The organism is Corynebacterium sp. HMSC070E08, from assembly GCF_001808895.1.
Taxonomy (GTDB): Bacteria; Actinomycetota; Actinomycetes; order Mycobacteriales; family Mycobacteriaceae; genus Corynebacterium; species Corynebacterium hiratae.
In genome coordinates this window covers 1-56,805 of the sequence record NZ_KV794736.1, presented here as the reverse complement: position 1 = coordinate 56,805, position 56,805 = coordinate 1, and the positions used below count along the sequence as shown (strand labels likewise).

Below are 56,805 nucleotides of genomic sequence, written 5' to 3'. Positions count from 1 at the left end.
GGACAAAGCCAGAGTCCAGTTCCTCAGAGGACACGGTCCAGCCGGAATTAGCGTTGCCCAGAATTCGGGTAACCCAGTCTTGGGAAATAAGCATTTTTCTTTCTATCCTTTCTCTGGGTTCCTATGCCTGCACGCCAAATGGCAGGGTGAAGCGGACATCGCCTTCGACCATGTCGCGCATATCGGTCAGACCATTGCGGAACTGCAGGGTGCGCTCGAGGCCCATGCCGAAAGCGAAACCGGTGTATTCCTCGGGGTCAATGCCTACCGCACGCAGGACGTTGGGGTTGACCATGCCGCAGCCTCCCCACTCGATCCAGCCGGCGCCGCCCTTCTTGTTGGGGAACCAGACATCGACCTCAGCGGAGGGCTCGGTAAACGGGAAGTAGTTCACGCGCATGCGGGTGGTAGTCTCCGGGCCGAAGAGAACCTTGGCCAAGTGCTCCAAGGTGCCGCGAAGATGAGCCATGGTCAGCCCCTTGTCCACGGCAAGGCCTTCCACCTGGTGGAAGACAGGAGTGTGGGTGGCATCGAGCTCATCGGTACGGAAAACACGGCCCGGGCAGGCAATGTAGAGCGGGACATCGCGGTCGAGCATCGTGCGCACCTGCACCGGGGATGTATGGGTACGCAGCACCTGCTTGGAACCTTCCTTGCCCACGTGGAACGTGTCCTGCAAGGTGCGGGCTGGGTGGTCGGGCTTGAAGTTCAGAGCGTCGAAGTTAAAGTACTCCGCCTCTACCTCTGGTCCTTCGGCGATTTCCCATCCCATGCCCACAAAGATGTCCGCGATGCGCTCCGACAGCGCTGTGATGGGGTGCAGGGCACCGGTCTGCGCGCGGGTGGTAGGGACGGTGACATCGACCTTCTCCGCCTTCAGCTGCGCGGCGCGGGCCTCCTGCTCCAGCACTTCACGAATCTGGGCAAAGCGCTTTTCCACCTTGCCGCGGGCCATGTTCACTGCGCGTCCAGCATCCTTGCGCTGATTCTTCGGCAGCTGTCCGAGCGATTGGCGGGCCTGCGGGATATAGCCGCTATCACCAAGGTGCTCGCGACGGGCGGAGGTGAGCTCGTCGAGGCTGGTTGCAGCTTCGAAGGCGGCGATGGCCTTCTGCGCGGCGGCCTCGAGGGCCTCTTCGGTCAATTCGATCTGAGGTGTATCGGACACGTGCCTTGATTACCTTCTTCTCGCACAAAAACTAACGCGAGCTATCTTACCGTGCCGCCTGACTTCTGTGGCCACCAACCCTGGCACGTCGGCGGCGCTAGCTGCTCTGCTGCTTCGCAGACTCATAGAGGCAAATGCTGGCGGCCGTAGCAAGGTTCAGAGATTCCGCTCGGCCAAGAATCGGGATGCGCACACGCATGTCCGCCTCATCCTGCAAATCACCCAGGCCGTGCGCCTCATTGCCAAAAAGCCACGCGGTGGGCTGGGACAGGTCCGCATCGGCGAGGTCCACCTCGCCGTCGGCTGCCGTAGCCAACACTTGCAGACCAGAGGAGCGCAGCTTGCCCAGTACATCCTTGATGTTGGGGTCTCGGGCTACGGGCACATGGAAAAGCGATCCGGCCGACGCGCGCGCCACCTTACAGCCCAAGGGATCCACGGTTTCCCCGGCAAAGATGACGCCATCGGCGCCCATGGCATCCGAGGTCCTGATCAGTGTTCCCGCGTTGCCCGGCTCCGCCGTCAAGACAGGAACCGACACCAGCTTCGGCTTGCCGGCCAAAATCTTCCCGGCGGTCCACAACACTGGGCGGCACACGGCAAAGAGCCCGGTGCTCGTGGCGGTGTCAGACAGGTGCTTTGCCGCCTTATCCGTAATGGGATGCACATACACGTCCATGTAGCCGCAGGCTTGAACAATGTGTGCAAAGCGCTCGGCGGCCTTCTCCGTCACGAAAACATCCGTAGCGGCACCGGTGGACACGGCCGCGTCCACGGCGTTTTCGCCCTCAATGATGAAACGCTCCGCCTTTCGGCGGCTGGCCGCCCGGTGCAATTTGGCGGCATTAACCACGCGCGGCGTGCGTTCAGTAAAGGCAGAGGAAAAATCCAGATTCATGCATTTGACGGTACCCACCGAACCAGACATTGAAAAGTCCCGCTCCCCCAGCAAGTTTGAGTGGGTAGCGGGACGGTTGGTCTCCACGTCATCTACGCGGATACGGGTGGGCTTTATTTCTTTAGCGGAACTCCGTCGGCGTCCTTATCAAAGCCAGATAAACCACCGGCGATGAATACGAGCTCGACCCACTTCCAGATCACTAAGGCACCGATGAGGATAAAGCCAATGAGGATAAAAGAGGTAACGAATCCTACGATTGCAAGGCCCAACTGCCACATGCCGCGCTGCGTGCGACCAATATAGAAGTTATGAACCCCCAATTCGCCCAAGAAGAAGCACAGGAGCAGCGCTACCAACCATGACTTCTGCTCGCCGCCCGGGTGTGGCTGCTGGCCATAGTTTGACTGGTATGCATCCTGCTGTGCGGGCAGATTCTGGGACTGCTGCGAACCGCCATACGGAGCCGAGCTGTAACCGTACTGATCACTGGATGATCCGAAGGGGTTCGACTGCTGCGACTGTCCGCCATAAGAGCCACCGCCATAAGCATCGCCATTGGGCTGATACGCGCTATTCGGGTTGGTCATAACTATCTCTCCTTCGCACCATGTGCCCCTAGGGCAGGCCCAGAAGCCAACGGCTACCTTGATTTACACAACAACGAGCAATGTAACACAAACCACAAAGAGGAGCAGTACGCCCGCCGACCTAGCGGGTGCTACTCCCCACAACAAGAAACCCACCGGTCCTCCATAAGAGGGCGGTGGGTTCGTGACGTTTCTACGCTCGACGCTTACGCAGCCTTCGGTGCGTTAACGTCCTCCGGCAGTGCGGCCTTGGCGGCCTCGCACAGTGCGGAGAAAGCCTCGAAGTCGTTGACGGCAAGTTCAGCGAGAATCTTGCGGTCGACCTCGATCTCAGCCAGGCGCAGGCCGTGGATGAGGCGGTTGTAGGTGATGTCGTTCATACGAGCGGCAGCATTGATGCGCTGGATCCACAACTTGCGGAATTCAGACTTACGGGCGCGACGGTCGCGGTAAGCGTAAGTCATGGAGTGCAGCCACTGCTCCTTGGCCTTACGGTAGAGGCGGGAGCGCTGGCCGCGGTAGCCCTTAGCGGACTTCAGGATCGCGCGACGCTTCTTCTTGGCGTTAACTGAGCGCTTTACTCGTGCCACAGTAATACTTCCTTATCTTGATTGTGAGTGTGTGGGGATGGGAGTTTCGGCGCTGACTATGCGCGGCCGAGAAGGCGTTTGACGCGCTTGGTGTCTGCCTTGGCGACGTCCTCGGTGCCCTTCAGGCGACGGGTGCGCTTGGAAGGCTTGCCTTCCAGGAGGTGGCGGCGGTTAGCCTGCTCGCGACGCAGCTTGCCGGAGCCGGTCACCTTGATGCGCTTGGCGGTGCCCTTGTGAGTCTTCTGCTTCATGAGAATTAAATCCTTAAATCCTAAGTGGAGCGTGGTCTACTTCTTGCCTTTGCGGACGGGCCCAAGGACCATGGTCATATTGCGACCATCCTGCTTGGGGCGCGACTCCACGACGCCGACCTCTGCGACATCGTCAGCCAAACGCTCCAGCAGGCGGAAACCCAGCTCCGGACGCGATTGCTCGCGGCCACGGAACATGATGGTCACCTTGACCTTGGAGCCCTTCTCCAGGAAGCGCACCACGTTGCCCTTTTTGGTCTCGTAATCGTGATCATCAATCTTCGGACGGAGCTTCTGCTCCTTCACCACGGTTTGCTGCTGGTTCTTACGGGACTCGCGGGCCTTCTGAGCCTGTTCGTACTTAAACTTGCCGTAATCCATGATCTTGGCTACGGGCGGCTTAGCGTTCGGGGCAACCTCGACCAGGTCAAGATCGGCTTCGTACGCAAGCTTGCGAGCATCGTCTGTACGGACAATGCCCACCTGTTCACCACCGGGGCCAACAAGACGGACCTCGGGTACTCGGATGCGCTCATTAATGCGAGCTTCAGCGCTGATTGTGGTTCTCCTCGATTGTGGGGGCTAGTAGTGTGCCTACCGTGACCACAAACGAATAAATCCCGGTGCCAAAGGCATCCGGGAGTTTCTTTTCAAGCACGCGCCAACGTATGGCGCCTACTCTTAACCTTTATCCTGCGGCGGAACTAGTGTCCGGCGCGGCTTCGGGTGGGAGAAACTCCGCTTGCGGCCCAAGTACCTCCTGGAGGAGGCGCTACGGGCGGTAGTGCGCACTACTTTAACACCTGATTTTTCAGGAACCAAATCGGCGTGCCGATGTCGTTCCTGCAGTCTGCGTTGCCGTGGGCGGTGCGCAGCCCTCCACCGGTTTAAGCGCGCCAGCCTCCAAGGCCTCAGTTACGACTCGGTCCACTCCAGCAGCAAGAACGTTGAGCGCAGGAATTGCTTCTTCGGCGTACTCACCCGGCATGGTGACTTCAATGGCCAATCCCACCGTGGACTCTTTACTCGAGCCCGATGGGGTGGTTTCCCGCACACCAATTTGGCGGTGGGTATAACCGTCGTCGTACTCGGATAGTCCCCACCCGCCCTTGGCGCGGGTGTTCGGGAGCTTGTCCAATCCGTTGTCTTGCCACTCCACAATGTCATCCATTGCGTCATAGACCTGTTCTGCTTCCGGAATACACGGTAAGTGTGCGCCAAACTCTGCCTGGTCTTCCAGCAGCCACGTGGAGTAGCCAAAAGGTTCCTCGAACTCGCCGGTCGAACCATACTCGTCCAAGAGCGCCGTTACTGCGCTCCCAGCATCGCCCTCAGTCCATCGCACGTGGGACCACAACGCGTAGGCAGCATCATTGTCGGATTCCTTAATCGCAAGGTCGACGAGCTCCGGGCTAGCGCCGTCGCGCAGCGCGGCAATCGCGATAGGAACCTTCACCGTCGACCACGCAGGCTCTTCACCGCGTAATCCGGCGTTGACAGTCCCTCCCCTATCCGCCACCGCCACGCCGGCGCGGACATTGAACTCCTTCTGTACTTCAGAGACGACATCGCGTAATTCGGCGCGCACGTCATAGCTGGCGGGCGATTCCACGCCTGGTGATTCTTCGGGAGCCGGCGGCGATGTGTCTTCCGCTGGGCCGGAACACCCCGTCATGGTGGCTGTCGCAGCAATGCTGATGGCTAGTGCTGCCGTGCGGGTACTTCTGTGGCCCAACATCACACCAGCTCCTTGAGGAACCCTCCCGTATAGGAGCCTTCCACCTGCGCCACGTCTTCTGGCGTGCCTTGGGCCACGACGGTGCCGCCGCCCGAGCCGCCTTCCGGGCCCATGTCCACGATCCAATCGGCGGCCTTAATGACGTCGAGGTTGTGCTCGATGATGATCACCGAGTTGCCCTTATCAACCAGGCCTTGAATGACGAGCATGAGCTTTCGGATGTCCTCGAAATGCAGTCCGGTCGTCGGCTCATCCAAGATGTAGACCGTGCGTCCATTCGTTCGCTTTTGGAGTTCGGAGGCCAGCTTCACGCGCTGCGCCTCACCACCGGAAAGCGTCGTGGCGGCCTGACCCAAGCGGACATATCCCAGGCCCACCTCCACCAAGGTGTTGAGGTAGCGGTGGATCGACGTGATGGGTTCGAAGAACTCCGCTGCCTCCGAGATCGGCATGTCGAGAACCTCGGCGATGTTTTTGCCCTTGTAGAGGACCTCCAGGGTCTCGCGGTTATAACGGGCACCGTCACAAACCTCGCACGGCACATAAACATCGGGCAGGAAGTTCATCTCGATCTTGATGGTGCCGTCGCCCTGGCACGCCTCACAGCGTCCGCCCTTGACGTTGAAGGAGAACCGGCCCGGCTTGTAACCACGCACCTTAGCCTCCTGGGTTTCCGCGAACAGATTACGGATCTTGTCGAAGACCCCTGTGTAGGTTGCCGGATTCGAGCGCGGGGTGCGCCCGATGGGGCTCTGATCGACCTGCACCAGCTTGTCCAGGTGTTCCACGCCCTCCACGCGCTTGGCGCGACCGGGTACTTGGCGGGCACGGTTGAGTTTGTTGGCCAAGGTCTTGGCCAAGATCTGGTTGACCACGGTGGATTTACCGGAGCCGGACACGCCTGTCACACACACGAGCACGCCTAGCGGAATCTCCACGTCAATGCCCTTGAGATTATTCTCGCGCGCGCCGACCACCTTGAGCATGCGCTCAGGGTCAATCTCACGGCGCGTATCCGGGACCGCAAGCTTCTTCTTTCCTGACAGATACTGCCCCGTCAGGGACTCCTCCACAGATTCGATGCCGGCGGGCTCGCCCTGATAGACCACCGTTCCGCCGAATTCGCCGGCCCGCGGTCCAACGTCGACAAGCCAGTCCGCTTCCCGAATGGTGTCCTCATCATGTTCCACCACAATCAAGGTGTTTCCGATATCGCGCAGGCGCTTCAACGTGGCGATGAGGCGCTGGTTATCGCGCTGGTGCAGACCAATGGAGGGCTCATCCAGCACGTAGAGGACTCCCGCCAGGCCGGAACCGATCTGGGTGGCGAGGCGAATGCGCTGTGCCTCGCCGCCGGACAGCGTGGAGGCGCCGCGGTCGAGGGTCAGGTAGTTCAGGCCGACGTCGAGAAGAAAGCGCAGGCGAGCCTGGATCTCCTTGAGCACAGCACCAGCAATGATTTCCTCGCGGTGGCCCAACACGAGAGAATCGAGGAACTCCGCCGCCTCCTCAATGGACAGTGCCGTCAAGCCGGCGATGGACTGCTCGCCATGCGCGGTGGAGGCCAAACGCACCGCCAAGATTTCCGGCTTCAGGCGGGTACCGTCACAAGCGTTACACGGCACACGGCGGGTGTACTGGAGCAAGCGATCCTTCTGCGACTCGGAATCCGCCTGATCGAGCTTGCGCTCCAAGAAGCCAATAGCTCCCTCGAACGGCGCGGACCAGTTGCGCTGGCGGCCATAGCGGTTCTTGTAGCGCACGCTGACTTCCACATCGGTGCCATAGATCAGAGCATGGCGTTGTTCCTTGGTGAGCTCGGAAACCGGGGTGCGAGGATCAAAGTCCAGGGCCTTCGCTAGACCTTCGACTAGTTTGACAAAATATCGCGCATTGGGGCTCGACGTCCACGGTTGGATGGCTTCGACAGCCGGGGCATCCGGATCCGGGATCAACAGATCCACATCCACTTCAAGGCGCGTGCCCAAGCCATCGCACACCGGGCAGGAACCAAAGGGAGCATTGAAAGAAAAGGCGCGCGGCTCGTATTCCTCGATGGTCAGGGTGTGCCCGTTGGGGCAGGCAGCCTTCTCCGAATACGTGTGGGTGAGCTCTTCACGGTCAACGAAATCAAGGGTGACCAGGCCATCTGCCAACCGTAGTGCCGTCTCAACCGAATCCGTAAGCCGCTGCTTTTGAGACGACTTGACCTGCAGGCGGTCCACGACGACGTCGATGTCGTGCTTGATCTGCTTCTTCAGCTTCGGCGGGTCACTGAGCTGGTAAAGCTCCCCATCTACCCGAACACGGGAGTAACCCTGGGCCGCGAGGTCAGCAAAGAGGTCAACGAACTCGCCCTTACGTCGGCGAACGACCGGTGCGAGGACCTGGAATTTCAGCTTTTCCTCGTGGCTTAAGACTTCATCAACAATCTGCTGCGGGGTTTGGCGCTCAATGACGGCGTCACACTCAGGACAGTGCGGCGTGCCCGCACGCGAGAAAAGCAAACGCAGGTAGTCGTAGATTTCGGTGATGGTTCCCACCGTCGAGCGCGGGTTATGGTTGGTGGACTTTTGGTCAATGGACACCGCTGGGGATAGACCGTCGATGAACTCAACGTCAGGCTTATCCATTTGGCCAAGGAACATGCGCGCGTAGGAGCTCAAAGACTCCACGTAGCGCCGCTGGCCCTCGGCGAAGATGGTGTCAAAGGCGAGTGAGGACTTGCCTGAGCCCGATAGGCCGGTAAACACCACCAGGTTATCGCGCGGGATATCGATGTCCACGCCCTTGAGGTTGTGCTCACGCGCACCACGTACGACCAAACGATCAGCCACTAGTTGTTGCCTTCCTACACAAAAGAATGTGTGTTCAGAGAGTTCTCACTCAGAATGTACCCGTATGGTTGGACTTATGAACAACGCGCTTGAGCTTCATAAAATTTCCGTGTCCGAGATGGACAACAATTGCTACCTGCTGTGCGCGGGTGACGAGGCGCTGCTTATCGACGCCTCCGCTGACGCCCCCGCGCTGCTCGCTTTGGCCGCCGACCACGGAGTAAAGATCACCGCGGTGCTGACCACACACCGCCACTGGGATCACGTACGCGCACTCAAAGAAATCTTGAATGAAACCGGTGCCGTTCACTATTCCTCTTTCTTGGATGCCCCTGCTTTGCCCGCGCCCGTCGACGTGGAACTGGAGCATGGCGATACGCTTCCTTTCGCCGGTTACGATCTGCCCGTCATTATCCTGCGCGGACACACCCCGGGCGGAGCAGCAATTGCAGCGGAGATTGATGGCGTTACCAACCTCTTCGTCGGTGATTCCCTCTTCCCCGGCGGCGTGGGCAAGACCACCTCGGAAGGTGACTTCGTGCGCCTCTACAAAGATGTCACGCAGCGGCTCTTTGACGTCTATCCGGACGACGCAATTGTCCGCCCCGGGCACGGGGCCCCTACCACGCTCGGCGCGGAACGCCCGCACATGGACGAGTGGTGGGAGCGCCGCTGGTAACTACGTGTTAACTGCTGCGCTCACAGCAGCAGTTGTTTAACGCGCGTACTATGGTGTGGCGAACGTCTTTACAGATCTATTGAATGGAGCACGTTATGATTCGTAAATTTGCCCGTCCTATGCTGGCCTCCGTGTTTGTCTGGGATGGTGTGGATACGCTCCGCAACACCTCGGAGCACGTCGCGGACACCGAGTCCGTGCTCAAGCGCCTGCGCAAGGTGCTGCCCCGCGAATACGCGGGTTACATCCCCAATGACCCAGAGCTGGTTACCCGCGCGCTCGGCGGCGCGAAGACCGCTGCGGGCACGAGCCTCGCGCTGGGCAAGGCTCCGCGCACCTCGGCTGCAGTGCTCGCGCTGACGCACGTCCCCAACCTGGTCGGCAATGCTTTCTGGACCGCGGATTCCAAGAAGGACAAGGAAGCACAGCGCAACAGCTTCATCACCAACACCGCTCTGCTTGGTGCCCTCGCCATCGTTACGCAGGACACCGAAGGAAAGCCTTCCGTGCGGTGGCGCGCTGCTAAGGCCTCTGAGCGTGCAAACAAGAAGATTCAGCAGGCGCTGCCGGGCAAGTCCGAACAGCAGAAATTTGCGGAGGACTTCTCCAATCGCGCAAACGAGATTTCTTCCGATGTCACGGCCAAGGCCAATGACTGGTTTGAGACCGCCAAGGACTACGTCGAGGACAACCGCGATGACTGGGAGTCTGCCGGCCGTGACTTCATCGACTCCGCGCGTTCCTTCGTCGAGGACACCGCTGAGACGGCACGCGAGTTCTTTGAGGACAACAAGGATGACTGGCTCGACGCGGCCCGTGACAACACCGATACCGCCCGCAAGGGACTGGTCAAGGCTGCTGGCAAGGCACAGGATCGTGCCGATGAAGCCCTGGCTAAGGTAGATTCGCTCGATGGCAAGCGTGCCCAGAAGAAGGCTCGCAAGCGCGCCGAGAAGCTGCAGAAGGAAGCCTCCAAGAAGCTGGATAAGGCTTTCAAGAAGTTCGGTGACCGCTTCTAAGCTCTCCGTCCTTCGCTGCGGATAACTCCGCAACACACCACGACAATCGCCGCGGTGGAGAGAACAACGGCTCAGCTAGTATGCTGGGCCGTTGTTCTTTTTCCTGTCCACTCTTCCCCATCTCCCTTACTTCCCGTCTGTCCACGAGAAGCCTTCATACGCACCCAAGGAGCCTTGTGTCTGAATCTTCACCCGCGACTCACACCGGGAAACCCGGCGCCCACACGAACGAGCAGAGCGCGGAAATAGCTAGCGAGCAAGCATATGTCGATGGCCTCTTCGAGCGTCTGGACAACGAGGTTCAAGCGGCCAACGAGCGCTTGAACGAAGTACAAGCTGCCGTCGATCCGCATACCCCGGACGCCGATGCACTCGTTCGGCGAGAGACCGAGTACCACGGCCTGCAGGCTAAATTGGATCGCCTCAACGTCTCCCAACTCGGCTTAGTTTTTGGCCGCATCGACATCGATGCACCCGGTGATAATCCCACCCCGGAAGGCCTGGACCGGCGCTACATCGGCCGCATGGGGCTCGACGCCAGGGAGGAGAACTACCGGACACTCCTTCTGGATTGGCGTGCGCCGATGGCGCGCCCCTTCTACCTCGCCACTACAGCGCACCCTGAAGGCGTCCATGTCCGCCGGCATATCCGGACCACTGGGCGCACGGTTACTGGAATCAGCGACGAGGTCTTGGAGGGAGAATCCTCTGCTGACAGCAGCGATGTCGCAAGCGAGTCCGCCCTCCACCACGTGATGCAGCGCGCCCGCACCGGGCACATGCCCTCCATTGTGGAGACCATTCAGCGCGAACAGGACGAAATCATCCGTGACAGCACGCGGGGCGTCATGGTGGTCGAAGGCGGACCAGGAACCGGCAAGACCGCTGTTGCACTGCACCGCGTGGCCTACCTGCTCTACACCTACCGTGATCAGCTCGCCGCCACGGGCGTGCTGATCGTGGGCCCCAACTCCACCTTCCTGGAATACATTTCCCGCGTGCTCCCGGACCTTGGTGAAACCGGTGTCGTGCTTTCCACCATCTCTTCCCTCTTCCCCAGCATCGAGGCTACTCACTCGGAGTCCTTGCTCGCCCGCGAGATCAAGGGCTCCGCTGCCATGGTGGAAATCCTCGGCAACGCGGTCAAGGATTATCAGCGCCTACCGGAGCAGCCGCGCACGGTGGAGATCGATCGGCTCGAGCTCACCGTCACCCCAGCTATGGTCAAGGCGGCGCGTACCCGCGCGCGACGCTCGCGCAAGCCGCACAACGACGCTCAAGCGGCATTTGCGGAACACCTCATCGAGTCTCTGGCCCAGCAGATGGCCGAACGCATCGGTTCTGACCCGCTGGGAGGTGCCAACCTGCTCTCCCGCGCGGACGTGGATCAGCTCCACGATGACCTCGCCGAAGAACCACAGGTCACAGAACTCATCGACGAGTTCTGGCCCCATCTCATGCCTACCGAGGTACTCGCCAATCTCCTGAGTAGCGCCGAACGAATCGATACGGCAGCCTACGCTTATGATGACGAAACCCGCGGTGCCCTCTACCGCGAAGACGGTACGTCATGGGCGGCCTCCGACGCCGCGCTTCTCGACGAGCTCGCGGTCCTCATCGGCATGCCCGACCCCGAAGCAGAGCGCGCCGCCGAGGAGAAAGAATGGCGCGAACAGGTCGCGGAGGCAGAAGACGCCCTCGATATCCTGAGCTCCTCTGATTCCACTGACAACGATGATGACATGTTCGAAGCCGAGATCCTCTCTGCGCACGATGTCATCGACGCCGAGCACCTCGCTCGCCGTCACGAGGTGCGGGATTCCCGCACCACCGCCCAGCGGGCCCGCGAAGACTACACGTGGGCCTACGGGCACGTCATCGTTGACGAAGCCCAAGAACTTACCCCCATGGAATGGCGCATGATTTTCCGGCGTAGCCCCTCGCGATGGATGACGCTCGTGGGCGATACGTCCCAGACTGGAGCCCCCGCCGGTGTGGATGACTGGGGCGAGACGCTCGAGCCTTTTGTTGGAGAGCGCTTCCGACTGCACGGGTTGACGGTCAACTACCGCACCCCACGCCCGGTTACGGAATTGGCCAATCGGCTGTTGGAAGAAATCAACCCTGAGGCCACGCCGAGCATCGCGGTGCGCGATGGTGTTGACGTTGTCTGGCACGACGACGCCACCGATACGGAGCCGAAGACATTCCAGGATGAGGACGGGCGCCTGCGCGCCGTGATCACGGCTGCCAACGTCGAGGAGATCAAAGGCCTCGAGTTTGATCACGTCACGGTGGTCAACCCCGATGACATCGTGGCAGCCTCCCCACAGGGTTTGCACAACCTCTATGTTGCGCTCACGCGTGCGACGCAGTCCTTGACCATCACCGGCCGTTATGCGGAGGTTTTCGGATAGTCTGGTGCCCATGGCTCTTTCCGATATCGCCCGCAAAGTCGAATTCACTGTCAATTCCCTCTCGCTCAAGCGCTCGGCGCGTAAAGGGTGGCAGCCCAGCATCACTGGCTATGCCGGTTACGGTAATGAAGAATTCGTCCGTGTTCTGGGCCGTGTCCTCATGCATGACCCGACGGCTGAAGAAACGGATACCTGGGCGCAGCGTGGCTACCGCCAGTTCTTCACCATTCAGGTCACAGACCACGAGGTCGAAGTCACGGTTGGTGGGAAGACGGTATCGGGAACCACCAACGACAACGGCTACATCGATATCCTCGTTTACAACCACGGCCTAGAGCCCGGCTGGCACGAGGTCACCATCCGTGCCAAGGGCGCGGACGCGGTGACCTCGGAAGTCCTCATCGTGGACAAGGACACCACGTTCGGTGTGGTCAGCGATATAGATGACACCATCATGGTGACGTGGCTCCCGCGCGCAATGATCGCAGCATGGAACTCGTGGGTTAAACGCACCAATACCCGCACCCCCGTCGAAGGTATGGCACGGTTCTACCGGGAAATCGCCCAACAGCACCCCGATATCCCCTTCATTTACCTCTCCACCGGCGCCTGGAACACCTACGACACCTTGGTTAACTTCATGGCGGAGAAGGGCTTCCCGCGTGGTCCCCTGCTGCTGACAGACTGGGGTCCTACCCCCACCGGCCTCTTCCGCAATGGTCAGGAGCACAAGCGCGTGCAGCTCCGCAACCTCTTCATTGCTTTCCCGAAGCTCCGCTGGCTGCTCATCGGCGACGACGGTCAGCACGATCCGCTTACCTATGCCGACGCGGCGGCGGAGCACCCCAACCACGTAGCGGCCGTGGCGATCCGCAACCTCAGCCCGCAGGAACAGCTGCTCGCACACGGTTCGCTCGCGCCTTTGGTGAAGGTCAACGAGCAGACCTCCTTCGATATCCCACTCATTCAGGGGACGGATGGCGACGTTCTTGCCCGCGCTTACCGCGAGCTGCGATTGAGCAACTAAAGCTCGTTAGAAACAAAACGGCGCGCAGGCCCAGAGACTTCCTCAATGCTAAGGACTTCTCCGGAGCATGCGCGCCGTGACGACTAGCGTCCTAGCTCACAGTGTGAACAATCATGACGTCACAGTCAGACTGACGTGCGACATCCGCCGGAACCGAACCGAGGAGGCGGCCGGTCAGGGAGTTAATTCCGCGGTTACCAACGACGAGCAGGTCTGCCTTGTTGTCGTTGACGATAGACATCAGGGCCTGAACCGGGGTTCCCGGGCGCACAGCGGTCTCCACCTTCGTCACGCCGAACTTCTCTGCGTGTTCCTTGCCGGAAGCGAGGTTGGCCTGGGCCTTCTCATCACCGAGAATCGTCACGGAATCCTGGCGCAGCGTCTTGGAAGCCTGCTCCTGATTCTCGTAGTAGGCGCAACCGATGATGAGGGTGGCATCGAAGGCTGCGGCGATCTTGGCGGCACGCTCCACTGCGAGCAAGGAGGACTTGGAACCGTCGGTACCGACCACGATCTTGTTGTAATCGCTCATGATGACCTTTCTTCGCTGGCCCCAACCGTGGGGCCACCGCTTGACAAAATTTTAAAGCTTTTGCGCACCAGCTAGTCTAACAACGCTGGCGCGTTCACGTCGATCAGCGCGCACGAGGATACGCGCGCGGTACACTGCCCTAGTCAGTGGTGTTGACCACCACGACGTCGGCGTGGGCCTTGCGCGTGAGCTCCGTCGCTACCGAGCCAAACACGCGACCGCGCACCGAGTGAATTCCTTTGTTGCCCACGACGAACATATCAACGTCGTAGTCCTTGCCCACCTCGAGGAGCGAATTCACAGGGTCACCGGACTTAGCAATGATTTCAATGCGCTTCGCACCCTCACCGTGCGCGATCTCCGCGGCATTGCTGAGGAAGCTTTCCGACATCTCCTCGCTCACCACCGGTACTCGTGCGTCCTCCGAGTTCGGGGCGCCGAGCATCGAACCAGAGTGGTTGTAGAAAGCGGACACGATAATCAGCGTCGCGTCATAGGCGCGCGCCATGGATGCGGCAGAACGGACAGCGCGCATGGAAGTCTGAGAGCCATCGGTTCCGACGGCGATGACGTTGTAGCTCAGCATGATTCTCCTTATAAGTAGCGATTAATCCTTAACAGTATGACACGGTCTTCTACGCAGAGACGGGTTTTACCCGCACATTGAGTGGGTAAAACTCTGAGTACTGGCGCGCTTCATTAGATCCCGGCTTCCTTAAGACCGCGTTGCTCCTTTTTCAGATCAGCGATCTCATCGCGCAAACGCCCCGCCAACTCGAACTTGAGCTCTCGGGCGGCCTCTCGCATTTGGGTCGTCAGGTCGTCGATAAGCGCCTGCACCTCGTCGGCTGCCATGGAGGACACATCCGGCTTGTCGACGATTGCCGTGGGATCCGCGTCTTGCCCCTGCTCATCGGCGTTCTCATAGACCTGGTCCAAGATATCGGCGATCTTTTTGCGCAGCGGCTGCGGGTCAATGCCGTGCTCCTTGTTATACGCAATCTGCTTCTCACGGCGGCGTTCAGTCTCCTCGATGGCTTCCTGCATCGAGTCCGTGATTTTATCCGCGTACATGATGACCTCCCCGGAGACGTTTCGTGCGGCGCGGCCGATCGTCTGAATAAGCGAGGTGGTGGAGCGCAGGAAACCTTCCTTATCGGCATCCAAGATGGCGACGAGCGACACCTCGGGAAGATCAAGACCCTCACGCAGCAGGTTGATGCCCACGAGGACATCGAACTCACCCAAGCGCAGCTGGCGCAACAGCTCCACGCGCTGGAGCGTGTCAATATCCGAGTGGAGGTAGCGCACCTTGATGCCGTGTTCCAGCAAGTAATCTGTGAGGTCCTCCGCCATACGTTTGGTCAAGGTCGTGACTAGGACGCGCTCCTGCTTCGCGGTACGGGCGCGAACCTCATCGATGAGATCATCAATCTGGCCCTTGGTGGGCTTGACCGTCACCTTGGGGTCTACGAGGCCGGTGGGGCGAATGACCTGTTCCACGAACTCGCCGCCGGAAGCCGTCATTTCGAAATCGCCCGGTGTGGCCGACATGTAGACGGTTTGGCCCACGCGCTCCTCAAACTCATCGAAGGTCAACGGCCGGTTGTCTACGGCAGAAGGAAGGCGGAAGCCAAACTCCACGAGGTTGCGCTTGCGCGCCATATCGCCCTCAAACATGCCGCCGATCTGCGGAACGGTCACGTGGGACTCATCGATGATGGTGAGGAAGTCCTCTGGGAAATAATCCAAGAGCGTCGCCGGCGCGGAACCGGCGGGGCGGCCATCAACGTGGCGCGAATAGTTCTCAATGCCGGAGCAAAAGCCCACCTGCTCAATCATCTCGAGGTCGTATTCGGTACGCATACGCAGGCGCTGCGCTTCGAGCAACTTGCCGCGGTTCTCCAGCTCGGCGAGGCGCTCCGCGAGCTCCTCCTTGATGTCCTCAATGGCACGGGCCATACGCTCTGGGCCTGCTACATAATGCGTTGCGGGGAAGATTCTTACCTCATCGACCCGCTCCAGTACGTCGCCCGTCAAGGGGTGGATGTAATAGAGCTCGTCCACGTCATCGCCGAAGAACTCGATGCGCACCGCGCGCTCTTCGTAGGCGGGGATAATATCCACGGTATCGCCCTTGACGCGGAAGGTTCCGCGTGTAAAGCCCACGTCATTGCGCTCATACTGAATATCGACTAGCAAGCGCAGGAAGCGATCGCGGTCAATCTCCTCCCCCTCCTCGAGCACGACGGAGCGGTCAAGGTAGGACTGCGGCGTGCCTAGGCCATAGATGCAGGACACTGAGGAGACGACGACGACATCACGGCGAGAGAGCAGGGCCGACGTTGCCGAGTGGCGCAGGCGTTCCACATCCTCGTTGATAGAAGAATCCTTCTCAATGTAGGTGTCCGTCTGCGCGATATAGGCCTCCGGTTGATAGTAGTCGTAATAGGAGACGAAATACTCCACCGCGTTGTGTGGAAGGAGTTGGCGCAGCTCATTTGCCAGCTGTGCTGCTAGTGTCTTATTCGGCGCCATCACCAGTGTCGGGCGTTGCTGCTGTTCAATGAGCCACGCAGCAGTCGCTGACTTACCGGTGCCCGTGGCACCCATGAGGACCACGTCGCGCTCTCCGCGGTTGAGGCGTTCGTTGAGTTCCGCGATAGCCGCAGGTTGGTCACCGGCGGGCTGGTACTCGGACTCAACACGAAACTCGGCCGAGCGGCGCTCAACTTCGCCGACTGGGCGGTGTTCAGAGACCGGCAGGATAGGGTGTTCAGCAGCAAAAGCCATGCCGACCAGTCTAACGCGGCGCGGACGAAACCGGCTAGGACAGCGGCTTAGGGCAGCGCCGCACGCGTGGTGCGCAGCCACAGCTCGAGCTCACCGGTGGTCTCCCAGAGCGCATAGATTGCGGATTTGTCCGGCTCCATCGCCGTGTTGATCCGCTTGCGCAACCACGCCCGAGTCTGCGGTGTGCGCAGCGCCTTGACAGCGTCAGCGCTGATCCCCGGAGGCAGCTTGTCGGCCGGCGCCGTGGCCAGCGCTCCCAAGGCGATGACAATCTCGGCGTCGTCGATATCAATGGGCGAATCCACGCAGCTCTTTTTGAATGCATCAAGGTCGAAGGAACCATCACGAATATCCGCGAGCACTTCGCACGCGGCATGATTATCAAAAGGCCCAACGTCCCAGGTTCCCATGAAGGGGGAGAATAAACCGCTTACATGAACGGGATGAGAGCAGCAGGTAAATTTTACCCGCCATATCCTTTAAAAGTTCCTGCCTTCCTTTAGAATCGGCTGGCATGAAGTTCCGTTCCCTTGCCAGCACCCTGACGATTGCCGGGCTGCTCCCTCTCGCCGTACTAACCCAGACACCATCGGCCCTCGCCGCGCCGTGTACGCCCTACTCGAAGTCTGGTAGCTTTACCTCCACTCCGAAGGCTTCCGGTCCAGCCGGTGGATCCTCTCTCGGTGGGCTCGATGCGCTCTTCGGCAGCTCCTCCCGTTCGGGAAAGCGGGGAGAGTCTGCGAATGGGCAGCGCAGCAACTATAACCAGCGCCAAATTACTGGCGGGCCCACCCAGATCATGCAGCTGATCACCGGTTCCGGTTCGCCCAACCGCACGGATCAAAAGTTTGGCATCTCCGGGACCGATCTGGGCATCGCCTACTCTGATGACACAGGTCATTCCTACTACGTCTTCGGTGACTCCATGGACTGCGTCGGCGAGGGCGATGGTTGGCGCTCCAACCTCTTGCTGCGCACGACGGACCACGACTATGGCGACGGCCTGCGTCTCGAGGAGGCACTGACTACTGGCGGCTGGTCCACCAATGGCCGGGCAAAGGAATTCATTCCTTCGCAGAAGGTTGGGGACGCCGATACCAACGGTGAGCGCACCACGATTCCCACGGCGGGGATCGTCGTTGACGGCGTGCATTACGTGGACTACATGTCCGTGCGCTCCTGGCACGACCCGAACACTGGCTGGTCCACCAACTATGCGGCGACGGTGAAGTCCACTGATGGCGGAGTCACCTGGCGCGCGGTTCCGGAGGCCACACGCACCAACGCCAGCCACGGTGCGAACGCGCCAATCCCTGGTGGCGCCAACTATCGCGCCGGTTTTGAGAAACTGCAGCAATCGGCCTTTGTCGAGCACGGGGATTATGTCTACCGCTTCACCACGGGCAACGGCCGCCGCGGCCCCGCTTACCTGTCGCGCGCGCTGAAATCGGAATTCCCCAACGAACGTGCCTTCAGCTACTACTCTGATGGCTCCTGGGTAAAGGACCCCGCACAAGCTAGCGAAGTGCTTGACGGTAAGGTCTCAGAGCTCTCCGTCGCCTACAACCAGTACTTGGGCAAGTTCGTCACCATGTACGGGGTGGAAGGTGAAGGCATCGTCATGCGCACTGCGGATAGTCCGGAGGGACCGTGGTCGCCACGCCGCATGCTAGTCAGCGCCGAGACGACAAAGGTCGTCAGCGGCCAACCTCTGAACGACACCTACGCGCCCTTCGTGCTGCCGAACCAGGATGATCAGCACCTGTATTACACACTAACGTCGTGGCGCGACTACAACACCATGCTTATGCGCACGGACCTCGATTTTGTGGGTGAAGACATGGAAAACAATGACCACATCGCCGTCTCAGACGTCGTAGCAACGCGATAGTTAGAAAGAGATTCTTAGCTATCGGGTGAGCCTAGGAGTGCACGCAGCTTCTCGACGACCCCCGCGACCTGCCCATCGAGCGCTTCGCGGGGGCCGTTGTTATCAATGACGAAGTCGGCGGCGGCACGGCGCACATCGTCGGGGAGCTGCGCGGCTATGCGGCGGCGTGCATCGGTTTCCTCCAGGCCGCGGTACTCGACTAGTCGGCGTACTCGCTCCTCTGCGTCGACGTCGACGACGATGGTGGCGTCCATGTCTCCGTGGAGCCCTTTATCGACGAGGAGCGGCATGTCATAAACCACGAACTCGGCACCGCCTTGGCGCGCTGCCTCGAAGCGTGCCTGGGTTTCTTCCTGGATACGCGGGTGGGTAATGGAGTTGAGAACAGCGGTTTTCTCGGCGCTGGCAAAAGCGCGGGAGGCCAAGAGACCGCGATCAAGGCTCCCATCGGGGAGCAGAATGTCCTGCCCAAAGGCCTCCGCCAGCTCAGTGAGTGCCGGCTGGCCTGGCTCAACGATGTCACGGGCGATGCGGTCTGCATCGACCAGTACCCAGCCTTCCTGCACGAGGAGCTGCGCTACGGTGGATTTTCCGCTGCCGATTCCGCCGGTAAGTCCAATCAGTTTCATACCGGCTTAGGATACGCGAAAGGCCGCCTCTCCCCCAGCGGGAAAAGACGGCCTTTCCTAAGAAGCAATGTCCTTAGTTGCCAGCGAGCTTGTCGCGAAGAGCAGCGAGCTGCTCGTCGGATGCGAGGGAGCCGCCAACCTCTGCCTGAGAATCGGATGCCGGAGCTGCATCCTGAGACTCGGAAGAGTAGTTGGAGTTGGCAGCGGACTCGGCGGCCTCAGCGGCTGCAGCACGGTTGCGCTCGATCTGAGCGGTGTGCAGGTTGAAGCGACGCTCGGACTCGGCGTAGCGAGCCTCCCAAGCCTGGCGCTGCTCGTCGTAGCCCTCGAGCCACTCGTTGGTCTCCGGGTCGAAGCCCTCCGGGAACACGTAGTTGCCCTGCTCGTCGTAGGAGTCAGCCATGCCGTACTTGGACGGATCGAACTCGTCGGTGTAGTCCTCGTCTGCCTGCTTAACGGACAGGGAGATGCGGCGACGCTCGAGGTCGATGTCGATGACCTTGACCATGACTTCCTGGCCAACGTTGACAACCTGGTCCGGAACCTCCACGTGGCGCTGAGCCAGCTCGGAGATGTGGACGAGGCCCTCGATGCCCTCCTCGACGCGAACGAAGGCGCCGAACGGAACGAGCTTGGTGACCTTGCCCGGGACGATCTGGCCCACAGCGTGAGTGCGGGCGAAGACGCGCCACGGATCCTCCTGGGTTGCCTTCAGGGACAGGGACACGCGCTCGCGGTCCAGGTCGACGTCGAGGACCTCGACGGTGACCTCGTCGCCCACGGTGACAACCTCGGACGGGTGGTCGATGTGCTTCCAGGACAGCTCGGAAACGTGAACCAGGCCGTCGACACCGCCGAGATCGACGAAGGCGCCGAAGTTGACGATGGAGGAGACAACGCCCTTGCGGACCTGGCCCTTCTGCAGCTGGTGCAGGAACTCGGAGCGGACCTCGGACTGGGTCTGCTCGAGGTATGCGCGGCGGGACAGGACAACGTTGTTGCGCTGCTTGTCCAGCTCGATGATCTTGGCCTCGAGCTCCTGGCCGATGTACGGCTCCAGGTCGCGAACGCGGCGCATCTCAACGAGGGAAGCCGGGAGGAAGCCACGGAGGCCGATGTCCAGGATGAGACCACCCTTGACAACCTCGATGACGGTACCGGTAACCGGCTCCTCCTTGGCGTGCAGCTCTTCGACGGCGCCCCAAGCGCGCTCGTACTGTGCGCGCTTCTTGGACAGGATCAGACGGCCTTCCTTGTCCTCCTTGGTGAGAACAAGAGCGTCGATCTCGTCGCCGACCTCGACAACCTCATCCGGGTTGACGTCGTGCTTGATGGAGAGCTCGCGGGACGGGATGACGCCTTCGGTCTTGTAACCGATGTCGAGCAGGACCTCGTCGTGGTCAACCTTGACCACGGTGCCCTCGACGATGTCACCATCGTTGAAGTACTTGATGGTGGCGTCGACAGCTGCGAGGAAGTCCTCTGCGGTTCCGATGTCGTTGATCGCAACCTGAGGGGTGTTAGAAGTTGGCATGTAGTTATGCTCCGAATAAACGTAGGAGATCGTAATTGGACAGTTACGCGTCTCTTGAAAAGCGTCATTAAGCAGCGTAAATACGCAAGGCTTAAGATGGATTCCAATCCCGACTCGCAGCCGTGCCAAGCTCTCCTACAGTAGCCCAGCGCGTCCCGAGTCATAGACACGCCCGTACAACCCTACATCCTCGCAGCTAAAACGGCAAATACGACATGGAAAAAGAATTGGGAAAGGAAGAATGTCTTCAGCATCGTTTTCTGCATCCGCAGCCAATCGTAATTTCTGGGATGATGACGCCGACTCCTACCACGCAGATCATCCCGAGTATCTATCCTCTTTCTACTGGTGTCCGGAAATGCTGCATGAGGCTGAAGCGCAGCTGCTTGGCGACGTCTCCTCCGCTACCGTCCTCGAGCTCGGCTGCGGCTCCGCGCCGTGCACGCAGTGGTTGCAAGGACGCGCGCGCTTTGCGACGGGCTTCGATCTCTCGCCTGGAATGCTCTCCCATGCCGAGACTGGCCTACCGCTCGTTCAAGCAGATGCCCTGGCGCTTCCCTATCGCGATAAAGTCTTTGACATCGCTTTTTCTGCCTTCGGGGCCCTTCCCTTCGTAGCCGACCTTGACCAGGCACTGTACGAAGTTCACCGCGTTCTGCGCCCTCGTGGCCGCTTCGTCTTTTCTGTGCCACACCCCATGCGTTGGGTCTTCCCCGATGATCCACAGGACCTCACTGCACAGCTGTCCTATTTCGAGCGCGCCTACCTCGAGCAGGATGCCAACGGCGAGCTCACCTATGCTGAGTTTCACCGCACGATGGGCGATTGGGTGCGAGCGCTCCAGGTGCGTGGTTCATTTGAAATTTACAACCTCATCGAGCCCGAGTGGCCAGAGGGCCTCGACATCACTTGGGGCCAGTGGTCTCCTGAAAGGGGAGCCATTTTCCCCGGTACCGCCATCTTCGTCTGCGAAGCGCGCTAGGCCGGCACCGCCCACCCTGTTGCGGAGTTTGCCGGCCGCAGCGAACTAAGCTGGCAGTCATGCTTCAAGAACGCCTCGGGATCTTTCTGCGCCGCACGGTGGCGTGGTGGATCGACGCCTTCCTTGCCGCCGCCGTGATCGTGGTGCTCAAGTGGCTCATCAACCTCAGCACCGATGGCGCCCTCACAGGCAGGGCGGGCGCCATATATGACATCGTCGCCCTCGCCCTCGTCTTCTACGTCTACCGTGTGTGGGCGGAGGCGACAAAGCAGACCTCCCTGGGTAAGTGGTCGCTAAAGCTGGAGGTCATTGCTGAGCATCCCGGCATCGCCAGCGCTGCAATTCGCAACAGCTGGCTACTCCTCACCCTTGTTGCACTGACAGGACTCCCCTATGTTGAGGCAACCATTTTGGCCATCCTCGGATTGAGCGTCCTACTGCTGGGACAAACTCCCTTCGATCTCCTCGCCGGGTGCTTGGTGGAGCGCCGCACGCCCACCGAGGACGAGCGCGCGGTGGGCTTGACTTAAATCCCTAAAGCGCTCCCTAGTGCGCTGCGGCATCCCAGTTCTTGCCCACGCCCACGGAGACTTCGAGGGGCACGGTCAACTCGATAGCCTTGTCCATCTCGTGTTCGAGGATGCGCTGGACTTCCTCGGTTTCACCTGTCGCCACCTCCACGACGAGTTCGTCGTGAACTTGGAGGAGCACGCGCGAAGCCATGCCTTCCAAAGCCTTGTCCACGCGGATCATGGCGACCTTGATGATGTCTGCCGCTGTGCCCTGGATGGGCGCATTGAGGGCCGCACGCTCGGCGTTTTCGCGCGCCACACGGTTATCGGAGTTGAGCTCCGGTAGATAGCGGCGGCGCCCGAAGACCGTGGAGGTGTAGCCATCCTTGCGGGCCTGCACGACAACCTCATCGAGATAGCGCTTCACGCCACCGAAGCGTTCGAAATAGCTCTCCATGATCTCCTTGGCTTCACGTGCCGGGATACCTAGCTGCTGCGACAGACCATAAGCGGAAAGACCATACACAAGGCCATAGGACATGGCTTTGACGCGGCGGCGCAGCTCCGGCGTGACCTCATCCACCGGAACGTCAAAGACCTTGGAGCCGACGTAGTTGTGCAGATCCTCGCCCTCACGGTAGGCCTCGATAAGGCCCGGATCAGCAGACAGGTGCGCCATAACGCGCATCTCGATCTGCGAGTAGTCCGCCGTAATCAGGGTTTCATAGCCTTCCCCCACCACAAAGGCCGAGCGAATCTGGCGCCCCGCCTCCGTGCGCACCGGAATGTTTTGCAGGTTCGGCTCCGTGGAGGACAACCGGCCCGTTGAGGTCACAGTCTGGTTGAACGTGGTGTGGATGCGGCCATCCGGCTGGATGGTCTTGATGAGCCCCTCCAGCGTCGTTTTCATCTTCTGATACTCGCGGTGCGCCAGCAGGTGGTCCAAGAAGGGGTGCGGGTGGGTAGCAGCGAGCTGCTCGATTTCCTTGGCCGCGGTGGAATAGCCGGTCTTGGTCTTCTTCGTCTTTGGCATATCGAAGGTCTCAAAAAGCACTGCCTGCAGCTGCTTCGGGGAGTTCAGATTGAGGGAATCGTCACCAGCGAGCTCGCGGGCAGCGCGCTCTTGCTCGTTAACCTGCTCGATGAAGGCATCGCGCTGCGTCTCCAGGACGTCTCGGTCCACCGCGATGCCGGCGGCTTCCATACGCGCCAGGATGCTCACCAGAGGCAGCTCGAGGTCGGTATACAGCTCGAAGGAATCAATCTCCTGGAGTTGACTCGTCAATTCTGCCGCCAGCTCCATGATGGCGCCGGCCTGTTCCACAAGCTGATTGTCATCCAAGAGGGAGAGCTGCTCCGTGGCAGCCCCGAGGGACTTCTGCAGATGGCGCTGGTACACATCCGTCAAGGCGTAGGTGCGCTGGCCCGGCCGCAAGAGATAGGCGGCGAGAGCGGTGTCGTGGGCAATTCCTTGCAGCTCGATTCCCCGGCCGGACAACATATGCCATGCCGCCTTTGCCTCGTGGAGGTACTTCGGCGCATCCGATTCCAACCAGGCAGCCAGTGCGGCGTCATCGGCCGCGTCCAGGTCCGCCAATTCAATCTGGAGTCCCTCGAAGGAGGAATCGACGAGTGCTAGTGCGGCGGCATCACCCGCGCCCGGTGTTCCGTCGCCTTGCACGAAGACCGCTACGTGTTCTTTGTCTTCGAGCCACTCAGCCAGCGGAGTGTCTACCACGGTCACCGATACGTCTGGTGCCTCCTCAGCCGCCGCGGCTTCAGCTGCTGCGTCATGCGGTACGGCGTTGAGAACCCGCTCGCGCAGATTCGTGCCGAATTCCAATTCATCAAAGCGAGCTGCCACCTCGCTAGCCACGGCACCCTTAAAGCCGAGGTCCGCCGGGCCGACCTCGAGGTCCATATCCGTCACCATTTGCGTGAGCTGTCGGTTGAGCTTGACCTGTTCGATGCGATCGCGGAAGTTTTGCCCCGCCACGCCCTTTATCTCCTCGGCGTGCTCGATGAGGCCATCCAAAGAGCCGTACTGCGTGATCCACTTCGTGGCGGTCTTCTCCCCCACCTTCGGGACAGACGGCAGGTTATCGGAGGGGTCCCCGCGCAGGGCTGCGAAATCTGGGTATTGCTCGGGGCTGAGGCCATACTTCTCTTCTACTGCCTCCGGGGTAAAGCGGTGCAGCTTGGAGACTCCGCGCATGGGATAGAGGACGGTCGTGGAGTCGTCGACAAGCTGCAAATAGTCGCGGTCACCAGTGACCAGGAAGGTCTCATAATCCGCGCCGGCCTGAGTGGACAACGTAGCCACGATGTCGTCAGCTTCGAAGTTATCGCGCGACAGCGTAGTGATTCCAAGCGTCTCCAAAACCTCACGGATGAGCTCGACCTGGCCGCGGAACTCTTCGGGGGCGGCTTCACGCTGCGCCTTATACTCCGGGAACATCTCCGTGCGGAAGGTCTTTCGCCCCACATCGAAGGCCACCGCGACAAAGTCCGGCTTTTCCTCAGTCAGAATGTTCGCCAACATGGAAAGAAAGCCATACACCGCATTAGTGTGCTGACCGCCCGAGGTGGAGAAGTTCTCTGCGGGCAGTGCATAAAATGCGCGAAAGGCCATGGAGTGGCCATCAATGAGCAGGAGTCGAGGCTGAGAAGTAGTCACCCGGCCCATCCTAACGTGTTGCGCTCAATGACACCGTCGAGGGCCACAGGCAGGCAATTAGGTTCGAATTGGTCCGCTGCGCTAGTATCGTTGCTTGTGCGCCCCTGTAGCCCAATTGGCAGAGGCAACGGATTCAAAACCCGTGTAGTGTGAGTTCGAGTCTCACCAGGGGCACAATTCCACCCCACAACAGAGCTTGTTGTGGGGTGTTAGCGTTTTCAACGGAAAGGAACCCGTCGCCATGCGTCGCACTATCATCGCTGTGAGCACCGCCATTGCCCTCACCGTAGGCGGCACCGCCGCTGCTACTGCTGCCGAATCTAGCGCGGACAAGCAGATATCCACCAAGGTTGAAGGATCTTCTTACTATCAAGAACTGCGCAAGTCCACGGCTTCCTCCAACGATCCTCAGCTGAATAATTTCTACGCAGTGCTTCTCGACGGCCTCGTCGGCCTCACTGTCTTCGCCATCCTGGGATCGATCTACGGCGAAGTATCCAAGCGCCTGCCGATGTAAAAGGCGTATATCCTTCTACCGATTGAATAGTTTGCATAAGCCTGCGTTGAGGTGAGAGAATAAAAAGTCATCTGCTCACCCGCTCTTCCCGGCACGGCAATCCCACCGGGTAGACAGTCAAGGTTACTTTCGGTTTATGCATTATCTTTTCAACGCCATTCGCGGCGCCCTTATTGGCATGGCCGAGTTAGTCCCCGGAATCTCCGGCGGCACCGTTGCGCTCATCGTCGGCATCTATGAGCGCGCTTTGCATAACGCCAATGATCTCATCTCCGGCCGTTTCAAGAAGGTCGAATGGGGCTTCCTCGTCTCCGTTGCCGTCGGCATGTTCGTCGCCGTTTTCGGCTTCTCCACGATCCTCCATAACTTTGTGGAGGGCCAGGTTTCGCTATCCAGCGCGCTCTTCCTCGGCATGGTCGCCGTGTCTATCATCGTGCCGCTGAGCATGATGTCGCGCGTTTCACCCGCGTCCATCGCCGCGCTTGTTATCGCCGCCGTCGCAATCTTCTTCGTCACCGGCTTCACCTCCACCCCAGTGGAAGACCCCAACCTGCTCGTGGTTTTCCTAGCGGCCATGGTGGCTGTGTGCGCGCTCGTTCTTCCCGGTGTGTCAGGCTCCCTCATTTTGCTGACCATGGGCCTCTACGCGCCGATTATCGGTGCGGTCTCAGACCGCAACATGGTCGTCGTGGGTGTCTTCGCACTCGGCGCGGTGTGTGGCCTCGCAGCTTTCGTCAAGGTATTGAACTACCTGCTGGATAATCACCGCGATGTCACCCTTGCAGCCATGGCTGGTTTCATGCTCGGCTCCCTGCGTGCGTTGTGGCCGTGGGGCGCTGACCAAGACGCCTCCACACCACTGATCCTGCTTATGTTCGCGATTGGTGGCATTATCGTGGCCATTTTCATCGTTGTGGACCGGCGCAAAGCCGCTAGCTACCAAGAGAGTTAAAGCATGAGAAAGAAAACGGCCATCATCGTGGGCGCTGCCGGGTTGCTAGCATCCGCAACCCTCTCCGGCTGTGTTACCAACGTGGAGCCGGCGCTGCCGGAAGGCTGGTCTGCGCCCAACGTGGACGAAGTTCCCGAGATTGCCGCGATGTACGAGGATGCCGATGGCGTCCTTACAGTAGGCACGAACCCGCCTTTTGCGCCTTTCGAATTCAAGGATTCCGACGGCTCGATCATCGGCCTAGAGATGGACTTGGCCAATGCCGTCGCCCAAGTATTGGGGCTTGAATTTCAGCCGGTGGAGCAAGACTTCTCTATGATTCTGCCGGCGGTCCAAGCCGGACAAATCGATCTGGGCGGTTCCGGATTCACCGATACCGATGAGCGGCGCGAGAACTTCGATTTCGTCGATATTCTTTATGCCGGCATTCAGTGGGCGAAACTCACCGATGGCCCCAATGACGTGGACCCATCCAACCCCTGTGGCCTCACCGTCGCGGTGCAGCGCACCACGGTATCGGAGACCGACGATCTGCGCCCCAAGCAGGAAGCCTGCGACGGCGACCTGACCATTCTTCCCTATGACACGAGCGATAATGCCGCCCTAGCGGTCCTGATGGGGCGCGCTGATGCTCTCTCAGCGGACTCCCCCGTTTCTGCCTGGGCTGTTAACCGCTCAGATGGACGTATGTCCATGGTCGGCGAAATGTTCGACGCGGCACCCTACGGCTTCGCCGTGCCCAAGGATTCTGACCTCGGACCCGCCGTGGCCGCGGCACTCCAACACCTCATCGACACCGGAGCCTATGCAGAGATACTCAATAAGTGGGGCGTCGACGAGGGCCTCGTCGAGCACGCAATGATTAATGAAAGGCCGATCAATGACTAACTCCTCTCTCCCGGCAGCGTCGGAGTCGTCGGCTTCGACTACCCCAGAAAAGATCGAAGCCCGCCCACTGCGCCACCCCTGGCGCTGGGTCTTCGCTACCCTCCTCGCGCTGCTTGCAGTGTGGTTCATCATCTCCTCGGCGCGCAATGAGGCCTTCGGGTGGGGCACGTATTTCCAGTATCTTTTCGATACCCGGATCGCCACCGCTGCGCTGCATACCATTGCCATTACGATTCTGGCGATGATCATCGGCGTCGTGGGCGGCGCTGCCCTCGCGGTGATGCGCATGTCCCCCAACCCTGTGCTGGGAGGCGTGTCGTGGGTCTTCCTGTGGCTCTTCCGTGGCACGCCAATCTACGTACAGCTCGTCTTCTGGGGTCTGCTTTCGGCCCTCTACCAATCCATCAACCTAGGATTCGCGGAGATTTCCCTCACCGAGGTGCTCACTAACGCATTCCTTCTTTCCGTCTTGGGCTTGGGCCTAAACGAGGCCGCATACATGGCGGAGATTGTCCGCTCCGGTATCTCATCTGTTCCGGAGGGCCAGAAGGAAGCCAGCAAGGCCCTGGGAATGGGTTGGTGGATGACCATGCGCCGCACGGTGCTCCCGCAGGCTATGCGCATCATCATCCCGCCGACCGGCAATGAGTTCATTTCTCTGCTCAAGACTTCCTCCCTTGTGGTTGCTATTCCCTACACGGCCGAAATTTTTGGCCGCGCCACGGATATCTCGGCTGCGCTCTTCGAGCCCATTCCGCTTCTGATGGTGGCCGCGACGTGGTACCTGGCTATCACCTCTCTGCTCATGGTGGGCCAGTACTTCTTGGAGCGCCGCTTTGAGCGCGGCGCCACCCGCGAGCTCACCGGCCGCCAGCTGGCCGCACTAGCGGATGCCGAAGGAACTATCCCCCGCAACGTCTCTGTCATCCCGGAGGTAAAGAACTAATGACCACCCCCATGATCTCCGCGCAGAATGTGCACAAATCCTTCGGCCAGCTCGAGGTTCTTAAAGGAATCGACCTCACCGTCATGCCCGGTGAGGTCACCTGCCTCTTGGGTCCCTCCGGTTCCGGCAAGTCCACCTTCCTGCGCTGCTGTAATCACCTGGAGAAGGTCACGGCAGGCCGCCTCTACATCGACGGCGAGCTCATCGGTTTCCGCGAGCGCAACGGCGTGCTCTATGAAATCTCCGAGAAGGAAGCCGCAGCCCAGCGCCAGGATATCGGCATGGTCTTCCAACAGTTCAACCTGTTTAGCCACCGCACCGTGCTGGAAAACATCATCGAGGCACCGGTCCAGGTAAAGAAGCAGAGCCCAGAGCAAGCCAAAAAGAAGGCCATGGAGCTGCTGGACAAGGTCGGCCTCGCGCACAAGGCGGATGCCTATCCGGTGCAACTGTCAGGTGGTCAGCAGCAGCGTGTCGCCATTGCCCGCGCGGTTGCCATGGACCCGAAGCTGATGCTTTTCGACGAGCCCACCTCCGCCCTCGACCCCGAGCTCGTCGGTGAGGTTCTCCGCGTCATGAAGGAGCTTGCCGCCGACGGCATGACCATGCTTGTCGTGACCCATGAGATGGGCTTTGCCCGGGAGGTCGCCGACACCATTGTCTTCATGGATGGCGGCAGCGTCGTCGAAACCGGTACGCCTGAGCAACTCTTGGACAACCCGCAGCACCAGCGCACGAAGGATTTCCTCTCTTCGCTGCTCTAGCGCGCTGCACCACCACGCACGCAGCACTACCGCAACTGCCCTCGTTGCCAAAGTTTCTCGCCCCGGCTCAAGATCTGGCCAGATCTTTGGCAACAATGGCAGTTTTCTATTTGAACCCGTCCAAGACAAAACTCCGGCCAGTCCGCAAAGGAAATCTGGCCGGAGTTTTTCTGAAGAGAGCTAGCGAAACAGCTAACGCTAGCGGTGGGGTTCTATTCGGTGTCCCCTTCCGTTTCCGTAGTCTCAGCGGGCTCCTCAGAGTCCTCGGCGGGGGCCGAGGCCATCGGGCTATCCGCAGACTGGGCTTGGATGACGTCATCCAGCACCGCGTGGATGTAGGGCGCGGCCTTGTCATTGGAGTACTCCGAGGCAAGCTCGACGCCCTCAACGAGCGCAGTGGCGTTGGGAACATCCGAATTGAAGAGGATCTCCCAGACTGACACGCGCATGATCGCGCGGTCAACAGCAGGGATGCGCTCTAGGGACCACTCGCTGGAAAGGTAACGGGCGATGGCGTCATCGATAGCGTCCAACTCTTCAGCTGCGCCGCTGACGATCTCGCGGGTGTACTCAGCGATCGGCGCCACACCATTTTCCGGATCGCGGGCAAGCTCGACGCGGTCCTCCACGATTGCTACCGGATCAACATCGCGCGACTCTGCCTCGAAGAGGATATCTGCGGCTCGGCGGCGCGCACGGTAGCGCGCCGTGTGACGCTTATAGTTAGGCTCTGGCTGGGTCATCTTAGTTGTTAACGCGAGACAGGTACTCGCCAGTACGCGTATCGATCTTGAGGGTGTTACCGGTCTCAATGAACAACGGAACCTGGATCTCAGCACCGGTCTCGAGCGTCGCCGGCTTAGTGCCGCCGCTGGAGCGGTCACCCTGCAGACCCGGCTCAGTGTGCTCCACCTTCAGGTCAACGGAGATCGGCAGCTCACCGAACAGAGCCTCACCGTCGTGGAAGGAGACCTGGACGCGCATGTTTTCCAGAAGGAACTTGCCGGCGTCGCCGAACTTGTCAAATGGCAGCTCGTACTGCTCGTAGGTCTTATCATCCATGACCACGTAGTTCTGGCCATCGTTGTACAGGTAGGTCATGTCGCGGCGGTCGACGTTAGCGGTCTCCACCTTCACGCCAGCGTTGAAAGTCTTGTCCGTTACCTTGCCAGAGACCACGTCCTTGAGCTTGGTACGCACGAAAGCTGGGCCCTTGCCCGGCTTCACATGCTGAAACTCAACAATCTGCTGCAGCTTGTTGTCGATCTTCAGAACGAGACCGTTCTTGAAATCAGTGGTATCTGCCATGAAATGACTCTCCCAAATTACTTGTAGTCGAAACTATGAAAACAGTGTCTAAGCATACCGTACGCACGGCACCAGCGGAGCGAAGGGGTGCTGGCTACAGCACCTGAAGTTCCTTCGGGTAGGGCGTAATGATCTTCGCTGCACCGGAGGTAATGAAAAGACTGTCCTCGATACGAACGCCGCCCTTGCCCGGGATGTAAATGCCTGGCTCGATGGTCAATGTCATGCCTTCAGCCAACTCGCCCTTTCCGGTTTTCGCTGCGGAGGGGCCTTCGTGCACGTCAAGACCGATGCCGTGACCGGTGGAGTGGACGAAGTACTCGCCATAGCCGGCGTCGGCAATAATGTCGCGGCAGGCCGCGTCAACGTCGACAAGCTTCGCGCCCGGCACCGCAGCCTTGACGCCTGCTTCCTGGGCCCGCAGCACGACGTCATAGATCTCGCGGGCAAAGTCGGTGACCTCACCGATAGCGAAGGTGCGTGTGCAGTCGGAGTTAAAGCCGCGCAGGTGGGCTCCGAAGTCGATCGTGACCAGGTCACCCTTGCGCAGCTCGCGGTCATCCGCGCCGTGGTGGGGTTTAGCGGAGTTCTCGCCGGAGGCCACGATGGTGTCAAAGCTCACGCGCTCCGAACCGAGCATGCGCATGCGGTATTCCAAGTCAGCAGCGACCTGTCGCTCTGTGCGGCCAGCAGCTACCTCACCCGCCTCGATAAGATCGGTGAGCGCCTGGTTTGCCAAAGCGGCAATTTCCTCCAGTTTCTGAAGCTCAATGTTGTCCTTGACCAAGCGAATCTTCTCAATCACCCCGGTGACTGGAACCAGCGTCACGCCTTCGGGCGTCGCCTTCTCCAGACGCTCGAGTTGCGCAACAGTGACATAGTCCGCCTCGTAGCCAACCCGCAGATCATCGGATACCTTCTCCAGCAGGTGCGGGCCCACATCGCGGCCAAGGCTGGCTTCGATATCCGGGACTTCCTGTGCAATCTGGGTTGTGTAGCGGCCATCAGTTGCCATGAGCGCGGAGAGATCCTTGCGGAGCAACAAACCGCCATTCGAGCCGGAAAAACCCGTCAGGTAGCGCACGTGCGTCAAGTGGGTAACAATAATGGCGTCAATACGCTGGCCGGACAGCTCGGTCATAAGCTTACGGCGACGGTTGCTATAACGAGTATCGGCTAATGCCATGAGAGAACCACTCCATTCATTTTCAAGCGATACTCCATGATAGCTAATTTGCCAGTAGGTACCCCAGTGCCGCGACGTAGCCGTACGAGCCCAGCCCTGCGATAACACCGCGCGCGAGTGGACTGAGGTAAGAGTGTTGGCGGAAAGCCTCGCGTGCATGCACGTTGGAGAGATGAACCTCGACGAAACCGGCGCCATCGGCTACCTCCGCCAAGGCATCCCGTAGCGCCACCGAGGTGTGGGTAAAGCCGCCTGGGTTGATGATGACGGGCCAGCCTTCGTCGGCGGCTCGATGCACCTGCTCGATGAGTTCGCCCTCATGGTTGGACTGGAAGAAGACGATCTCTTCCTCCCCCGCCGCGGCGCGCACGCGGCTTTCGATATCCGCTAGGCTTTCGCTTCCGTAAATCTCTGGCTGGCGTTTGCCCAAACGGTTCAGGTTGGGACCGTTGAGAACGAGGATGGTCATGGCGAACTCCTTGAAGCTTTAGGGGGTCAGCTGAAACTCTACGAGGCCAGTTGCGCGTAAGCTGCGCGCAACTCCTCCTCTGTGGCGTCTTCGAGGCGGGTTGTTTCCCCAATACCAGTGAGCGCGACGAAGCGGATGCGACCCTCGCGGTTCTTCTTGTCGTGCCGCATGCCGTCGAGCAACTCCTCGAAGTGCCCCTGCTCATAGGTGGTGGGCAGCCCAATCCGGGTGAGGATGTCTCGGTGGGTGGCGACGAGGGTGGCGTCGATAAGCCCCCGAGCGTGGGACAGGTGCGCAATAAACATCATGCCCACCGCCACAGCACGGCCGTGGCGCCACGAGTAATTCTCGCGGCGTTCCACAGCGTGGCCGAAGGTATGGCCGTAATTGAGGGTTTCGCGCAGACCGGACTCCTTCAAGTCCTGGCCCACCACGTGCGCCTTGACGGCAATGGACCGCTCGATGAGTTCAGGAAGCAGGCCTTCCGGTTTGAGGCAAGCGGCGGGGTCCGCTAGATAGTGCTCGATGATGCGTGGATCGTGGATGAAACCAGTCTTGATGATTTCTGCGGAGCCAGCGATGATCTCGTCTTCGGGCAGCGTGCGCAGGTGATCCAGGTCGACGAAGACTGAATCCGGCTCGTGGAACGCCCCAACGAGGTTCTTTCCTGCGGCTGTGTTGATACCTGTCTTCCCGCCCACGGCAGCATCAACCATCGCCAGCAGCGTCGTCGGAGCCTGAATAACCGGGATGCCGCGCATCCACGTTGCCGCAGCAAAACCCGCCAAATCTGTGACGGCACCGCCGCCGAGGCCGATGACTGCATCGCGGCGGCTAAACCCAGCGTCACCAAACACATCCCACAGACGTGCCAATACATCAAGCTGCTTGGCAGCCTCGGCATCGGGAACCTCGACCGGGGTGGCCTCGAGGCCCTGTGTGCTGGCTTGCTCAGCGAGTTTGCTGGCAGCTTGGGCCAGCGGCGGCTGGTGGATAATCGCCACCTTTGCCGCACCAATGCCCGCGGCGCGCTCAATCATCGCAGCACTGAGGCCACTACCAATCGTGACCTCGTAGGGGGATGGTCCGTTAACCGGAATGGTGTGCATGGGAGCGGCTCCTTCAGCAGCGCTAGTAGTCGTCTTCATTAGTCGTCGCGGGGGTGGAGTGACAATAAGCCAGTGTCTTAGAGAGTCTCAAGGAAGCTCAAAATATCGCCCACCACCTGCTGCGGGGAGCGCACGCCTGTGCGTACCTTTAAATCCGCAACCTTGGTGTAGAGCGGCCGTCGCTCCTCCAAGAGTTGGGAATAACGCGCGAGAGGATCCGCCGACTCGAGAATCGGGCGGTTGGTACCCCCCATCGTGCGGGTGACGCCTTCTTCGGGTGTGATGTCGAGGTAGACGACGGTCAGGCTATCGAGCAAGTCACGGGTCGATTCTGTCAGCACGGCACCGCCACCCAGGCTCACCACCCCGGTGGTAGCCAGCGCCTCGCGCACGACCTCGGCTTCCACTTCGCGGAATTCCGGCTCACCCAGCTCGGAGAAAATCTCGCCGCACTTCTTTCCATAGCGCGCCTCAATGAGGCTGTCGGTATCAACAACGTCGCAATTCAGTGCCCGCGACAGGCGGCGACCAATCGTGGTTTTGCCGGCACCTGGAGGTCCTACAAGGACGACGTGTGGGGAGTTCATGCGTCACCCCACTCCAGTCGGCCTGCCACGTAGTCCTGGTAGGCAGCGATGTTGCGCTTGGTTTCGGCGAGGCTATCGCCGCCGAATTTCTCCAGCACCGCACGCGCGAGAACGAGCGCCACCATCGCCTCTGCCACGACACCGGCAGCCGGTACCGCGCAGACGTCGGAACGTTGGTGAATAGCGGTAGCCGCCCCACCTGTGGCCATGTCGACCGTCTTGAGCGCACGCGGGACCGTGGAAATCGGCTTCATCGCCGCGCGGACGCGCAGCGTCTGGCCGTTGGTCATGCCGCCTTCCAGACCACCAGCGCGGTTAGTCTCACGATCCACGCCATTGTCTGTGCGGACCATTTCATCGTGCGCTTCGCTCCCGCGGCGGCGGGCCTCAGCGAAGCCATCGCCGACCTCGACGCCCTTGATCGCCTGAATCCCCATCAAGGCGGCGGCGAGCTGTGCGTCGAGGCGGTCTTCACCCGAGGTGTGCGAGCCCAAGCCAATCGGCAGGCCTTCCACGATCACCTCGACAATGCCGCCCAGAGTGTCTCCCTGCTTTTTCGCGGTTTCGATTTCTGCGATCATGGACTCTTCCGCCGCCTTATCGCAGGCGCGTACCGGTGAAGCGTCGATAGCCTCAAGGTCCGCGAAGCTAGGATGCGGGCCCTCATAAGGTTCTGAGGCACCGATGGAGATGACGTGGGACAGCACCTCGACTCCCAGGGTTTCGCGGAGGAAGTTGCGCGCGACCGTGGCCGCGGCGACGCGAGCAGCGGTCTCGCGTGCGGAGGAACGCTCCAGAATCGGACGAGCCTCCGCGTGATCAAACTTCACCATGCCGGCGAAATCGGCATGCCCCGGGCGGGGACGAGTGAGCGGGGCGCCGCGGCCAGATGCCATCGCCTTAGCGGTCTCCGGGTCATCGAGATCGAGCGCGTCCGGGGACATGATGGTGGTCCACTTCGGCCACTCCGTGTTGCCGATCATGATGGCAATTGGGCTGCCCAGAGTCAGTCCGTGGCGAATGCCACTGAGCAAGGTGAGCTCATCGGCCTCGAACTTCATGCGGGCACCGCGGCCATAGCCGAGGCGGCGGCGAGAGAGCTGGAGAGCGATGTCGTCTTGGGAAACGGGAACCCCGGCGGGCATGTGCTCGATGAGTGCAACGAGTGCCTGGCCGTGAGATTCACCTGCGGTAGTCCAACGAAGCATGCGGACTATTATCACACGCTAGGGGATCTTTCGGGGGCACTGGGCCGTCTATCACACCGTGTCGGGGCTAAAGAACACGACAAGGGCTGCAGCAATGAGCATGCCGGGCCCGTGCGCGGGTTTCCGATCCTGCGTTATGAACCCCCAGAGCAGCGTGCTCAGCGACGCCCCTACCATCGCTAACGCTACCCCTGGTACTCCCGCCGCGTGGGCGGTCACCATGCCCAGTGGCAACGCCAGCTTGAGATCACCCCCGCCCACGCTTCCGGCACGGCTCAGCAAGGCAACCAGAATATAAAGCCCCGGCCATAGCAGCCCGGCTGGGTCGAACCACCACAGCGACAGCACGGCGGCCGGCAGTGTCAGATAGTTGGGCAGGCGTTTGAAACGCAGGTCATAAACGATTAAGGCGCACCCCCACGCCAGAAAAAGCACATCCCCCATGACTGCGCAGCCTACCGTGCGGGGTGCTGCCGCGCATGCTGTTGATTAAGGCAGCTTGAGCGCAGCGTTGAGAGCAGCCAGCATCTCTGCCCGCGGGGCGGTGTGCCCGGTAAATTGTTCAAACTGCGAATAAGCCTGGTTGGCCAGCATGATGTGCCCGCCGACGGTCGGATAGCCATCAGCAGCCGCATACACAGTTAAAGGCGTAGGCCATGGATCGTAGATAACGTCGAACACCGGAGCCTTGGCCAACTGGGTCAGATGCTCTTCCACGGCGGCGGAGGGAACAGTGGAGACGATGAGGTCCACCGAGCGCGCTAACCCCGCGAGATCATCACCAAAAGATGCTGAGTGGAGGGAGAGGCCAAGGGCGTCCCCTAGCGGCCGTAGTTCAGCACGACGATCTGAGCGATTGAGCACGGTGACATCGTTAACACCACGCTGGGCTAGCCCCCACAGGACCGGCCGCGCGGTTCCACCAGCGCCGATGAGCAGCGCCGAAGACGGCTGGGAAGAGCCCAGCAGCTCATCGAGTGCGCCCAGCACGCCTTCCGTATCCGTGTTGTCCGCGCGCCACCCCTCCGCGGTGCGCACCAAGGTATTCGCAGAGCCGATGAGCTTGGCGCGCTCGCTCACGATGTCTGCGCAAGCCAAGGCGTCGAACTTCAATGGCATGGTCACCGAGAAACCTCGGTACTCTTCCCCTACCTCGGCGAGGAAGGCAGCCAAGTCGGTCACCTCGAACCTGGTGTAATCCCAGTCCTTCAGATTCAGCGCATCATAGCCGGCCTTATGGAGGACCGGGGATAACGAATGCTCGATGGGGCTGCCTAAAACTGCGGCGCGCGGCATCCTATTACTGCTCCTCTGCTGGTGGCTCGCCGGCGCCTTCGCGCTGGCTGTCCAGGATGCCAGAGCGCACCGCATCATCGACGTTGGCGAGGTGCTCATCATAGTTGTCGGTAAAGACCGTCGTGCCCTTGTCATCAACCGTGACGAAGAAGAGCCAATTGCCCTCTGCCGGGTTCTCCATAGCCTGGATGGCCTCCTCCGACGGCGAGGCGATCGGGGAATCCGGAAGACCATCCTTCGCATAGGTATTCCACGGGGTCTCGCGGTTACGGTCCTCATCGGTGGTGGCCAGCTCGACGTCCTCGAGCCCGTAGTTCACAGTGGAGTCCAACTCCAAGCGCATCGGCTCGTCGAGGCGGTTGAGGATGACGCGCGCAACCTTGTCGAATTCACCGGCCGGCGACTCACGCTCCACCAGGGATGCTGCGGTCAGAAGCTCATAGGGTTTCAGGCCAATGGCCTGGGCGCGGTCGACAATGTTGGTGTCGTTGTACTTCTTCGTCGAACGAGTGATGAGATCGGTCAGGATCTCCTGGGCATCCATGTTCGGGTCAAGCACGTACTGTCCCGGGGCGATAAGCCCCTCAATACGCTTGGGATCCTCGCCGCGGGCACGGACTTCCTCCACGGCCCAGTCCGGCGCACCCAGTTCGGCTGGGTCTACCGTGGCCGCGATCTTCTCTAGTTCCTCGGCGGATACGCAACCACCCTCCTTACAGGAGACCTGCGAGATCAGGGAGTAAATACCAAACCGGACATCGCCCCCCAGTACGTTGACGTCCAGCAACGTCGCTCCGCCGTGCACGTCGAGCAAGTCCACCATGTTGGCGTCATCAAGCAGTGCCTCCACGGCGGATTTGGCACTCATCTCCTCTTGGAGACGGTAAAACCCGGGCTTGATTTGGCTCGCGCGCGGATTGGAATTGGCCGCCGAAGAGAAAGCCTCAGGCGTCTTCACCACATTCTTTTCTGCTAGCTCAGGTGCCAGTTCTCCCATGGATGAGCCTTCCGGGACCTGAACGAGCTGTGTTACACCATTGCCTTGTCCCTCATAGTCCAAGGTATTGCCCCCTCCCAACAGGCGGAAACCGATGTAGCCGAGGCCGCCGATGATGAGGACAAGGCTGGCAATAAGCACGGCCATGCCGCGCTGGCGGCGCTTGACGTACTGGGGTTCCATCGAGCGTCCGATGCGTGAAGGTTTACGGCTCACGTACTTCGTCTCCTAGGTTTGAAGGGATGTGGCCGTTCAACGCGAAATGGCGCGCATCCAGCCAGGATTGCAAAATTTCCACCGCGGCCGCTTGGTCGATAACCGAACGGCCGCGTCTCTCTGACACGCCAGAGGCTCGCAGTGCAGATGATGCCACCACTGTGGTGAGACGCTCATCCACCATGCGCACAGGCGGAGGTGTGTTTATCGTGTCATCTTTTGCCAAGCGGCGGCGGATACGAAACGCGATTTCTTTGGCATGTTTAACACTTGATGAGCCGTTGCCCTTGAGATCACGCGGCAAACCGACCGCCACCTCGACGACGTCATACTCGTGAATAAGCTCAAGCAGTCGGTCGATGTCACCCTTGTCGCGGTCCTTAAACCCGGTTTCGCGGCGGACGGTCTCGACCGGCATAGCCAGGCGGGCATCCCGATCGGAAACCGCCACGCCGATGCGGACAGTTCCGACGTCGAGACCCAACCGGCGCCCTGGTCCGGGATCGTCTACTCCTGGCTTATCGGGCTCTACGGCCATGGTGTTCCTCCTGGTCCTGAGAGTCAGCTACTTCTGCACACCTACTCGTGCGCATCCATTAGTGGGTTTCGAGCTCATCACGGACGGCGTCGAAGGCAGCTTGCAGGCCTTCGGCGTTTGCGCCGGAGCCTTGAGCCATATCCGGCTTGCCGCCGCCCTTGCCATCAACGTAGCCGGACACCAGCTTAACCAAGTCACCAGCCTTGACACCGCGCTCAATTGCTGCCCTGGTGGCACCCACGATGAATGGCAGCTTGCCGCCCTCATTCTCCGATGCCAAGACGACCACACCAGCGACATCACCGAGGCGGTTCTTAATGTCGGAAGCCAGCGTGCGCAGGTCACCGCCGTTCACACCCTTAGGGAGCTTGACGGCCACGATGGTGAAATCGTTGACGGTCTTCGCCGTAGAGATCATGTCCGCAGTCTGGGACATGAGCTGGGCCTTGTGCAGCTCTGCAATCTGCTTCTCTGCGGCCTTGAGCTTCTCCGTCAGCTGCGCGATGCGCTCCGGCAGGTCCTCGGTCTGGACCTTCAGCTCGCGAGACACACCTTCCACCAGGGCTGCTTCCTTGGAGTAGTAACGGAAGGCATCCAAGCCCGAATAGGCCTCGATGCGGCGCGCACCGGAACCCACGGAGGATTCACCAAGGACAGACACTGGACCGATCTCTGCGGTGTTCTTCACGTGCGTACCGCCGCACAGCTCGATGGAGAAGGGCCCTCCCATCTCCACGACGCGGACCTCGGAACCATAGTTCTCACCGAACAGGGCCATCGCGCCCATCTCCTTGGCCTTGTCCAAGGAAGTCTCGATGGTATTGACCGGGAAGTGCTGGTCTACCGCCTGGTTAGTCACCAAAGCGATCTCATCGAGCTGCTCCTGGGTGAGCTGGTCGGTGTAGTTAAAGTCAAAGCGCAAGTAACCCGGTCGGTTCAAGGAGCCAGCCTGGACAGCGGTCGGCCCCAGCACCTGGCGCAGCGCGGCGTGGATGAGGTGCGTGGCGGAGTGCGCCTGCACGGCACCGTGGCGCCACTGCTGGTCTACCTCGGCTGTTACGCCAGTGCCCAGTTCAAGGCCACCAGCGGTCACCGTAGCTTTGTGGACCCACAGCCTCTTGCCGATCTTCTGCACGTCATTGACCTCAAGGAGGGTTTCACCGGCAATGATCCGGCCTCGGTCGGCGGTCTGGCCACCGGCTTCGGCGTAGAGCGGCGACTGGTCCAGAATTACCTCGACGGTGTCGCCTGCTTGGACTTCAGAGACCTTCTCGCCATCGCGGACGAGGCCGAGTACCTTGGCTTCGGACTCCAAGGTCTCGTAGCCCGTGAACAGAGTCGGATGGTTATCCACCCACTCGCGGTAGAGCGACAAGTCGGCGTGACCATGCTTCTTAGCCTGGTTATCAGCTTTGGCACGGCGGCGCTGCTCGCCCATGGCGGCATCAAAGCCCTCCATGTCCACGCTAAGGCCAGCTTCTTGGGCCATCTCCAATGTCAAGTCGATGGGGAATCCATAGGTATCGTGCAGTTCAAACGCCTTCTCACCGGACAGCACCTTCGGGGTGGCCGCGCGGGAGGTGCTCTTTAGCTCGTCGACAGCTTCGTCGAAAAGCTTGGTGCCCGACTCCAGGGTCTTGAGGAAGGCCTTCTCCTCCGCCACGGCGACGCGCAGGATGCGCTCACGGTTCTCCGCAATCTCCGGGTAGGACGGAGTCATGGTGTCCATGATGGTGTTCATGAAGCGTTCCATGGTCTCACCCTTCGCACCCAGCAGCTTGGCGGAGCGGATGATACGGCGCAGCAGTCGGCGCAGGATATAGCCACGGCCCTCGTTACCGGGGGTAACGCCATCCAGGATGAGCATCATGCCGGTGCGCGAGTGGTCCGCCACCACGCGGAAGCGGATCAAGTCTTCCTTCGGCGCATCGGGCGTGTATTTCGCCCCGGTGAGTTCCTCGGCAACGTCAATGACCGGGCGCAGCAGATCCGTCTCGTAGACGTTGTCCACGCCCTGCAGGATGCAGGCAACGCGCTCGATGCCCATGCCGGTATCGATGTTCTTCTTAGGCAACGGGCCGAGAATCTCAAAGTTGCCCTTGCCGATGCCTTCGCCGCGCTCGTTCTGCATGAAGACCAGGTTCCAGATCTCCATGTAGCGGTTATCGTCCGCGACGGGGCCACCGTCCTGACCATATTCCGGACCACGGTCATAGTAAATCTCAGAGCACGGACCGCACGGGCCAGGAATACCCATGGACCAGTAATTATCCTCCATGCCGAGGCGCTGAATGCGCTCGCGGGGAACACCGATCTTGTTGTGCCAGATATCGGCTGCCTCATCATCATCGAGGTAGACCGTGACCCACAAACGCTCGGGATCTAGCCCCAAGCCGCCATCCTCTACCGAGTTCGTCAACAGGTTCCAGGCGTGGGTGATAGCACCCTCCTTGAAGTACTGGCCAAAGGAGAAGTTGCCTGCCATCTGGAAGAAGGTGTTGTGGCGGGTGGTGATGCCTACTTCCTCGATATCCAAGGTGCGCACGCACTTCTGGATGGAGGTCGCCGTACCGTTAGCAAAAGGCGGGTTCTGCTGGCCCAAGAAGTAGGGCTTGAAGGGAACCATGCCGGCGTTGACGAAGAGCAGGTTCGGGTCATCCAGGATCAGCGACGCGCTGGGGACGGCTTCGTGGCCGGCCTTGACGAAGTGCTGGGTAAAGCGTTCCCGGATCTCATGAGTCTTCACGAGCAAAAGTCCTTCACTGTTGAGAGGTTTCTAGTCAGCGCTCAACTTTACCCGTCCGGTGCTGTGCTTAGCGACGCCGCCCCCGGATGATGTCCCGCAACCTTCCCAGGTACTCGCGCACGCGCTTTTCCGCTCCGTGGTCGGTGGGCTGATAATACTCGGCATCGGCCAGCGTCTCCGGCAGATACTGCTGGGCTAGAACACCGCGTGGATCATCATGCGGGTACTGATAGCCGACGGCGTTACCTAGGCGCTTAGCACCCTCGTAGTGCCCGTCGCGCAAGTGCGGCGGGACGTAACCGCTCTTACCGGCCCGGACATCGGCCTGAGCAGAATTGATGGCATTAATAACGGAATTCGACTTCGGCGCAGTAGCCAGGTGGATCGTGGCCTGAGCCAGCGGGATGCGCGCCTCGGGCAGGCCGATCAGCGCAGCGGCCTCCGCGGCGGCCACGGCGGTGGGTAGCGCGGTGGGGTCGGCCATCCCAATGTCCTCTGAGGCGTGCACGATGAGCCGGCGCGCAATGAAGCGTGGATCCTCGCCAGCCTCAATCATGCGGGCGAGGTAGTGCAACGCAGCATCGACGTCAGAACCGCGAATGGACTTGATGAACGCGGAGACTACGTCATAGTGCTGGTCGCCGTCACGGTCATAGCGCACCACCGCGCGGTTGACATTGTCTTTGAGAATGTCGACGGTGAGCTCGCCACCATCTGGTACCGCCTCAGCCGCAGCCTCGAGGTAGGTCAGCGTGCGACGCGCATCTCCTCCGGCGAGCAGCACCAGTTGGTCCAGAGCGTCTTCCGTTGCGGTGATCCGCCCGGCTAAGCCGCGCTCGCTCGTCAGCGCTCGCTCGGCGAGAGTGCGCAGGGAGGCGTCGTCAAGCGGCTCCAAGTGCAGCAGCAGCGAACGCGAGAGCAGAGGCGCCACCACGGAGAAGGAGGGGTTCTCGGTGGTAGCTGCCACGAGTAGCACCGTCCGGTTTTCCACCGCAGCCAGCAATGCGTCCTGCTGGGTTTTGGAAAAGCGGTGCACCTCATCGATAAAGAGCACTGTGCGGCGGCCCTCAATCAGCTCGCGGCGAGCATGCGTGATGACTTCCCGTACCTGCTTGACGCCGGAGTCGAGGGCGGACAGGCCGATGAAGTTATCCCCCAGAGAGGACGCGATCAGCGAAGCCAGGGTCGTCTTTCCGGTGCCTGGCGGGCCGTACAGGATGACGGAGGCCTCGCCGGAGCCCTCGACGAGGCGCCGCAGCGGAGTCCCGGGTTCCAGAAGGTGCTTTTGGCCCACTACTTCGTCGAGGCTTTGCGGCCGCATGCGCGCGGCCAGCGGTGACCCCGAATGAGTCGCAAAAATATCGGGGCCACCCGGCAGGCTTGGCGCTGATTGGTCGTCGCCGAAGAGTGACTCCTGCCCCATCAGGACTCCCGGAGACGGGAGGCCACAGCGCGACCGAAAGCGGCAACAGTCGAGCACCCATCGTGCTTACACTGCGCGGCAAAACGTGAGAGCGCTTCGAAAGTTTCATAAAGGTCGCGCCGAATCAAGAGCTCATCCTCGCTGAACGGGCCGTGATCGGAGCGGCGCAGCAGCGAGCGACGCGGGTCACGATAAATCTCGGCGTTACCCTCCGCCAGTGCTACTACCCCTTCAATCCCACCGGCATACATGGTGGTCACGCTCGACAAAGCCCAACCAATGAGACAAGCGACTATCAGCTCATGCAGTGTTTTCTCATCCGCCAGCTGCGGCCACACGTCGACGACCCGGCGCTGCCAGGCTTGGATGAAGACGTCCGCCTCAGAATCCGTAATCGGGCGGCTGAAGAGGAACTGTGGGAAGCCGGCGACAACGCAGGCTACATCAAAGCCCACGTTGCGAAAACCGGCCCACTCATAATCCAGGAAGGTCAGTGTTGTCCCCACGATGATGTTGTCTGGGGACAGATCGAAGGGCGTAAAAGCGCGGTTGCGGCCAGAACTAAAGCTCTGCATGGCGGTGCGGGCTAGTTCGCGGACGTGCTCTGGTGGCTCCAGTCCTGCTTCGCTGAGGATGTCCGCACCGATCAGGATGGAGCTTTTCAGAGACTCATCCCGCAGGGCTTGGTGCTCGGCGTATTCGGGATGCCGGCGCAACTGCCGGTTCAGCAGAGCCTCGTAATCCTCTTCGCGCCCAGCCGTGCCCGCGTGCATTTTGCCCAGCGCGCCGCCCAGGGACCTGAGCAGCTCTCCGCGTTCTTCGTCATTGCTGCGGGCAAGAGTGTCCGCCAGGGTGTCGCCATCGCCGGCGTCAGACAGCACCAAGATGCGCTTCTCGACGTCGTGTGCGAGCAGTACTGGGCCTGGGCGAACCTCTTCGGACAACGCTGTGGTGAACTGATAGGCCACCACCTCACGCAGAAGGGCGGCGTCATCAATGGTGTGCCCGGTGACTGGGTTGTACTTGATGACCACCGAACGATGCGGGAAAAAGGCACTCGGTGACGTGCGGGCACGAAGCACCACGGCGTTGCCCGAACCAGTGAGTTGCTCGACGTCACTAAGCTCAGGCTCCCCGCCAAAGCGGCGCGAGAGCATCTGTGAGGCTTCCGCCACCACGGCATCCGCCACAGATTTTTTCTTGGACTCGTGTCCCATCGGATTCACTTGCTTGCCTGCTTCCACATATCGAAGGCCCAACTACATCACCGAGTTGAGCGACCTAGGACTCCTTCCCTGCCTTGTCGCCCTGAGCGGCCTTGGCTGCCTTCTCCGGCTTGAAATCCACGCCGGTCTCCTTGCGCTGCTCGGCAGGAATGGTGCCCGGAGCATCGGTCAATGGATCCACGCCGCCACCGGACTTCGGGAAGGCGATGACGTCACGAATGGAGTCGAAACCGCCCAGCAGGGAGACAATGCGGTCCCAACCGAACGCGATACCACCGTGCGGCGGGGCACCAAACTGGAAAGCGTCGAGCAGGAAGCCGAACTTTTCCTGTGCTTCTTCCTCACCGATGCCCATAACGTCGAAGACACGCTTCTGCACGTCCTGGTCGTGGATACGGATAGATCCGCCGCCGATCTCGTTGCCGTTGCAGACGATGTCGTAGGCGTAGGCCAGCGCCTCACCCGGGTTCTCGTCGAAGTTGTCCAGATACTCCGGCTTCGGCGAAGTGAAGGCGTGGTGTACCGCAGTCCACTTGGAGTGGCCCAGAGCCACGTCGCCGGAGGCGGTGGCATCAGCGGCAGGCTCGAACAGTGGTGCGTCCACAACCCAGGTGAAGGCCCAGTCGCCGTCCTTGATGAGATCCAGCTTCTTTGCAATCTCGCCGCGTGCTGCACCCAGAAGAGCGCGAGAAGACTTGGTGTCACCAGCCGCGAAGAAGATGGCGTCACCCGGCTTGGCGCCGACGTGCTCAGCAATGCCCTCGCGCTCGGCATCAGTAATGTTCTTGGCCACTGGGCCGCCCAAGGTGCCGTCCTCAGCGATGGTGATGTAAGCCAGGCCCTTCGCACCGCGCTGCTTTGCCCATTCCTGCCACGCATCGAACTGACGGCGCGGCTGGGAAGCTCCGCCTTCCATGACGACGGCGCCAACGTACTCGTTCTGGAACACGCGGAAAGTGGTGTCCTTGAAGAACTCGGTGCATTCCACGATCTTGATGTCGAAGCGCAGGTCCGGCTTATCGGAACCGTAGTACTTCATAGCGTCTGCGTAGGTCATGCGCGGAATCGGTGTCTTGATCTCGTAGCCGATGAGCTTCCACAGGGCGGAGATGATTTCTTCCGCGAGAGCGATCACATCGTCCTGATCAACGAAGGACATCTCGACGTCGAGCTGTGTAAACTCCGGCTGACGGTCCGCGCGGAAGTCCTCATCGCGGTAGCAGCGAGCGATTTGGTAGTAACGCTCCATGCCGGCCACCATGAGCAGCTGCTTAAACAGCTGCGGCGACTGCGGGAGTGCGTACCAGCTGCCCGGCTTGAGGCGGGCGGGCACGAGGAAGTCACGAGCGCCCTCCGGGGTGGAACGGGTCAGGGTCGGGGTTTCGATTTCAGTGAAATCATGGCTATCCAGGACCTGGCGAGCGGCGCGGTTAGCTGCCGAGCGCAGGCGCAGAGCCTCGTGCTGGCGCTCCCGACGCAGATCGAGGTAGCGGTACTTCAGACGAGTCTCTTCGCCGACCTCACCGGAGGAAGAAGGATCATCGATCTGGAATGGCAGCGCTGCAGACTTGTTGAGCACTTCCAGATCCGTAACGTTGACCTCAATCTCACCGGAGGCCAGGTTCGCGTTAGCGGAACCCTCTGGACGGGGCTCCACCACGCCGGTGACCTTAACGCAGTACTCGGAGCGCAGATCGTGGGCGCGCTCAGCCACCTCGGATTCACGGAAAACCACCTGGGCAACGCCGGAGCGATCACGCAGGTCAATGAAGATAACACCGCCGTGGTCGCGACGGCGCGCCACCCAACCCGTCAGGGTGACGGTCTCCCCCGCCATCTCTTTGCGCAGTTCGCCTGCCAAATGTGTACGCAGCACTCTCGTTCAATCCCTTCTCATCGTTGACGCTCGCACCCACACACGCCACGCGTAGACAGCACGCGCCGAGGGATGCAAGAACTTGAACGGCCCAAGTCTACCGCCCGCACCAGACTTGCTCAGCGCTGGGGTAAACACCGAGCGCCGCCGAACGTCGAGCACTGGTACCCCCGCTTGACGCAGCTCCCCTCATCACACGCACATCACCGCCCGCATATGGCAAAATCTGGACCATGACTTTCAAATCTGGCGCCAACTTTGATGGCAAGCGAGCAAGCTCCGGCGGCGGGGGCCGCGGCGGCATGATCGCTACCGGCGGCGGCATTGGCTCCCTCCTCCTCATTGGCCTCTATCTCTTGCTTGGCGGCGATCTTGGTGACATCACCGAAAGCAGCCCTCAGCCCGACCAAACCCAGGTCGGCCCAGAGGAAAGCGGAGAGGATGCCTTCGCACACTGCCAAACTGCCGAGGACGGCAATAAGTACGACGACTGCCGCGTCATGTTCGCCGCCCAGTCCGTCGACAAGGTCTGGGCCCAGCAGCTGCCGGATCAGGCAGGCATCGAGTACGTCGAACCCGGCCGCGTCATCTTTAACAACACCACTATGTCCGGCTGTGGCCAAGCCTCCGGCGCCACCGGGCCGTTCTACTGCCCGGCCGATGAGTCCGCCTATTTCGACACCGCGTTCTTCGATCAGCTCCGCAACTTCGGTGGGGATAATGCACCTCTGGCACAGATGTATATCGTCGCCCACGAATTTGGCCACCACATTCAGAAGCTAGAGGGCACACTCAGCTTGTCCAATTACAACGAACCCGGCGAGGACTCCAACGCAGTGAAGATTGAGCTGCAAGCGGATTGCTATGCCGGACTGTGGGCACACTACGCCGACAAGGGTGAGGATGCTTTGCTCGAAACGATCACCGAACAGCAGGTCACCGACGCCGTCAACACTGCCCGCGCCGTGGGCGACGACAACATCCAGCGCCGCTCTGGCGGCGAGGTACGCCCCGATACCTGGACACACGGCTCCTCTGAGGACCGAGCACAATCCTTCCTCGCCGGATATAACAGCGGAAAGATGGAGCAGTGCGACACTTTGGGTCGAGGCGTATATAAGTCTTAATACCGAGCGTCAAAAATGTTGGTGTGTCCACCGAAAGGCCACACCACCCCCAAATGTGCCACAAAATGTGCAGATTAAATTCAAATACATGAGGCGTTTACCTGCCGGCAATCTTGATGCTTTACCCTGATCAAGTTCCCGCCGGTTCGTGGTGGGATCCGCTCTGTCTTTAAAAACATAAAAGAACTGTGCGTGATGTCATCACCTGCACCGCAGCAGGTACGTTAATCCCCATCATTATTGACGCTTTTACCTTGCCCGCGGCAGCCCGCGCTTCCTCATCACGCAGCGTTCTCTTCATGAAAGGAACGACGTTTTGAGCACCGCCACGCCGACGATGCCTGATCTCGAAACGATGAATGGTAAGAACAAGGACTGGATTTGGCACTTGTTCTTCGGCGCCATCACCGCTGTTACTCTTGTCCTCTTCATCATTTGGGGCAACGGAGAGGTTGCTGAGGGCGCTAACAAGATCGTCCTTGTTACCGCGATCATCTTCGCCGTATTCATGGCCTTCAACATTGGTGGCAATGACGTCGCCAACTCTTTCGGTACCTCCGTGGGTGCGGGAACCCTCTCTATGAAGCAGGCCCTCGCTGTTGCGGCGGTTTTTGAGGTATCCGGCGCGATCCTCGCCGGCGGCGAGGTTACCGACACCGTCCGCTCCGGCATTGTGGACCTCGACGCCATTGACGGGCTCGACCCCATGGAGTTCGTCTACATCATGATGGCGTCGCTGCTCGGCGCTGCCATCTGGCTGCTCGTCGCTACCCGCATGGGCTGGCCGGTTTCTACGACCCACTCCATCGTCGGCGGTATCGTCGGCGCCGCGCTGACCGTCGGCTTCGTCACCGGCAAGGGCGGAATGGACATGGTGCAGTGGGGCGGCATTGGCACCATTGCTTTCTCCTGGGTACTTTCACCAGTTCTTGGCGGTGTTGCCGCTTACCTGCTGTTTAGGTGGATTAAGGCTTCCATCCTCGTCTACAACGACGCCGCAGACGAGCGTCTGCGCGACATCAAGGTTCGCCGCGCTGAGCTGCGCAAGGAGCACAAGACCCGCTTCGAGCGCATGAACGAGCTGCAGCAGATTTCCTACACCAACGCCATGGCCCGTGATGCCGCCCTCACCGCGGAAGATGATTACGATCCAGAGGCGCTCGAGTCCGACTACTACCGAGATTTGCACAACCTCAACAAGGATCTCGAGGACGTCAACGCGCACCGCGCACTAGAGAACTGGGTCCCGCTGCTGGCAGCATTGGGCGCTGTTATCATCTCCGCGATGATGCTCTTCAAGGGCCTCAAGAACACCGGCGTTGACTTCTCCACACTTGAGAACCTCCTTGTCATGGGCATGGTAGGTGCCGTGGTCTGGATGGCCGTCTTCATCTTCGCCCGCTCTCTGAAGAAGAAGTCCCTGTCCCGCTCCACCTTCCTCCTCTTCTCTTGGATGCAGGTCTTCACCGCCTCCGCCTTCGCGTTCTCGCACGGCTCGAACGACATCGCCAACGCCATCGGCCCCTTCGCCGCCGTCTTCGATGTCCTGCAGACCAACCGGATTTCTGACGAAGTCACCGTCCCGCTGCCGGTCATGGTGGCTATGGGCATTGCCCTCGTTTCTGGCCTGTGGTTCATCGGCCGCTTCGTTATCCAGACCGTCGGTTCCGGCCTGACCCAGATGCACCCCTCCTCCGGTTTCGCCGCTGAGCTGGCTGCCGCTGCCGTTGTCATGGCAGCCTCCCTCCTAGGCCTCCCGGTTTCCTCGACGCACATCCTCATCGGTGCTGTCCTTGGCGTCGGCATCGTCAACCGCGCTGCTAACTGGAACCTGATGAAGCCCATCGCCCTCGCATGGGTCATCACTCTCCCAGCCGCCGCTGCCATCGCAGCTGTGACGGTCTCCATCCTGCGCGTCGTGTTCTAGTCTCAACACAACACGCGCACAGGGCATCGTACCCAGTCGCCGCGAGTCTCCTGCCGCCTCGGGATACTCGCGGCTTCTTTGTTTTCTCTGTCCACCAGCGACCACTGGGGTTTGAGAGCACCCGTACACTGGGACGGCATGAGCGATAACTCCCTGGCCAGATTCTTTTCCGCATTCAACGACATTGAGCAGTTTCTCCGCCAGGCCGTCGGGGCCAAGAACTCCGACTCCTTCTGGTGGATTGTCGACCGCGCACACGACAAACACCTGCTCAGCAAGCGCCAGGCAGAGCAGCTCAAGGACTTAGGTAATCTGCGCAACGCCATCGCCCACGGCCGCTATTTCGACGGCGAGCCCATCGCTACCCCGCACCCACAGGTGCTGGCGCAGCTAGAGAACCTCCAGCGGCTTCTTACAGATCCGCCCACGGCACAGTCCTTACTCGCCAACCGTGAGGTCACCACACTTGGCCCCGATACCCCGATCATGGAGGCTCTCCGGCTCATTAATAGGACCGGCTATTCGCAGATCCCGATTTATGATTCCGGCGCTTACCAAGCCCTCCTCACGACCAATGTCATCGCCCGCTGGGTCGCAGCAGATTTGGGAGACGATGGTGTGGTCAACGCGGCGTCGATTAGCGCCGTTCTAGAGTTTGCAGAGAAGAAGGACAGGGCCGAGTTCCTTCCCCGCAACGCCAGTGCGCAAGAGGTCATCGATGCCCTCACCGAACCCGCGGCGGACGGCACGCATCCTAGTGCGGTTCTCCTTACCGAGCAGGGCAAGCCTTCGCAGCGCCCGCTCGCCATCGCAACGCCAGCGGATCTTGCAGTCTTGGTCGACGCCCTTGAGTGGGAATAATTACCCGGCTAAACTTTGTTGACATGTCACAGAGAGGAGTATGGCATGCAATTTAGAGTCTTTAGCATCGGTGATGTCACGCAAGATCCCACCACCGGTCGCACCCCCACCGAGGCCGAGCGCATCCGCGCTATGACAGAAATCGCCCTCAAGGCAGAGGAGGTGGGCCTCGACGTCTTCGCCACCGGCGAGCACCACAACCCACCCTTCGTCCCGTCCGCACCCACCACCCATCTGGCCTACATCGCGGCGCAGACGAAGAACCTGCACCTCTCCACTGCCACCACGCTGATCACCACCAACGACCCCGTCCGGCTTGCAGAGGACTACGCTTTTCTCCAGCACCTGGCTGACGGGCACATCGATCTCATGCTGGGCCGCGGTAACACCGGTCCGGTTTACCCGTGGTTTGGCAAAGATATCCGCGAAGGCATCCCTCTGGCGGTGGAGAACTATCACCTGTTGCGCCGCCTCTGGCGCGAACCTGTCGTGTCCTGGCAAGGAAAGTTCCGCACCCCACTGCAGGGATTCACCTCCACACCGGCGCCGCTTGACGGTATCCCGCCCTTTGTGTGGCACGGATCCATCCGCTCCCCGCAGATCGCTGAGCAGGCGGCCTATTACGGTGATGGTTTCTTCCACAACAACATCTTCTGGAACAAGGAACACACCGCGAAAATGGTGAACCTCTACCGCACCCGCTACGAATCCTACGGTCATGGTCGCGCGGATCAGGCCATCGTGGGCCTCGGCGGGCACGTCTTCATCGGGTCTACCGAGCAGGAGGCGAAGGATTTCTTCCGCCCCTACTTCGACAACGCTCCGGTCTACGGCCACGGCCCTTCCTTGGAAGAATTCACCGCACAAACCCCGCTGACGGTAGGCACGGTGGAGCAGGTGGTAGAACGAACCCTGCAGTTCGCCGACTGGGTGGGCGACTATCAGCGCCAGCTCTTCCTTATCGATCATGCCGGCCTCCCGCAAGAGGTGGTGCTGGAGCAGATTGAGATTCTAGGGACGCAGGTCGTCCCTGAGCTGCGCCGCCGCTTTGAGGAGCGCCGCCCGGATCATGTACCTTCTGACCCACCAACGCACGCCACGCTCGGTAGTTATGAGCCACACGCGTTGGTCAATCCTGGAGAGGAGAAGTAGATGCGGTCACTCGTTGTCGTTACGGCCGGGTTGTCATCGCCGTCCTCGACGCGCGCGCTTGCCGACGCCCTCTCGGCCGCCACCTCCGCCCACGTCACCGCGCGGGGCGAAGGCACCGACATCACCGTCGTGGAGCTCCGGGACCTCGCGAGCGAGCTAGCTGAAGCAATGACGAACTGGGTTTCGCCCACGCCCCGCCTTAACGCGGCTCAGTCCGCGGTGCTGGATGCCGACGGCCTCATCGCGGTCAGTCCCGTGTTCCAGGGCAGTTACTCGGGACTGTTCAAGATGTTCTTCGACACCTTGGAGCCGCATTCCTTGGAGGGGCTTCCTACCCTCATCGCGGCCACGGGCGGCTCCAGCCGTCACGCCCTAGTGTTGGATTATGCCCTGCGCCCACTACTCAATTACCTGCATGCCACGGTGGTCCCCACCGGGATCTTCCAGGCCACGGAGGACTTTGGCACTGCTGAGGGCGCGCGCAATGAAAAGCGCATCGAGCGCGCCACGGGCGAGCTCGCAGACCTCATGGTGCGCCCGCTCGACCGCGTAGCTGGCCTTGCCGGCTCTCTCGGCGAACCGCGCAACACGCACCAGGGTTTTACCGGGAAGGCACCTGATTCGGGCTCAGGGGGATTCCGCGAACTCCTGTCCCGCCACGACGGCCAACCGGGCTAAGCAACTACTGGGGGCGCTCGGTACTATCGTAAGGCGTAACTTATCTAACGCTTCTAAGGAGGTTTAACCCCCCATGACAATTAGCGTGACCGACATCTTCTCGATCGGTATCGGTCCCTCCTCCTCCCACACCGTGGGCCCGATGCGTGCTGCTAAGGCCTTCCTCGAGACCCTTGAGCAACACCCGGCAAAGGTCCACATCGAACTGCGTGGCTCTTTGTCCGCTACCGGCCGTGGACACGCTACGGACCGGGCCGTCATTCTAGGCCTCGCCGGGTGGGATCCGCTCTCCGTTCCGCTCGATGCTGAGCCACGCGCAGATGCCTTCATCCCCACCGAGGGCAGCATCAGCGGCCCAGCAGGTGAGGTGGACTACAGCATCGAATTCAACAACGAGCCGGTGCCCGAGCACCCGAACTGCCTCATTTTCACTGCTTGGGACAAAGACGGCTCCATCCTCGCCGAGAACGCGGAGTATTTCTCCGTCGGTGGCGGGTTCATCCTGTCCCGCGAGGAGTTTGATGCCCAGCTTCAAACCGACTCCGGCGTTCCAGCAGGTGTCGCCGCGGCGACTGCTGAGGACACCGTTCCTTATGAGTTCCAATCGGGTGAGCACCTGCTTCACCTGTGCGCTGCCAATGACATGGCCATTTGGGAGATCGTTGCGGCAAACGAGGCTGTGCTTCACCGCGACGAGGGCGGTCTCGACTACGTCTACCAACACCTCGACCTTGTGTGGGACATTATGCGCGAATGCGTGACCGAGGGAATCTCCACCAAGGGAATCTTGCCTGGTGGCCTGCGCGTCAACCGCCGCGCGCCGCAGATGTACCAACAGTTGTTGGCCAAGCAGGACGACGAATCCTGTGGCTTCTCTGCGATGGAGTGGGTAAACCTCTACGCGCTCGCCGTCAACGAGCAGAATGCCGCCGGCGGCCGCGTCATCACGGCGCCGACGAATGGTGCTTGTGGCATCATCCCGGCAGTGCTCCATTATGCCCGCGACTTCATGGCGGACTTCACGCGCGCCGATGCCCGCCGCTACCTGCTGACCGCGGGTGCCGTTGGCATCATCATCAAGTCCAATGCCTCCATTTCAGGCGCCGAGGTGGGCTGTCAGGGTGAGGTAGGCTCCGCCTCCTCTATGGCTGCGGCCGGCATGGCCGAACTGCTTGGGGGAACTCCGGCACAGGTAGAGAATGCTGCCGAGATCGCGCTTGAGCACAACCTCGGCTTGACCTGCGACCCGGTCGGCGGCCTCGTGCAGATTCCCTGCATCGAGCGCAACGCCATCGGTGCCGTCAAGTCCATTAACGCCGCACGCCTGGCCCGCATGGGCGAGGGAACGCACCACGTTACCCTCGATAACGCGGTGCGCACGATGGCCGAAACGGGGCGCGACATGCTCTCCAAGTACAAGGAGACCTCGCTCGGTGGTCTAGCGAAGACGATGGGCTTCACCGTCTCCCAGGTGGAGTGCTAGACCAGCTGACGAAGCTGCTTGACGACGTCCCCCACGGGGACGTCGTGCTGCTCGTGCGCGCGCAGATCCTTGAGCGCCACGGTGCCAGACTCTAGCTCTTGGTCACCGAGGACGAGGGCGAAACGCGCGTTGGCGCGGTCCGCGCCCTTCATCGCGCCTTTGAGGCCGCGGTCACCGAAGGACATGTCCGCGGAAATACCGGCCTTGCGCAAGTCATTAATGATGCTGACCATTTTCTTTTTTGCTGCAGCGCCCAAGGCCACGCCGTAGACGGCCACACGCTCGTCGACGTCATCGAGCTCCACGCCCTCGGCTTCCAGGGCCAAAACCGTGCGGTCCACGCCGAGGCCATAGCCGATGCCGGACAGCTCCTGCCCGCCGAGCTGGGCCATGAGGCCGTCATAACGGCCGCCGCCACCAATGCCAGACTGCGCGCCTAGACCATCGTGGACGAATTCGAAACAGGTCTTCGTGTAATAGTCGAGGCCGCGGACCATGCGCGGGTTGATGGTGTAGGACACGCCCATGTCATCGAGCAGGCCGGTGACCGTCTCGAAGTGCTCGCGGCATTCGGCGTTGAGGTGGTCGAGCATGAGGGGGGCGTCGACAAGCTGCTCCTGGACCTCCGGGCGCTTGTCATCGAGAACGCGCAAGGGGTTCAGCTCCGCGCGGGCCTTGGTTTCCTCATCCAAGTCGAGCTTGAACAGGAACTCCTGCAGCTTCTCACGATAAGCGGGGCGGCACTCGTGGTCTCCCAAGCTCGTAAGCTCGAGGCGGAACTGGCTCAGTCCCAGGCTGCGGTAGGAGCGATCCGCCAAGGCAATGATCTCTGCGTCCAGCGCCGGATCATCCACGCCGATGGCCTCCACTCCGACCTGCTGCAGCTGGCGATAGCGGCCCGCCTGCGGGCGCTCGTAGCGGAAGAAAGGACCATAGTAGTTCAGCTTGACCGGCAGTTGGCCGCGGTCGAGGTTGTGTTCAATGACCGCACGCATGACACCAGCGGTGCCTTCTGGGCGCAGTGTCACGGAACGATCGCCACGATCGGCAAAGGTGTACATTTCCTTGGACACGACATCCGTGGACTCCCCCACTCCGCGGGCGAACAACGAGGTGTCCTCGAAGATTGGGAGTTCGATGTGTTGGAAGCCGGACAGGTGTGCCTGGTGCACGAAGGTGTCGCGCACCTTGGCAAAGATGGCCGATTGCGGCGGGACGTAGTCCGGCACACCTTTAGGCGCGGACAGGGCTTTGAACTGCTTCTTATCACTCACGCCCTTTAGAGTACATCCCCCGCTGCGCGTAGAAACGGATTAGTCGCGCGTTCACGACGCATAGTCGTGGTCGGGCCATGGCCCGGCAAGATAGCGAGGGAGTCATCGAGGCCCCACACCGGGCCGCGCAAGGAACGCTGCATCGCGGCGTGGTCGGAGTGCGGCAAGTCGGTGCGCCCGATGGAGCCCTTAAACAGCACGTCGCCCGTTAGGGCAACCCCCTCAGCCACGAGAATGACGCATCCGGGCGAGTGACCTGGTGCATGGAGCAGCTTGAGCTCAAGGCCAACCAGATTCAACGTTTCTCCACCGATCAAGTCGCGGCGGTCCGCTACCTGCTTCATGGAGGCGGCAGCAAAGAGCATCTGCGATTCGGGAGACACACCGGAGCCATCCACGAGCATGAACGCGTCATCCGGGTGGATGTAGACCGGTAGATCGAACTCGGCAGCATCTCGTGTGTGGTCAATGTGACCGTGAGTGAGCACGACGGCCTCAAACTCCAAGGACTTCTCACGCGCGAGCTGCTCGAGCTTCTCGCGCGTGTGCATCCCTGGGTCCACGATGAACGCCCGGGATCCGTTAGCCACCACATAAGTGTTGGTTTTATAGGGCCCGGCGGCGAAACCGTAGATTTCGGGAGCGCTCATTACTTGAGGGCTGCCAAAGCTGCGTCGTAGTCCGGCTCAGTCGTGACCTCCGGAACCAGCTCGGTGTAGGTCACCTTGTGGTCCTCGTCGGTGACGATGACGGCGCGGGCGAACAGGCCCTTGAGCGGGGAGCCCTCCAACACGAGGCCCAGCTTATCCGCGAAATCAGAGCGGAAGTCAGAGGCGCTGACGACATTCTCAATGCCCTCGGCCGCACAGAAACGCTCCTGCGCGAACGGCAGGTCGCGGGAGACGGAAAGAACAACAGTGTTCTCCAGTCCAGCCGCCTCCTCGTTGAACTTGCGCAGCTGCGCCGCGCACACACCAGTGTCTACGGAAGGGAAGCATGAAACAACTAGGCGCTTGCCAGCGAAGTCTGCCTTGGTCAGCTCTGCCAGATCGGTACCGACAAGGGTGAAGTCCGGCAGGGCCTCACCTACCTTGGGCAGCTCGGCGTTGGTTTCGACGGGTTCATTCTGAAAATTCGTTGTAGCCATGGCACCCAAGCGTACTGACGCGCGGGGCGTCGTGCCACGGTGTAGGACGGTGCGGTTAAGATAGGTGAGTCGAAAGTTGTGAACCACCACAGTGGAGGAAACGTAGGTGTCTACTAACAGCCAGCGCTTGGATGATGCGCTCAACCAGCTCGATCGCGAGCTGAAGTCCCGCGACCGCAAACAGAAGAGCCGCCCACTTGGCGTTGTTGTGATGGCAGCCGTCGTCATTATTGCCCTCGTCGGCGGAATCTGGTTCTTGGCTACCCGCTCGTCGGAGGAAGAGGAGATTCAGGCCGAGGAGAGCTCGGCCGCGGAGACCACAACCGAAGCCCCCACCGCCGAGCCTTTGACCGGCAAGCGTGCCACACCGCTGGGTGACACCGTAACGTGTGAATACCCAGAAGCAGGTGACGCCTCCCGTGAGGTGCCTACGCCTAACGGCAAGGACATTCCAGCCAAGGGTGAGGTGACCGTCAACTTCGCCACCAAGCAGGGCGACATCGAGATGACCCTCGACCGCTCCCTAGCTCCGTGTACCGTCAACGCAATCACGGACATGATTTCGGCCAAGTACTATGACGACACCGTGTGCCACCGCATGACCGATGGCGGCATCTTCGTTCTTCAGTGTGGCGACCCGACCGGCCAGGGCGCCGGTGGACCAGGCTTCCAGTTTGCCAACGAGTACCCCACCGATGAGTCTGACGATGCCGCCAAGGCACAGCCTGCCCTGTACCCGAAGGGCTCCATCGCGATGGCCAACGCCGGCGAAGATACCAACGGTTCGCAGTTCTTCATTAACTACAAGGACTCGACGCTTCCTCCCTCCTACACCTACTTTGGTGATTTGACGGAGAAGGGTCAGAAGACCATCGACGCTATCGCTGCTAAGGGTGTCAAGGATGGACAGTCTGACGGAGAGCCCGCCGAAGAGGTGCGCATCACCAAGGCAACCATCGAGGGATAAGTTTTACCCCCTTTACGGTGACTAGCCCCACTCGCGTTCAGCGAGCGGGGCTATTTCTTTACCACTCCGCCCCACCCCGCCCGGTACTAAGAATTTCTTAGCCTTGAGCAGTTCATTTGGCAAACCACTCACCCACCACAGGCACCTCTGTTTAATATCCCCAGCTCACATACGGCGGCCAGCAGATACACAGACTCACCAACTAATTGCCAAATCTCTTGCAAATCGCACAATGTCTCAGTAGCATCTGTGAGGTCTTTGAAATTCCCGAGATCTTAAGGAACGAGAATGAAGTTCTTCTCCCGTAAGGCCCTTGTTGCTGCCGCTACCGCTGCAACCGTTTCCCTGTCCGGCGTGTCCGTTGCTTCCGCTGAGGACACCGCTGAGGACACCGCAGTCGTAACCAACGAGTCCGCAGACTCCGAGACCACCACGGACAACGACAAGGAGACCGACAACTCCGAGTCCAACACGGACAACAACAAGGAGACCGACAACTCCGAGTCCGAGAACGACAAGGAGAAGGAAGAGGAGTCCTCTTCTTCCTCCTCCAACGACTCTGAGGGTTCCTCCATCACCGACATGAAGCCGTCTGAGATCCGCGACTGGATCGCAGTCTTCACCGCCATCATCGGCGCTCTGGGCACCGTCTTCGCCTTCTACCAGAAGAACTTCGCTCCTAACGCGAAGTAATTCGGTTTCTCTTTCCACCCTCTCCAAAGATTAGGACACTCCACCATGAAGTTCTTCTCCCGTAAGTCCCTCGTTGCCGTTGCTACCGCTGCAACCATCACCTTCTCCGGCACCGCTGTTGCTTCCGCTGCTCCGGTCGAGAACGATAGCTCCTCCGCTGCATTCTTCGCTCTCTCCTCCGACGATGAGGGCAACGTCAGCCCGAAGGAGATCCGCGAGTGGATCAAGGTTATCACCTCCATCATCGGCGCCATGGATGACGCATTGCGTCTCGGCGACAAGCTCGCTGGCAACTAAGCCGCAAGCACGTAAGTCTCCTCCCGCGCTCAACGCGCCGGAGGAGACTTTTCGTTTTGCGGGCTGGCCATCCCCCGTTTGACCGTTACTGCCCTAGACACTGCTGCCCTGATGCTGCCTTAGTTGCCAAAGTTTTCCCTCCCGCCCCGGGCGGTTTCAAGTGGTGGATGCATCACTTGAATA

Annotated in this window: 55 protein-coding genes and 1 tRNA gene (1 of these 56 only partly in view); 22 read left to right on the top strand and 34 right to left on the bottom strand. The window is 60.5% G+C overall.

Going from position 1 to position 56,805, the window contains the following annotated elements; genetic code table 11:
* The 9 genes from pheT to uvrA all read right to left on the bottom strand — a co-directional run.
* Positions 1-94 carry the beginning of a phenylalanine--tRNA ligase subunit beta gene (gene pheT, locus HMPREF2526_RS02670; protein WP_070545673.1) on the bottom strand. The gene continues 2,420 nt to the left of window position 1, outside the view, so only the first 94 of its 2,514 coding nucleotides appear in the window; the start codon lies at positions 92-94; the stop codon falls past the left edge of the window.
* 27 nt (positions 95-121) lie between these two features.
* Positions 122-1,168: a phenylalanine--tRNA ligase subunit alpha gene (gene pheS / locus HMPREF2526_RS02665; RefSeq protein ID WP_070545670.1), complete on the bottom strand. Its 1,047-nt coding sequence runs from the start codon at positions 1,166-1,168 to the stop codon at positions 122-124.
* Between the two features lie 97 nt (positions 1,169-1,265).
* Entirely contained in the window at positions 1,266-2,066 is an 801-nt protein-coding gene (locus HMPREF2526_RS02660; protein WP_046648591.1) for a TrmH family RNA methyltransferase, read from the bottom strand.
* Positions 2,067-2,179: 113 nt separating this feature from the next.
* Positions 2,180-2,656, bottom strand: coding sequence for a TM2 domain-containing protein (locus HMPREF2526_RS02655; RefSeq protein ID WP_053089068.1), 477 nt, complete (start codon positions 2,654-2,656; stop codon positions 2,180-2,182).
* Between the two features lie 206 nt (positions 2,657-2,862).
* Positions 2,863-3,246 carry a 50S ribosomal protein L20 gene (gene rplT, locus HMPREF2526_RS02650; RefSeq protein WP_005323264.1) on the bottom strand — a complete coding sequence of 128 codons (384 nt, stop codon included), beginning with the start codon at positions 3,244-3,246 and terminating at the stop codon, positions 2,863-2,865.
* Between the two features lie 56 nt (positions 3,247-3,302).
* A complete protein-coding gene (rpmI, locus tag HMPREF2526_RS02645; RefSeq protein ID WP_010190075.1) occupies positions 3,303-3,497 on the bottom strand; it encodes a 50S ribosomal protein L35 in 195 nt (64 codons plus the stop codon).
* A gap of 36 nt (positions 3,498-3,533) precedes the next feature.
* Entirely contained in the window at positions 3,534-4,055 is a 522-nt protein-coding gene (gene infC / locus HMPREF2526_RS02640; RefSeq protein WP_080975058.1) for a translation initiation factor IF-3, read from the bottom strand.
* A gap of 253 nt (positions 4,056-4,308) precedes the next feature.
* Entirely contained in the window at positions 4,309-5,235 is a 927-nt protein-coding gene (locus tag HMPREF2526_RS02635) for a serine hydrolase (protein ID WP_239663583.1), read from the bottom strand.
* The gene (gene uvrA, locus HMPREF2526_RS02630; RefSeq protein ID WP_070545667.1) at positions 5,235-8,072 is read right to left on the bottom strand and encodes an excinuclease ABC subunit UvrA; all 2,838 of its coding nucleotides are present in this window, start codon (positions 8,070-8,072) and stop codon (positions 5,235-5,237) included. Before uvrA ends, HMPREF2526_RS02635 begins: the two co-directional genes overlap by 1 nt.
* 76 nt (positions 8,073-8,148) lie before the next feature.
* On the opposite strand from uvrA, the gene HMPREF2526_RS02625 reads away from it, so the two are divergent.
* The 4 genes from HMPREF2526_RS02625 (at position 8,149) to HMPREF2526_RS02610 (ending at position 13,214) form a co-directional block, all read left to right on the top strand.
* On the top strand, positions 8,149-8,751 hold the full coding sequence (locus tag HMPREF2526_RS02625) for an MBL fold metallo-hydrolase (protein WP_070545664.1): 603 nt from the start codon (positions 8,149-8,151) through the stop codon (positions 8,749-8,751).
* A gap of 95 nt (positions 8,752-8,846) precedes the next feature.
* Positions 8,847-9,770 (top strand): DoxX family protein, encoded by a 924-nt coding sequence (locus tag HMPREF2526_RS02620; protein WP_070545661.1) that lies wholly within the window; start codon positions 8,847-8,849, stop codon positions 9,768-9,770.
* A 176-nt stretch (positions 9,771-9,946) separates the two neighbouring features.
* Positions 9,947-12,187: a HelD family protein gene (locus HMPREF2526_RS02615; RefSeq protein ID WP_070545659.1), complete on the top strand. Its 2,241-nt coding sequence runs from the start codon at positions 9,947-9,949 to the stop codon at positions 12,185-12,187.
* Between the two features lie 10 nt (positions 12,188-12,197).
* A complete protein-coding gene (locus HMPREF2526_RS02610) occupies positions 12,198-13,214 on the top strand; it encodes an App1 family protein (protein ID WP_046648536.1) in 1,017 nt (338 codons plus the stop codon).
* Between the two features lie 91 nt (positions 13,215-13,305).
* On the opposite strand, the gene HMPREF2526_RS02605 is transcribed toward HMPREF2526_RS02610, so the two are convergent.
* The 4 genes from HMPREF2526_RS02605 to HMPREF2526_RS02590 all read right to left on the bottom strand — a co-directional run bounded on the left by HMPREF2526_RS02605 (position 13,306) and on the right by HMPREF2526_RS02590 (position 16,949).
* Positions 13,306-13,746: a universal stress protein gene (locus HMPREF2526_RS02605; protein WP_046648537.1), complete on the bottom strand. Its 441-nt coding sequence runs from the start codon at positions 13,744-13,746 to the stop codon at positions 13,306-13,308.
* Between the two features lie 139 nt (positions 13,747-13,885).
* Positions 13,886-14,332 (bottom strand): universal stress protein, encoded by a 447-nt coding sequence (locus HMPREF2526_RS02600; protein WP_010190093.1) that lies wholly within the window; start codon positions 14,330-14,332, stop codon positions 13,886-13,888.
* 113 nt (positions 14,333-14,445) lie between these two features.
* Positions 14,446-16,539: an excinuclease ABC subunit UvrB gene (gene uvrB, locus HMPREF2526_RS02595; protein WP_046648538.1), complete on the bottom strand. Its 2,094-nt coding sequence runs from the start codon at positions 16,537-16,539 to the stop codon at positions 14,446-14,448.
* A gap of 47 nt (positions 16,540-16,586) precedes the next feature.
* Entirely contained in the window at positions 16,587-16,949 is a 363-nt protein-coding gene (locus HMPREF2526_RS02590; RefSeq protein WP_046648539.1) for a DUF4259 domain-containing protein, read from the bottom strand.
* Between the two features lie 104 nt (positions 16,950-17,053).
* On the opposite strand from HMPREF2526_RS02590, the gene HMPREF2526_RS02585 reads away from it, so the two are divergent.
* On the top strand, positions 17,054-18,430 hold the full coding sequence (locus tag HMPREF2526_RS02585) for a DUF4185 domain-containing protein (protein ID WP_070516964.1): 1,377 nt from the start codon (positions 17,054-17,056) through the stop codon (positions 18,428-18,430).
* 14 nt (positions 18,431-18,444) lie between these two features.
* Here HMPREF2526_RS02585 and coaE read toward each other — a convergent pair whose 3' ends face one another.
* Positions 18,445-19,059, bottom strand: coding sequence for a dephospho-CoA kinase (coaE, locus tag HMPREF2526_RS02580; protein ID WP_049154593.1), 615 nt, complete (start codon positions 19,057-19,059; stop codon positions 18,445-18,447).
* A 73-nt stretch (positions 19,060-19,132) separates the two neighbouring features.
* Positions 19,133-20,593 carry a 30S ribosomal protein S1 gene (gene rpsA / locus HMPREF2526_RS02575; RefSeq protein WP_010190105.1) on the bottom strand — a complete coding sequence of 487 codons (1,461 nt, stop codon included), beginning with the start codon at positions 20,591-20,593 and terminating at the stop codon, positions 19,133-19,135.
* A gap of 241 nt (positions 20,594-20,834) precedes the next feature.
* Here rpsA and HMPREF2526_RS02570 point away from each other — a divergent pair, with 241 nt between their 5' ends.
* On the top strand, positions 20,835-21,575 hold the full coding sequence (locus tag HMPREF2526_RS02570; protein WP_070516962.1) for a class I SAM-dependent DNA methyltransferase: 741 nt from the start codon (positions 20,835-20,837) through the stop codon (positions 21,573-21,575).
* Positions 21,576-21,634: 59 nt separating this feature from the next.
* Positions 21,635-22,105 (top strand): RDD family protein, encoded by a 471-nt coding sequence (locus HMPREF2526_RS02565; protein ID WP_049154591.1) that lies wholly within the window; start codon positions 21,635-21,637, stop codon positions 22,103-22,105.
* Positions 22,106-22,121: 16 nt separating this feature from the next.
* Here the strand turns inward: HMPREF2526_RS02565 and polA are convergent, their stop codons facing one another.
* Entirely contained in the window at positions 22,122-24,773 is a 2,652-nt protein-coding gene (polA, locus tag HMPREF2526_RS02560; protein WP_070545655.1) for a DNA polymerase I, read from the bottom strand.
* Between the two features lie 91 nt (positions 24,774-24,864).
* Between polA and HMPREF2526_RS02555 the strand changes: the two genes are divergently transcribed.
* From HMPREF2526_RS02555 to HMPREF2526_RS02530, 6 genes are all read left to right on the top strand, one after another.
* Positions 24,865-24,938: transfer RNA gene (locus tag HMPREF2526_RS02555), tRNA-Leu, on the top strand.
* Between the two features lie 67 nt (positions 24,939-25,005).
* Positions 25,006-25,281: a hypothetical protein gene (locus tag HMPREF2526_RS02550; RefSeq protein WP_046648545.1), complete on the top strand. Its 276-nt coding sequence runs from the start codon at positions 25,006-25,008 to the stop codon at positions 25,279-25,281.
* Positions 25,282-25,417: 136 nt separating this feature from the next.
* Positions 25,418-26,233, top strand: coding sequence for a DUF368 domain-containing protein (locus tag HMPREF2526_RS02545; RefSeq protein ID WP_070545652.1), 816 nt, complete (start codon positions 25,418-25,420; stop codon positions 26,231-26,233).
* Positions 26,234-26,236: 3 nt separating this feature from the next.
* A complete protein-coding gene (locus tag HMPREF2526_RS02540) occupies positions 26,237-27,121 on the top strand; it encodes an ABC transporter substrate-binding protein (RefSeq protein ID WP_049154587.1) in 885 nt (294 codons plus the stop codon).
* Complete coding sequence (locus tag HMPREF2526_RS02535) at positions 27,114-28,067, top strand: amino acid ABC transporter permease (protein WP_070513263.1); 954 nt, start codon at positions 27,114-27,116, stop codon at positions 28,065-28,067. Before HMPREF2526_RS02540 ends, HMPREF2526_RS02535 begins: the two co-directional genes overlap by 8 nt.
* Complete coding sequence (locus HMPREF2526_RS02530; protein ID WP_046648549.1) at positions 28,067-28,831, top strand: amino acid ABC transporter ATP-binding protein; 765 nt, start codon at positions 28,067-28,069, stop codon at positions 28,829-28,831. Before HMPREF2526_RS02535 ends, HMPREF2526_RS02530 begins: the two co-directional genes overlap by 1 nt.
* Before the next feature lie 212 nt (positions 28,832-29,043).
* On the opposite strand, the gene nusB is transcribed toward HMPREF2526_RS02530, so the two are convergent.
* From nusB to aspS, 15 genes are all read right to left on the bottom strand, one after another.
* Positions 29,044-29,574 (bottom strand): transcription antitermination factor NusB, encoded by a 531-nt coding sequence (nusB, locus tag HMPREF2526_RS02525; RefSeq protein WP_070545649.1) that lies wholly within the window; start codon positions 29,572-29,574, stop codon positions 29,044-29,046.
* 1 nt (position 29,575) lies between these two features.
* On the bottom strand, positions 29,576-30,139 hold the full coding sequence (gene efp / locus HMPREF2526_RS02520; protein ID WP_046648551.1) for an elongation factor P: 564 nt from the start codon (positions 30,137-30,139) through the stop codon (positions 29,576-29,578).
* Between the two features lie 94 nt (positions 30,140-30,233).
* Positions 30,234-31,325, bottom strand: a complete 1,092-nt coding sequence (locus tag HMPREF2526_RS02515; protein ID WP_049154584.1) for a M24 family metallopeptidase — start codon at positions 31,323-31,325, stop codon at positions 30,234-30,236.
* Positions 31,326-31,368: 43 nt separating this feature from the next.
* On the bottom strand, positions 31,369-31,794 hold the full coding sequence (aroQ, locus tag HMPREF2526_RS02510) for a type II 3-dehydroquinate dehydratase (protein ID WP_046648552.1): 426 nt from the start codon (positions 31,792-31,794) through the stop codon (positions 31,369-31,371).
* A 38-nt stretch (positions 31,795-31,832) separates the two neighbouring features.
* Positions 31,833-32,903, bottom strand: a complete 1,071-nt coding sequence (gene aroB, locus HMPREF2526_RS02505; protein WP_070513257.1) for a 3-dehydroquinate synthase — start codon at positions 32,901-32,903, stop codon at positions 31,833-31,835.
* Between the two features lie 77 nt (positions 32,904-32,980).
* Positions 32,981-33,490, bottom strand: coding sequence for a shikimate kinase (locus HMPREF2526_RS02500; RefSeq protein WP_049154582.1), 510 nt, complete (start codon positions 33,488-33,490; stop codon positions 32,981-32,983).
* Entirely contained in the window at positions 33,487-34,698 is a 1,212-nt protein-coding gene (aroC, locus tag HMPREF2526_RS02495) for a chorismate synthase (RefSeq protein ID WP_070513255.1), read from the bottom strand. The genes HMPREF2526_RS02500 and aroC overlap by 4 nt, the downstream gene beginning before the upstream one ends.
* A gap of 51 nt (positions 34,699-34,749) precedes the next feature.
* Positions 34,750-35,142 carry a prepilin peptidase gene (locus HMPREF2526_RS02490; RefSeq protein WP_070545646.1) on the bottom strand — a complete coding sequence of 131 codons (393 nt, stop codon included), beginning with the start codon at positions 35,140-35,142 and terminating at the stop codon, positions 34,750-34,752.
* Between the two features lie 45 nt (positions 35,143-35,187).
* Complete coding sequence (locus HMPREF2526_RS02485; protein WP_070545642.1) at positions 35,188-35,994, bottom strand: shikimate dehydrogenase; 807 nt, start codon at positions 35,992-35,994, stop codon at positions 35,188-35,190.
* Positions 35,995-35,998: 4 nt separating this feature from the next.
* The gene (gene mltG / locus HMPREF2526_RS02480; protein ID WP_070513327.1) at positions 35,999-37,174 is read right to left on the bottom strand and encodes an endolytic transglycosylase MltG; all 1,176 of its coding nucleotides are present in this window, start codon (positions 37,172-37,174) and stop codon (positions 35,999-36,001) included.
* Positions 37,175-37,196: 22 nt separating this feature from the next.
* Complete coding sequence (gene ruvX, locus HMPREF2526_RS02475; RefSeq protein ID WP_070545639.1) at positions 37,197-37,745, bottom strand: Holliday junction resolvase RuvX; 549 nt, start codon at positions 37,743-37,745, stop codon at positions 37,197-37,199.
* Positions 37,746-37,803: 58 nt separating this feature from the next.
* On the bottom strand, positions 37,804-40,491 hold the full coding sequence (gene alaS, locus HMPREF2526_RS02470) for an alanine--tRNA ligase (protein ID WP_070516936.1): 2,688 nt from the start codon (positions 40,489-40,491) through the stop codon (positions 37,804-37,806).
* A gap of 67 nt (positions 40,492-40,558) precedes the next feature.
* Positions 40,559-41,914 (bottom strand): replication-associated recombination protein A, encoded by a 1,356-nt coding sequence (locus tag HMPREF2526_RS02465; RefSeq protein ID WP_049154576.1) that lies wholly within the window; start codon positions 41,912-41,914, stop codon positions 40,559-40,561.
* Entirely contained in the window at positions 41,914-43,131 is a 1,218-nt protein-coding gene (locus tag HMPREF2526_RS02460) for a phosphotransferase family protein (RefSeq protein ID WP_070516934.1), read from the bottom strand. Before HMPREF2526_RS02460 ends, HMPREF2526_RS02465 begins: the two co-directional genes overlap by 1 nt.
* A gap of 64 nt (positions 43,132-43,195) precedes the next feature.
* On the bottom strand, positions 43,196-45,016 hold the full coding sequence (aspS, locus tag HMPREF2526_RS02455) for an aspartate--tRNA ligase (RefSeq protein WP_049154574.1): 1,821 nt from the start codon (positions 45,014-45,016) through the stop codon (positions 43,196-43,198).
* A 233-nt stretch (positions 45,017-45,249) separates the two neighbouring features.
* Here aspS and HMPREF2526_RS02450 point away from each other — a divergent pair, with 233 nt between their 5' ends.
* From HMPREF2526_RS02450 to HMPREF2526_RS02425, 6 genes are all read left to right on the top strand, one after another.
* Positions 45,250-46,143 (top strand): KPN_02809 family neutral zinc metallopeptidase, encoded by an 894-nt coding sequence (locus tag HMPREF2526_RS02450; RefSeq protein WP_049154573.1) that lies wholly within the window; start codon positions 45,250-45,252, stop codon positions 46,141-46,143.
* A gap of 337 nt (positions 46,144-46,480) precedes the next feature.
* On the top strand, positions 46,481-48,070 hold the full coding sequence (locus HMPREF2526_RS02445; protein WP_198525934.1) for an inorganic phosphate transporter: 1,590 nt from the start codon (positions 46,481-46,483) through the stop codon (positions 48,068-48,070).
* Positions 48,071-48,208: 138 nt separating this feature from the next.
* Positions 48,209-48,931, top strand: coding sequence for a CBS domain-containing protein (locus HMPREF2526_RS02440; protein WP_070545636.1), 723 nt, complete (start codon positions 48,209-48,211; stop codon positions 48,929-48,931).
* A 45-nt stretch (positions 48,932-48,976) separates the two neighbouring features.
* The gene (locus HMPREF2526_RS02435; RefSeq protein ID WP_070545634.1) at positions 48,977-50,083 is read left to right on the top strand and encodes an LLM class flavin-dependent oxidoreductase; all 1,107 of its coding nucleotides are present in this window, start codon (positions 48,977-48,979) and stop codon (positions 50,081-50,083) included.
* Entirely contained in the window at positions 50,084-50,761 is a 678-nt protein-coding gene (locus HMPREF2526_RS02430; protein ID WP_070545631.1) for an FMN reductase, read from the top strand. It abuts the gene before it with no gap.
* Between the two features lie 73 nt (positions 50,762-50,834).
* The gene (locus HMPREF2526_RS02425; protein WP_070545628.1) at positions 50,835-52,244 is read left to right on the top strand and encodes an L-serine ammonia-lyase; all 1,410 of its coding nucleotides are present in this window, start codon (positions 50,835-50,837) and stop codon (positions 52,242-52,244) included.
* Here the strand turns inward: HMPREF2526_RS02425 and hisS are convergent.
* Genes hisS through tpx form a run of 3 tightly spaced genes read right to left on the bottom strand, consistent with a single transcriptional unit; the run spans position 52,241 to position 54,665 of the window.
* Complete coding sequence (gene hisS / locus HMPREF2526_RS02420) at positions 52,241-53,518, bottom strand: histidine--tRNA ligase (protein WP_070545625.1); 1,278 nt, start codon at positions 53,516-53,518, stop codon at positions 52,241-52,243. The two genes, HMPREF2526_RS02425 and hisS, sit on opposite strands and share 4 nt — an antisense overlap.
* A 5-nt stretch (positions 53,519-53,523) precedes the next feature.
* Entirely contained in the window at positions 53,524-54,168 is a 645-nt protein-coding gene (locus HMPREF2526_RS02415; protein WP_046648577.1) for an MBL fold metallo-hydrolase, read from the bottom strand.
* Entirely contained in the window at positions 54,168-54,665 is a 498-nt protein-coding gene (gene tpx / locus HMPREF2526_RS02410) for a thiol peroxidase (RefSeq protein WP_046648579.1), read from the bottom strand. Before tpx ends, HMPREF2526_RS02415 begins: the two co-directional genes overlap by 1 nt.
* A gap of 106 nt (positions 54,666-54,771) precedes the next feature.
* Between tpx and HMPREF2526_RS02405 the strand changes: the two genes are divergently transcribed.
* The 3 genes from HMPREF2526_RS02405 to HMPREF2526_RS02395 all read left to right on the top strand — a co-directional run bounded on the left by HMPREF2526_RS02405 (position 54,772) and on the right by HMPREF2526_RS02395 (position 56,622).
* Positions 54,772-55,632 carry a peptidylprolyl isomerase gene (locus tag HMPREF2526_RS02405; protein WP_070545621.1) on the top strand — a complete coding sequence of 287 codons (861 nt, stop codon included), beginning with the start codon at positions 54,772-54,774 and terminating at the stop codon, positions 55,630-55,632.
* Positions 55,633-55,920: 288 nt separating this feature from the next.
* On the top strand, positions 55,921-56,325 hold the full coding sequence (locus HMPREF2526_RS02400) for a hypothetical protein (RefSeq protein WP_070545618.1): 405 nt from the start codon (positions 55,921-55,923) through the stop codon (positions 56,323-56,325).
* A gap of 45 nt (positions 56,326-56,370) precedes the next feature.
* Complete coding sequence (locus tag HMPREF2526_RS02395; protein WP_046648585.1) at positions 56,371-56,622, top strand: hypothetical protein; 252 nt, start codon at positions 56,371-56,373, stop codon at positions 56,620-56,622.
* The last annotated feature ends 183 nt before the right edge of the window (positions 56,623-56,805 follow it).

Excerpts from the sequence above, each read along its gene's own strand:
- aroQ (WP_046648552.1), bottom strand. The coding sequence starts at position 31,794 with ATGACCATCCTCGTTCTCAACGGTCCCAACCTGAACCGTTTGGGCAAA.
- HMPREF2526_RS02395 (WP_046648585.1), top strand. The coding sequence starts at position 56,371 with ATGAAGTTCTTCTCCCGTAAGTCCCTCGTTGCCGTTGCTACCGCTGCA.
- HMPREF2526_RS02550 (WP_046648545.1), top strand. The coding sequence starts at position 25,006 with ATGCGTCGCACTATCATCGCTGTGAGCACCGCCATTGCCCTCACCGTA.
- HMPREF2526_RS02485 (WP_070545642.1), bottom strand. The coding sequence starts at position 35,994 with ATGCCGCGCGCCGCAGTTTTAGGCAGCCCCATCGAGCATTCGTTATCC.
- HMPREF2526_RS02620 (WP_070545661.1), top strand. The coding sequence starts at position 8,847 with ATGATTCGTAAATTTGCCCGTCCTATGCTGGCCTCCGTGTTTGTCTGG.
- HMPREF2526_RS02530 (WP_046648549.1), top strand. The coding sequence starts at position 28,067 with ATGACCACCCCCATGATCTCCGCGCAGAATGTGCACAAATCCTTCGGC.
- uvrB (WP_046648538.1), bottom strand. The coding sequence starts at position 16,539 with ATGGCTTTTGCTGCTGAACACCCTATCCTGCCGGTCTCTGAACACCGC.
- HMPREF2526_RS02430 (WP_070545631.1), top strand. The coding sequence starts at position 50,084 with ATGCGGTCACTCGTTGTCGTTACGGCCGGGTTGTCATCGCCGTCCTCG.
- HMPREF2526_RS02400 (WP_070545618.1), top strand. The coding sequence starts at position 55,921 with ATGAAGTTCTTCTCCCGTAAGGCCCTTGTTGCTGCCGCTACCGCTGCA.
- HMPREF2526_RS02660 (WP_046648591.1), bottom strand. The coding sequence starts at position 2,066 with ATGAATCTGGATTTTTCCTCTGCCTTTACTGAACGCACGCCGCGCGTG.
- HMPREF2526_RS02625 (WP_070545664.1), top strand. The coding sequence starts at position 8,149 with ATGAACAACGCGCTTGAGCTTCATAAAATTTCCGTGTCCGAGATGGAC.
- HMPREF2526_RS02435 (WP_070545634.1), top strand. The coding sequence starts at position 48,977 with ATGCAATTTAGAGTCTTTAGCATCGGTGATGTCACGCAAGATCCCACC.
- HMPREF2526_RS02450 (WP_049154573.1), top strand. The coding sequence starts at position 45,250 with ATGACTTTCAAATCTGGCGCCAACTTTGATGGCAAGCGAGCAAGCTCC.
- HMPREF2526_RS02535 (WP_070513263.1), top strand. The coding sequence starts at position 27,114 with ATGACTAACTCCTCTCTCCCGGCAGCGTCGGAGTCGTCGGCTTCGACT.
- mltG (WP_070513327.1), bottom strand. The coding sequence starts at position 37,174 with ATGGAACCCCAGTACGTCAAGCGCCGCCAGCGCGGCATGGCCGTGCTT.
- HMPREF2526_RS02515 (WP_049154584.1), bottom strand. The coding sequence starts at position 31,325 with ATGGCATTAGCCGATACTCGTTATAGCAACCGTCGCCGTAAGCTTATG.
- coaE (WP_049154593.1), bottom strand. The coding sequence starts at position 19,059 with ATGAAACTGATTGGACTTACCGGCGGAATCGGCAGCGGAAAATCCACC.
- HMPREF2526_RS02585 (WP_070516964.1), top strand. The coding sequence starts at position 17,054 with ATGAAGTTCCGTTCCCTTGCCAGCACCCTGACGATTGCCGGGCTGCTC.
- aroB (WP_070513257.1), bottom strand. The coding sequence starts at position 32,903 with ATGCACACCATTCCGGTTAACGGACCATCCCCCTACGAGGTCACGATT.
- polA (WP_070545655.1), bottom strand. The coding sequence starts at position 24,773 with ATGGGCCGGGTGACTACTTCTCAGCCTCGACTCCTGCTCATTGATGGC.
- HMPREF2526_RS02600 (WP_010190093.1), bottom strand. The coding sequence starts at position 14,332 with ATGCTGAGCTACAACGTCATCGCCGTCGGAACCGATGGCTCTCAGACT.
- nusB (WP_070545649.1), bottom strand. The coding sequence starts at position 29,574 with ATGACCCAGCCAGAGCCTAACTATAAGCGTCACACGGCGCGCTACCGT.
- HMPREF2526_RS02465 (WP_049154576.1), bottom strand. The coding sequence starts at position 41,914 with ATGGGGCAGGAGTCACTCTTCGGCGACGACCAATCAGCGCCAAGCCTG.
- HMPREF2526_RS02460 (WP_070516934.1), bottom strand. The coding sequence starts at position 43,131 with ATGGGACACGAGTCCAAGAAAAAATCTGTGGCGGATGCCGTGGTGGCG.
- ruvX (WP_070545639.1), bottom strand. The coding sequence starts at position 37,745 with ATGGCCGTAGAGCCCGATAAGCCAGGAGTAGACGATCCCGGACCAGGG.
- HMPREF2526_RS02635 (WP_239663583.1), bottom strand. The coding sequence starts at position 5,235 with ATGTTGGGCCACAGAAGTACCCGCACGGCAGCACTAGCCATCAGCATT.
- HMPREF2526_RS02490 (WP_070545646.1), bottom strand. The coding sequence starts at position 35,142 with ATGGGGGATGTGCTTTTTCTGGCGTGGGGGTGCGCCTTAATCGTTTAT.
- HMPREF2526_RS02590 (WP_046648539.1), bottom strand. The coding sequence starts at position 16,949 with ATGGGAACCTGGGACGTTGGGCCTTTTGATAATCATGCCGCGTGCGAA.
- HMPREF2526_RS02540 (WP_049154587.1), top strand. The coding sequence starts at position 26,237 with ATGAGAAAGAAAACGGCCATCATCGTGGGCGCTGCCGGGTTGCTAGCA.
- HMPREF2526_RS02415 (WP_046648577.1), bottom strand. The coding sequence starts at position 54,168 with ATGAGCGCTCCCGAAATCTACGGTTTCGCCGCCGGGCCCTATAAAACC.
- HMPREF2526_RS02655 (WP_053089068.1), bottom strand. The coding sequence starts at position 2,656 with ATGACCAACCCGAATAGCGCGTATCAGCCCAATGGCGATGCTTATGGC.
- HMPREF2526_RS02500 (WP_049154582.1), bottom strand. The coding sequence starts at position 33,490 with ATGAACTCCCCACACGTCGTCCTTGTAGGACCTCCAGGTGCCGGCAAA.
- rpsA (WP_010190105.1), bottom strand. The coding sequence starts at position 20,593 with ATGCCAACTTCTAACACCCCTCAGGTTGCGATCAACGACATCGGAACC.
- HMPREF2526_RS02570 (WP_070516962.1), top strand. The coding sequence starts at position 20,835 with ATGTCTTCAGCATCGTTTTCTGCATCCGCAGCCAATCGTAATTTCTGG.
- HMPREF2526_RS02445 (WP_198525934.1), top strand. The coding sequence starts at position 46,481 with ATGCCTGATCTCGAAACGATGAATGGTAAGAACAAGGACTGGATTTGG.
- HMPREF2526_RS02605 (WP_046648537.1), bottom strand. The coding sequence starts at position 13,746 with ATGAGCGATTACAACAAGATCGTGGTCGGTACCGACGGTTCCAAGTCC.
- HMPREF2526_RS02425 (WP_070545628.1), top strand. The coding sequence starts at position 50,835 with ATGACAATTAGCGTGACCGACATCTTCTCGATCGGTATCGGTCCCTCC.
- tpx (WP_046648579.1), bottom strand. The coding sequence starts at position 54,665 with ATGGCTACAACGAATTTTCAGAATGAACCCGTCGAAACCAACGCCGAG.
- efp (WP_046648551.1), bottom strand. The coding sequence starts at position 30,139 with ATGGCAGATACCACTGATTTCAAGAACGGTCTCGTTCTGAAGATCGAC.
- aroC (WP_070513255.1), bottom strand. The coding sequence starts at position 34,698 with ATGCTTCGTTGGACTACCGCAGGTGAATCTCACGGCCAGGCACTCGTT.
- HMPREF2526_RS02565 (WP_049154591.1), top strand. The coding sequence starts at position 21,635 with ATGCTTCAAGAACGCCTCGGGATCTTTCTGCGCCGCACGGTGGCGTGG.
- HMPREF2526_RS02545 (WP_070545652.1), top strand. The coding sequence starts at position 25,418 with ATGCATTATCTTTTCAACGCCATTCGCGGCGCCCTTATTGGCATGGCC.
- rpmI (WP_010190075.1), bottom strand. The coding sequence starts at position 3,497 with ATGAAGCAGAAGACTCACAAGGGCACCGCCAAGCGCATCAAGGTGACC.
- HMPREF2526_RS02610 (WP_046648536.1), top strand. The coding sequence starts at position 12,198 with ATGGCTCTTTCCGATATCGCCCGCAAAGTCGAATTCACTGTCAATTCC.
- HMPREF2526_RS02440 (WP_070545636.1), top strand. The coding sequence starts at position 48,209 with ATGAGCGATAACTCCCTGGCCAGATTCTTTTCCGCATTCAACGACATT.